The organism is Psychrobacter communis, from assembly GCF_014836505.1.
GTDB lineage: Bacteria > Pseudomonadota > Gammaproteobacteria > Pseudomonadales > Moraxellaceae > Psychrobacter > Psychrobacter faecalis.
In genome coordinates this window covers 1-53,697 of the sequence record NZ_JACSQR010000019.1, presented here as the reverse complement: position 1 = coordinate 53,697, position 53,697 = coordinate 1, and the positions used below count along the sequence as shown (strand labels likewise).

Sequence of the window (53,697 nt, the reverse complement as noted above, 5' to 3'; positions counted from 1 at the left end):
ACAATGAAGCAGAAAGAAAACGTCAAACCTATCTAATAGTCAATATTGGCTAGGTTTGAGTAAGATTTTTGGAACGGCAGATTTGTACGGATATGCTATTGAATTGGTAAGGACGAGACATTAAGCGAAGTTAATGATTTAATAGGCTTATCTGGCTATGCTACAATGCCGCTGCTACCGATTATAAGGTCGTCTTTGCCTGTACTTGTGCATAGCGACCTTATCTTTTGTCCGATTTGACCAATAGATAAGCGAGCGCTCAGTGGATACTGAAATTATCAAGATAATCTTAGCCTTTATGGTACTGATTAATCCCTTTGGCGCCTTGACGTTGTTTTTGGATTCAACTCACGGCTATTCGCTAAATAATCGCCGTAAAGTGGCGCGCATCGCTTGTTTGACGATTTTTATCACCATCAGCTTTTTTACCTTAGCAGGCGAGACGTTACTTAAATTGCTTGGTATCTCGATTGGTTCGTTCCAGTTGGCAGGTGGTATCTTGGTATTTTTAATCGCCCTAAATATGATGAATGGCGAAGGTAACCCGGTTAAGCCCGATCAAGAAAACTTTGATGTTGACCATTTGCAAGGTGCGCCGCCAACGATGGCTGCTGCCGTAGTTCCGATTGCCATTCCCATGATGATTGGACCTGGCGGTATCTCGACGGTGATTATCTATTCATCACAGGTCACCGGTATTTTGCAAGTCTCTGCGATTTTGATTGCTGGTTTATTTATCAGCTTATTTTGTTATGTGGCGCTAATGGCTGCCGGTCGTATCAGTCGTTTATTGGGCGATACTGGACTTAATATCATGAGTCGTATTATGGGTATGTTGCTCGCAGCAGTTTCTATCGAGATTATCGTTAACGGCCTACGTACCTTATTTCCTGACTTAGTGTAATTGTCACCTTGCTTTTCTGCCACTTACTTCTCTAGTGGTTCTTACCTGTCTTTTTTACGCTCTTCTCTTTTAAAATATAACTGTATCCTTTTAGACCGTGTAAAAAAACATGGTCTTTTTATTATTGGGCCAAAGGCTAAAACTTCCTAAAGCAGACAAAACTGCCTAGTTGCTGAAAAATACTAAGACCTATCCTAAAAGGTTGTTTAGTAACACCTTTTTATATCTTGCTAATGCTTGTACCAATTTCAATTAATCACCAAAAGTCTGCATTAAAACCGTTATCCATACAAATATGTTATGATAGGAGCACAACAATATTATAGGAGTCAGTTTTGAGTAAGAAAAGAATGGCAATTTTAGGTGCAGGTCCAAGTGGTTTGGCACAGTTACGTGCCTTTGAAGCGGCTCGTTTAGCCGGGGTAAAAAACTTACCTGAAATCGTATGTTATGAAAAGCAAAACGCCATTGGTGGTATGTGGAATTACAGTTGGCGTACTGGTTTAGATAGAAACGGCGAACCTGTTCACGGCAGTATGTACCGCTATTTATGGTCAAATGGCCCCAAAGAATGCTTAGAATTTGCCGATTATTCGTTTGATGAGCATTTTGGTGAAGCCATCCCATCGTACCCGCCGCGTGAAGTCCTAAAAGATTACATCATGGGCCGTATCGATAAACAAGATATTCAAAAATATATTCGCTTTGAATGCCCCGTGCGCTGGGTGTCGTTTGATGATGAAACGCAAAAATTCACTGTGACGGTAATGAATCATAAAACCGATGAGCAAGAAGTCGAAGAGTTTGATTATGTCGTGGTAGCAACGGGTCATTTCTCAACGCCAAATATGCCGTATTTTGAAGGTTTAGAAGCCTTTCCAGGTCGTATCTTGCACGCGCATGATTTCCGCGATGCCTTAGAATTTAAAGATGAAGATATCTTATTAGTAGGTAGTAGCTATTCTGCCGAAGATATTGGCACCCAGTGCTACAAATATGGCACCAAATCCGTGACCATCAGTTATCGTAGTAAACCGCTCGGTTATGAGTGGCCAGAGGGCATTAAAGAAGTGCCATTGGTGACGCATTTTGAAGATGATGTCGCGCACTTTGCCGATGGTACGAGCCAAAAGTTTGACGCTATTATCATGTGTACCGGTTATTTATTCCATTTCCCGTTTATGCCAGATGAGCTACGTTTGCAGACGCACAATTGCTTGTATCCAGCCAACTTATACAAAGGTATCTTTTGGCAGCCAAATCCAAAGCTGATTTATTTGGGCATGCAAGACCAGTATTTCACCTTTAATATGTTTGATGCGCAAGCGTGGTATGCACGTGATGTGATAATGGGTGATATCGAATTGCCCGATTTGGCAGCACGTGAAGAAGATGAGCAAAAATGGCTCGCAACGTATGCCAAATGCGTGACGGTCAGTGATTCAATCGACTTTCAGGCCGCTTATATTCGCGATTTGACCAATGCTACCGATTATCCAGAATTTGCCGTTGAAAAACAGGGCGAGATTTTAAAAGAATGGCAAAAGGACAAAGCCGAGAACATCATGACCTTTCGAGAAAAGGCCTATCGTTCTACTTTGACAGGAACGATGTCACCTGAATTGCCAGAACCTTGGTTGGATATTCTCGATGATTCGCTTGAGCACTTTTTAAACTTAACCTTTGTTAAACCTAAAAAGCGCAAAAAAGTGTCATAAATGCTCGATGCGATAAATAAAAGACCAAATACGTTTTAAGCGTATTTGGTCTTTTCGTTTTTAGCGTTAATAAACTAAACAAGCTGTTAGGTTTGGTATAAATGCCAAGCCAAATACAGCATTAAGAACCCGACCAAAGCATCCAATATATTCCAAGCTTTTGGTTTGGCAAATAAAGGTCTGAGCAGGCGCGCGCCATAGCCCAAAGCAAAAAAGAAAAAGAATGACGCACTGACCGCACCGACTGCAAAAGCCAATTTACTACTGGCACCGGTTGAAACCATGCCGACCAGCACCAATGTATCTAGATAGACGTGCGGGTTAAGCCAAGTAAAGCCAAAGCATAATAACAGGGCTTTTTTTAAACTGGTGACCACTTGACCATCGACGGTGAGTGCATGCGATAGGCGTACGCTGGCATATAAGCTTTGCAGTCCATAGCCTAATAAGAAAATAACGCCAGCAATTTTAGCGATGTTCACAACTTGCGGATATTGCGCCGTGACCGCGCCAAAGCCCGCTACACCAGCAGAAATTAAAATCGCGTCACTGACGGCGCAAAATAGGCAGACGAAAAATATATGCTCGTGTTTCAGACCTTGTTTGAGGACAAAGGCGTTTTGTGAACCAATGGCGATAATCAAGGATAAACCAAGCAAAAAACCCGCGCTATAATCGGTGAAATTCATGATGATTGGCTTATCCTTTAACAATCAAAACGGTGACTTTTACTTACTGGCAGCGCCCGAAAAAGCTGTTAAGATAAGGGATAAAATGATCGAATGCAATGTGTTTGCTGCAATAGCTGCTACCAAGTCATCAGTACTATTCAGCAATATCAGTCAGCAATTAATAAAGAATAAGCGAGGAGCAGGGTAGGTCATGGTCATAAGTCTGACAAGAATGCTACAGTCGTTTGGGCAAGCCCAAGATGACCTACCAACCATCGCTGCCAAAAATGCTCAGCAAGCTGCCGCTAAAGAAGTTTCTAATAATGCAAATAAGCATGGCAATAGTAGCGATAACCAAGAAAGCATGGATACTTCGGCTGTGAATTCTTCGCTTAGCGAGCCGCAGCGTAGCGAGCGTATTTGTGATGCTTTAGCGCAAGTAAATGATATCCGCACGCCGACGCCATTGACTGATCGCTATCTGGCCAATCGTGCCCAAATGCGCCCGACCAATAGACCTCCTTTTGACCCAGATACCTTATGGTATCTTAAACATGGACGCTGTCCGATTATGACTGAGCTTGTTGATGTGGTCGATGCAGCCACCCTAAATGCCATGCCGATTGAAGCGGTCGCCATCTTAGACCGGATTAATAGTAAGCTAAAGCGCTACCGTGAGTGGAGTAGCGAGCTCAACGCTGAGCAACAGCAGCAACACAATGAGCGCCAGTTTGTTATTGATAAGTTAGTGTCCGAAAGTATCCCTGAAGCGCTACATCACTATGAGCAGCTGCAACGCTTTAGCCCGCACCGCACAAAGAACAATGTCGTGCAAGGGAAAATGACCGCCGGCGATATGCTCACGGATTTGTTTTTAGACATTGATTACGAGCTTGACGAGTTATTAGATGAGTTACATCAAACGGTGATGAATCGTCTTGCGTCCACCCATCGTTATGTCAAAAGCCGTACGCAAAGCTAACTTAAATTTAACGAGGATTATTTAAAAGTCGTTAGTATTGGCATTGTGAGTTCAGTATAAAAATGATACAGAGACACTGGAATGAATTTTTCGCAGCCTCTGTCGGCGCAGGCAGAGCAAGCTAGAAAAGTTTATTCCAGTGTCGCGTAAAAATTTCATGTTTCTGTTTTGTTTGAAAATAACTATAAACACAATCGGCGCAATACATAACAATATAAGGCTTTAATACAGCCTTATTTTTTTGTTTAATAATAATGATTAAGTATTATCAAAAATAACAATAGATTTGCCAACCGCGTCTGCCAAATATTTTTGCTAAGTATTTCTACTAAACAACAAGGATACCCAAATGACCCAACTGACTGCGATGTTCGTGATGTTCGTTTTATATGGCGTGCTGCCAGCAGCTGGGTTGTACCTTGGATATCGTGGTATCAAAAAAGTCACGGCGCCCAAAATGCTTGAGTATAAAGCGATGCCGCAATTGGGTTATATCCCTGAAAAAAGCTTGCCAGTTGAAGTCAAAACAGCGCTGGATCAAATCAATGATAAGGGCGAGAAGCTGCGGGTTATTTATGGCGATACCAATAACGATGGCAAAATTGACGATAAAGATACTGTCAACGAAACCTATGTCATGATACAAAACCTGATGGATAGGCATGTGCCACTGGCGGTAGCGGATTATCGCCGCTTGCATGACTTAGATGTCGGGAACGGCGCCCTTGCTGATACCACGAAAATTAAGCATTCTGATGTCACCGGTAAAGAGGCGCTATTAGAAGTGCTTAGGACGATTAATAGCCAGTTTGATGACTTGCTGAATGCGTCCTATCATCAAGATGGACAAAAGCTACTGGCGACCAATCGATATTTGCAGCAGCGTTTTAATAATCCAACTAGCAATTCTAGACTACAAAAAATCGATAATAGCGCTGTTGAAGTCCAAGCAATTGAAAATTCAGCTGGTAAAGAAACTGATATAGAAAATATTAAGCTATAAATGAGAGATGATAATAACATCTCAAGTTGAAATGTTTATGCTGAAATAAGTCGAAAGAAGAGTAAAGTGACATGAGTATATTAATAGGCGTTGGTGTGGTTACCACTGTCGGCGTCTTTTATTTGGGTCGAAAGGGCTGGCACGCATTGCATAAAATGGTCGGTATTACTCCAGGCGTGCTGATTTATCAAGATAGTAATGCGCCCCTGTTGTTAACTTCTCTCAATTGGCAACAGCTAGATTTAAATAAAAAATATCTAGAAGTCTTATCAGATAAGCAGCTACGACAATTACAGAATATTGATAAGAAAGTAGCCAATTATCACAACTACCAAAACGAGTTAGAAGCGCAAAATTTAACTTCAGCTATTAACGAGCAGCAATTTGTCTTACATAAAATGCTGCATATCCGCTTACCCGAAATGTTAGCCAGTCATTATCATTTAGCAAATATCAATGTAAGCAATCATACTAAAAATGGAAAGAAGCAGACTGAGGCGAGTAGGCTATTACAAGAGGTATTGGACAGCATCGAGCAGCGTTTAGATGGGTTGTTAGAGCGAATGGAAGAGCAACACCTACAAGAATTAAGAGTGATGAAAAATTATATTCATAGTCATGACGACTGATTTCTAAGTTAGGGATATTCTTAAAAAGTGCATAAAAATGCATAAAAAAAGCGGTCAATGAACCAGTCATTGACCGCTTTTTTATCAGCTAGGATTAACCTGTGACAGATTAACGCTTGTTGTTACGATCGCGGGTATTACGTGAACCGCGACTAGCAGGACTGCCACTGCTTTTAGGTTTTGCACTGCTAGGACGGTTATCGCTACGACTGTCAACACGGCGCGCTTTGAGCGGCTTGCTTTTGATACGTTCTTGCTTTTCTTTAGCTGCACCATGCAAACCAGTACCGTGACGCGGGCGTAAGCTGACCAAATCGGTTAAGGTATTGATGTCTTTTTTATCCAGCTCTAAGAAGCGTCCAGTACGCAGCTCTTTTGGCAGCGCAATCGACCCGTAACGCGTACGTAATAGACGGCTAACTTTAAGACCTTGCGATTCAAACAATCGGCGCACTTCGCGATTTCGACCTTCTTTTAGTCTGACGTGGTACCATTTATTGACGCCTTCACCGCCGCCTTCTTTGATATCTTCAAACTGTGCCATGCCATCTTCTAACATGACGCCAGCCGTTAGCGTACGCGCGATATCAGGAGTAACTTCACCAAGTACACGTACGGCATACTCGCGTGTGACTTCGCTAGACGGATGCATTAAGCGGTGCGCCATCTCGCCATCATTGGTAAATAAGAGTAGACCAGTTGAGTTAATATCCAAGCGCCCAACCATAACCCAGCGATCATGAGTCAATTTTGGCAAACGTTCAAAAACTGTTGGACGACCTTCTGGATCATTGGCAGAACATACTTCGCCTTCAGGCTTATAATAAGCTAAAACGCGACGACGCTTTTCATTTTCAGCCGTATATTTGATTTGACGACCGTCAACACGGATCTCATCGCCTTGTTCGACGCGGTCGCCGATGGTTGCGGGTCCATTATTAACGGTCACACGACCTGCTTTAATGACTTCTTCCATCTGACGACGTGAGCCAAGTCCCATGCGGGCGAGTGCTTTTTGCAGTTTTTCATCTTTCATAACGATATCCTTGAGTCGGTGGGTTTACATTTCTCAATGTATAATATTAGACTGAGTATTATACGCTATTTATCGAAGTGATGTTTAAGATTAGCTTTTAAGGCTATTATAATTAGCCAGTAGATGATGCTTTATTAAGTATGCCTAATTGACATTAAAAATTAAAAGCTTCATAAGAAATGAATATAAACTAATTGTTACTATTGCGTAATTTTTGCCAAAAATAGCCTATTATTATTCACTATTTAACCACCTATGTTATTATGGCTTTGCTTTTTTATGGTTGGTGTAACTTTTTAGTATGGTTGTCTCAATTGCGCTCGTTGCTAGACGCTACTTATATCTGTGATTTATAAAGGTTTTTTTATGTTCTTCAATTCATCAAAGTTATTAGGTGTGGCGTCTGTGCTTATGATAGGTCTGGTTTCAGGCTGTTCCAGCATTAACTCTGGCCTACAATCTGGTGAGCTGCCGCCCAGTGGTTCATTCGTAGCTGCGAGTGGTATACAGTTTAATGTGCAGCCGTTAAATTTGGCGACTTTGCCTCCGAAGCAGGCCGTTGTTCCTAGTAGCGATTTAACGCGTTTGCTAAGGACATCTGGGCAAGTTGACTACCGAATCTCGGAAGGTGATATTTTAGGTATTACGCTAGTAGGGTATCCAGAGATTGCGCCGCCTTTGACCAATAGTAGTAACACTGCTAACCCTTATGCCTTGGGCTTCCCTGTTGATCAACAAGGTTTCGTACAGTTTCCACTTATTGGACGTATTAAAGCCAGTGGCATGAGTGTGCCACAATTTACTGCCAATTTACAGAAACAACTGCAACGTTATCTTAAGTATTCAGACCCGCAGGTTAAAATCGTTAACTACCGTGGCAATAAATTCTTTATTGATGGTGAGGTTAAACAACCGGGCGAGTTTGCTATTGCTGATGTGCCTGTGTCGCTCTATGGCGCAATTTCTATGGCGGGCGGGGCCACTCCGACTGGCGACTCAAATAATGTCGTGCTAAACCGTAACGGTACTAGCTATAACATCGGCCTGGAGTCGCTGCGCCAAATGGGCGCTTCTGCTAACCAAATTTACCTGCGAGATGGCGACTCTATCCACGTCAATAGTCAAGACCGTAATAAAGTATATGTTTTAGGTGAGTTTGGTCAAGTAGAGCCAGTGCCTATTTTAGAGCAAGGTATTAGTTTGGCGCAGGTTTTGGGTGAGTCTAAAGGGCTTAATTCTGCTACAGCAAATGCGGCTAAAATATATGTGGTTCGTGATAATTTAAATACACGGGCAACAGATATTTACTATGTAGATATGCAGACCATAACCAGTTTTGCGCTAGCCAATCGTTTTGAGATGCACCCGAATGATATTGTTTATGTCGATCCAACTGGCTTAACGCGTTGGAATCGTGTTATCAGCGCTATTCTACCTTCTACGTCAGCTATTAGGTCGCTCTCAGGCTTATAGGCATTGGGCTTATAAATAATAGGTAATAATTATTATGGCATTTGATAATATTTTAGTGGTGTGTGTCGGCAATATTTGCCGTAGTCCCATGGCAGAAGCGTTATTAAAACAATGTTACCCTCATAAAAATATCGATTCTGCAGGGGTGGGGGCTTTAGTCGGGCACTCTGCAGATCCTGCCGCGCTAGAGATTATGGCAGGGCAAGAAATAGATATCACTAATCATGTCGCCAAACAAATTGACGAAGGTTTGGCAAAAAAAGCGGATTTGATTTTTACTATGTCAGACAGCCAGACCAAATGGATCGAAGAGCGCTGGCCGTTTTGCCGCGGTAAGACTTTTAAGCTCGGCCATTGGCAAGATAAAGATATTGCCGACCCCTATAAACATGAGATGAGTGCGTTTCAGACAGCATATCAAGATATTGTTGTTAGCCTAGAACAGTGGGCCGATAAAATTAGCTAAATAGCTGCTATTAAACGATTAACCTTAAGTGATGACCATACAGTTATGAATACAGATTCAAAGAACTTATCAAACGCTGCTTCCAAAGAAGATAATGACGAAATTGATCTTATGGCGCTACTTTTTGCCATTTTGCGTGGCTGGAAAGTCATTGTGTTTTTTGCTGTATTAGGGTTGGTAATAGGGATTTTGTATAGCAGATACGTCAATCCTACTTTTAAGTCGGATGCACTGATCCAAATTGAAGAGAATTCTAAGGGCGTTGCCGCATTAGGTGCGGATATTTCTGAGCTGATTGGCTCTGAAGTCAGTAAAGCCCAAGCAGAAGCAGAGCTGATAAGATCGCGTATGATCTTAGAGCCAGTGGTTAATTTGTTACATCTACGAATTCGTTTGTCCGATCCTAATATTGGCGCGTTGGATAGAATCAAGAGCAATAGTACGGATACTCAAATAAATAAACCGGAAGGTGTCTCTCTTAAAACCGAAGATGGTGAAGTAAAAATTAGCCAATTTAATGTCTCACAAGAGTATTTAAATCAACCTTTTACTTTGACACGCTCCGCGACAGGATTTGTGTTAACTAATGGTTTTGACGATTTTAAAGGCCAAATCGGTAAGGCGCATTTATTTAAAGGCACAGATGGTCAGATTCAAATTAAAGTTGATGATCTACCCGCTGATGGCTACTCGGTGAATATTACCAAGCAATCTCTTCAAACCACGACTGACCAGATAAATAGTGCATTATCTGTGGTTGAAAAAGGTAAGCAGACAGGCATTATTCAGCTATCTATGACTGGTGCCAATCAACAGCAAACCAGCTTGATATTAAAACAAATTGTCTTATCTTACATTGATCAAAATCAGTCTCGTGGCTCTGAAGAAACCACTAAAACCATTAGTTTTATGGAAACTCAGATTCCAACGTTAAAGAAAAAACTGGAAGACTCTGAAGCAGTATTTAATGATTTCCGTAAAAAGTACGGCACTATTGATGTAGGCAAAGAAGCAGAGTTGTTATTGACAGAAAACTCGCAAATCGATGCCCAACTCAATGAATTGAAGCTTAAAAAAGCGGATCTCACGACTTACTACACAGAAGAGCACCCTTTGGTTGTCCAGATCAATGAGCAACTGGCGGTACTTAATGCTAGAAAAAATGAGATAGACGATACTATCGCCGGTTTACCTGAAATACAAAGAGAGTTTTTACAACTGTCAGCTGACACGACGATTAATAGAGAGATCTATCTGACGCTACTTAAAAACTATGAACAGTTAAAAATCGTTAAAGCGGGTCAAATTGGTTTCGCCCGTATCATCGATTTGCCTATCAGTACTTATAAGGCCATTGCACCAAAGAAATTGCAAATTATGATATTGGCCATGCTATTAGGAGCGATGCTTGGAACGATGCTGGTACTGCTTAAAAATATGCTTAGAAATGTGGTCAAAGACCCTGAGCGTATTGAGGGTAAAACAGGCGTCCCTGTAGTAGCAACGATTCCACGTTCGCCACTACTCACCAGACTACGTAAAAATAAGAAAGCGCCCAATCGTTTGTTGGCCTATGTCGATAACAATAGTTTGAGCTATGAAGCTATTAAGAGCTTAAGAACGAACCTAATGTTCGGCATGCCAGTAGAAGGGCGGGCTGGTCAGCGCGCCAAAGTTATTCTTGTTACTGGCGAAAGCCCGGGCGTTGGTAAGTCCTTTATCTCTGCGAATCTGACAGAAGTATTTGCGCAGTTAGATAAAAAAGTGCTGATTATCGATGCTGATATGCGTTTGGGTGAGCTACATAGAGTGTTTAGCATGAGCCAAGATAATGGTTTAGCGGACTATTTATCACAGGATAAGACTCATTTATCAAAATCTAACGCCCAAACTACAGAAGTTATTACCAGTCAAGAGAGTAGTAACCTAGCAAGCTTTATTCATCCGACTGGCATAGATAATATTGACTTTATGCCACGCGGCCAGCATCCGCGTAACCCTGCTTCATTATTAGCCAATGGCAGTTTTAATCATTTAATGGCAGAGCTTAATTTGCATTATGATTATATTGTCATCGACTCGCCACCAGTATTGGCTGCTTCTGACGCTATGATACTAGCCCAGCACGCTGATAAGGTGTTGATGGTAACTAGATACGACGATTCTATAGAAGGGCAGCTGGTTTATGCGGTTAATCAGATGAATAAAGCCAATATAAAGGTCGACGGTATCATTCTCAACGATGTACAACAAGGGATTATGAGCAAATATAGTTATCACTATAGCTATGCTTATGGTAATAACCAATAGTTAGCTTTTTGGAAATTCTACCAAAATTCACGTTTTTAAGTGGTTGAGTGTTATGTCTACTAATTCAAAACCGTCAAGTGATTATCCATCACTTAATGGCAAAACTGGATGGCTACAACGTATAGCCGAATACTTGTTGTCATTACCTCGTAGTGTGAAACGAGCGATTTTACTCACTACAGACTTGGTAGCATCTTTAGTTTGTCTGTTCTTAGCTTTGTCGTTGCGCTATGGTGATATCGCTCATAACATTAGCCCTATCATATTACTATCTTATGGTACGCTGCCCATCATCGGTTTATATCTGATTGGCTTCTATAAAGGCGTAGCACGTGGTTTTTTAGACACGGTTATGGGTAGTGTGGCAAAGCTGTTCTTTTTGCTTATGGTGATCTATGAGATCATCATTTATTTAAATCCTTTAGAAGATATACCACGCTCCGTTCCCATTATATTTCTATTTTTCTTATTTATCTGGTTATGGAATAGTCGTCTTACTATACGTGAAATTTTGATGCGCTGGAGCGGTAGAGCCCAGCGTCGCCTTAAAGACGATGGTGTTTATGACAATGTTGTTATTTACGGCGCGGGAGAAGCTGGTCGAGATTTATTAGAAGGTCTTAGGAATTCGCATAAATATAATGTTGTAGCTTACGTTGATGATGATCCGCAGCTTGCTGATGCTTATTTGCTCGGTAAAAAGATTTATCCGGCTCATGATTTAGTAAGCTTAGTAGAAGAATTAGATATTGCGCAGGTATTTTTGGCTATTCCTTCAATCAGCCGCGCGCAAAAACGTCAGATTATAGACAAACTTTCAGGCATTGCGATAAAAATAAAAGAATTGCCCAGTCTAGAGGAAATCGCTGACGAAAAAGTGACCGTCAGTAGTATGCGCAAAGTGGATATCTTAGATGTGCTAGACAGACAGACTGTCGAACCTGATGAAAAATTGCTACAGATGAATATTAAAGATAAGTGCGTGTTAGTTACAGGCGCTGGTGGGTCTATCGGTAGCGAACTATGTCGTCAAGTAATTAAGAATAAGCCAAAATGTATCGTGCTCTATGAGCTGTCCGAGTTTGCGCTTTATAGTATTCATCAAGAGCTAACCATTAAGCAAGCAAATACGCCTGCTTATCAAGATATTAAAATCGTTGCAGTCATCGGTAACGTCACCAATGAATCGAACTTGCTTAGAATACTGAATCTCTATAACATTCAAACGGTTTATCATGCGGCTGCTTATAAACATGTGCCAATGGTTGAACACAACCCCTTTGAAGGCGTCATTAATAATACCAAAGGCACTTATCACTGCGCCCGGGCGGCGATTGCGGCAAATGTAGAGACATTTGTACTGATCTCAACCGATAAAGCCGTAAGACCGACGAACGTAATGGGTGCTTCTAAACGTTTAGCAGAATTGGTCTGTCAAGCATTAAGCCAAACGGATAGCCAAACCTGTATTAGTATGGTGCGTTTTGGTAATGTCCTTGGCTCATCGGGCTCTGTTGTGCCTTTATTTACTAAGCAAATAGAACAAGGTAAGCCGATTACTGTCACCCATCCTGATGTGACTCGTTACTTTATGACGATTCCAGAGGCGGCAAATCTGGTTATCCAAGCAGGCGCAATGGCATCGGGCGGTGAGGTGTTTGTTCTCAATATGGGCGAGCCCGTTAAAATCGTTGATCTAGCGCATCGCATGATTCACTTAAGTGGTTTTGATATTAAAGATGCAGCCCATCCTGAAGGTGATATCGCAGTCATTTTTACGGGTCTTAGAGCTGGAGAGAAGCTCTATGAAGAGCTGATCATCGGTGAAGACAACATTGAATCGACTTATCATCCATTGATCATGCAAGCAATAGAGCATAGCTTTCCATTAGATGAGCTTGAATCGGTATTGTTTGAGTTGAATGAAAAACAAAAAGAGTTTGATGTCCCTTGGCTAAAGCAGCGGTTTAAGCAGTTCGTCGCGGGTTATCAAGAAGGAACTAAAGCTGCATAACTCTCAGTAAATGCCTGAGATATTATAGTTAAATAAAACTGGTTAGATGAACAAAGGAACATTATGTTAGATATCAAGAATATAAAAATAGCGGTTATCGGACTTGGCTACGTCGGTTTGCCATTAGCGGTTGAGTTTGGTAAGCATATTCCGGTCGTCGGCTTTGATATAAATGCTACGCGTATCTCGGCACTTGCCGCAGGTACAGATCATACCTTGGAAGTTAGTGATGAAGAGCTAACCCAAGCATCACATTTGAGTTATAGCTCAGATATACAAGCGCTTAAAGACTGTAATTTTTTTATTGTTACGGTCCCGACACCGATCGATGATTATAAACAGCCTGATCTTACGCCTTTAATTAAAGCCTCAGAAGCTATTGGTAGTCTTCTTAAACAAGACGATATCGTCGTTTATGAGTCGACTGTCTATCCGGGCGCCACCGAAGAAGTTTGTATTCCGGTGTTAGAGAAAGTCTCGGGATTAACCTTCAATCAAGACTTCTATGCCGGTTATAGTCCTGAACGTATCAATCCTGGTGATAAAGAGCACCGCGTTACTAATATTTTAAAAGTAACGGCAGGCTCAACACCTGAAGTCGCTGATTTTGTCGATGAAGTGTACAATTTAATTATTACGGCAGGTACTCATAAAGCAGCAAGTATCAAAGTAGCAGAAGCGGCAAAGGTGATTGAAAATACCCAAAGAGATGTCAATATTGCCTTAATTAATGAGTTAGCTGTTATTTTTAATAAAATGGGTATCGATACCCAAGCAGTCTTAGAAGCTGCTGGCACCAAGTGGAATTTTTTACCGTTTCGTCCAGGCCTCGTCGGTGGTCACTGCATCGGTGTAGATCCTTATTACCTAACTCATAAAGCCCAAGCGATTGGTTATAATCCAGAAATTATCTTGGCTGGACGTCGCTTGAATGACAGCATGGGTGAGTATGTGGTCACGCAGTTGGTCAAAACCATGATTAAAAAGCGGATTCAGGTTGAAGGTGCTAAAGTTCTGATATTGGGACTAAGTTTCAAAGAAAACTGTCCCGATGTGCGTAACACCAAGGTCATTGATATTGTCCATGAGCTAGAAGAATATAATATCGAAGTTGATGTTTATGACCCTTGGGTAGATAAAGCAGAAGCTGAACGTGAATATGATGTTACGCCTATCAGCAAGCCAGATGTGAATCACTACGACGGTATCATCTTAGCCGTCGCTCATAATGAGTTCGTCGAGATGGGCGTGGAGAAAATCAGAGCGCTTGGTAAAACCAGTCATGTTCTTTACGATTTAAAATATGTCTTTAGTAAAGAAGATACTGATATCCGCCTATAAATCTATAAAAATACGGACAATAATCGTTATGACGTCAATAGCATATGAAAAAATTAAAAAGTCGCTAATCAATGAGCCAAAAACTTGGCTAATTACTGGGGTAGCGGGATTCATTGGCTCTAATTTACTAGAAGAGCTATTGTTACTAAATCAAAAAGTAGTCGGTTTAGATAATTTTGCCACTGGCTTTCAGCATAATTTAGATGAAGTACAAGGTTTGGTAAGCAAAGATCAGTGGCAGAACTTTACCTTTATAGAAGGTGATATTCGTAATCTAGATGACTGTCAGGCAGCATGTATAGGCGTGGACTATGTGTTGCATCAAGCAGCACTGGGTTCGGTGCCGCGCTCTATCGCTGATCCTATCAATACTAATGATACTAATATCTCAGGCTACTTAAATATGCTCGTAGCAGCTCGTGATGCTCAGGTAGCTAGCTTTACCTATGCGGCGAGCAGCTCAACCTATGGCGATCATCCAGCTTTACCAAAAGTCGAGAATGCTATTGGTAACCCGTTATCACCCTATGCGGTGACTAAATATGTTAATGAGCTGTATGCAGATGTATTCTCACGTACATATGGCTTTAAGACGATTGGGCTACGTTATTTCAATATCTTTGGTAAACGCCAAACACCTGATGGAGCCTATGCCGCGGTAATCCCAAAGTGGACGGCTGCTATGATTGCAGGCGATGAGGTATTCATTAATGGTGATGGTGATACTAGTCGCGACTTTAATTTCATTGAAAATGCGGTACAAGCTAATATTTTGGCAGCGACTGCTAATGAAGAAGCCAAGAACCAAGTATACAATGTCGCTGTGGGCGGTCGTACTACCCTTAATACGCTATTTTCAGCACTAAAAGAACATTTAGAAGCTAATGGCGTTAGCTACACTCAAGCCCCGGTCTATCGAGATTTTAGGGCAGGAGACGTGCGTCATAGTCAGGCTGATATTACTAAAATACAAAATGCGTTAGGCTATGAGCCACAGTTTGATATTATTCAAGGTATTGAGAAAGCGATGCCTTGGTATGTTAAATCATTAGTTTAAAATAATATGATAAATAAAGTCAAAGCGCTTATTGGTCGCGTTAATAAGAGTAAAGATGGAAAAGTCTTAGCGAGCAACTTTGGCTATTTAATGCTTTTACAGATTGCAGGTTACATTTTCCCTTTAATTACTATCCCTTATCTGGCACGTGTTATCGGTGTGGAAGGTTTTGGGAAAATAGCGTTTGCCGCCGCCGTAGTGGTATGGTTTCAGACAGTAGCTGATTGGGGTTTTAAATATACAGCTACACGTGATGTAGCGCGAAATCGAGATGATTTAGAAAAAGTTTCTGAAATATTCTCGAACGTGCTTTGGGCAAGAATAGTATTGATGCTGCTGTCATTTACACTCCTTATTATAGCAATAGCTACAATACCTTACTTTAAAGAAAACCAGTCCATACTATTAATAACTTTTCTTTTAGTACCAGGTCATATATTGTTTCCTGATTGGTTCTTTCAGGCTATGGAGCGAATGAGGTTTATCACTATCTTCAACCTAGGCTCTAAAGCATTATTCACAGCATTAGTTTTTGTCTTTATAAAAGAAAAAACAGACTTTATACTTCAGCCATTATTTATTACATTAGGCTATGCTGTTTCTGGATTATTTTCTATGTATATAGTGGTGGCCAAGTGGAAGGTAAAGATATTACCCCCTAAGCCTACTGCTATTTATAGTACTATAAATAGCAGTACTGATGTATTTATTAATAATATAATGCCCAATTTATATAATAGTTTCTCAATAGTTTTACTGGGCTTTTATGGTGGTAGTGTTTCGACAGGACTGTTAGATGCTGGTAGTAAGTTCATAGGTATATTCCAGCAGTTTATAACAGTTATATCACGCGTGTTTTTCCCATTTCTATCTCGTCGTTCAGAGAAACATAATATTCTTGTTAAAATAAATTTATCAGTATCAATAGCTGCTTCTGTAATCCTTTTTTCTTTAGCGCCTATAATTATAAAAATATTCTTCACTGAAGAATTCTACCAAGCAATTCCTATATTGCAAATAATGTCAGTGTCAATAATATTTTTATCATTAAGTAACGTATATGGACTTAATTATTTAATAATTCACGGCTATGAAAAAGACTTAAGGAATATCACGTTTATAGTTTCCTTCATAGGGTTTGTATTATCTTTTCCCCTGGTGTATTTTTATGACTTTATAGGTGCAGCTATCATAATTACGCTTACTAGGGGGATTTTAGGTCTAAGTATAATGTATAAAGCTCGAACTATAATTAAAGGTAAGGTTACCGCATGAAAAGAATAGCTATACATCATAGAGAAGGTAGTTTCTCAGAGGGTTGGATTCAATATTGTAATAAAAATGGTATTGATTACAAGATAGTCAATGCATACGCTAACGACATCATTAAACAAATCGATGACTGTGATATATTTTTGTGGCATCACAGTAATTATGATTATCGTGATGCATTATTTGCTAAGCAGTTATTATATTCTATAAAAAATAAGGGCTTAAAGGTTTTTCCTGATTTCTATACTAATTGGCACTTTGATGATAAGGTTGCGCAAAAATATTTACTAGAATCTATTAATGCACCATTAGTTCCATCGTACGTCTTTTATACGAAAAAAGAGGCTATGGCCTGGGTGCGTTCAATAAAACTACCTATAGTATTCAAATTAAGAGGTGGATCTGGTAGCTCTAATGTCAAATTAGTAAAAACTAAGAAGGAAGCTTTTAATTTAATTAATCAAGCTTTTGGGTCAGGATTTTCACAGTTTGATAGATGGAACCATTTGAAATTTCGTTTGAGTAATTATAAAGCAGGAACAGAAAGTATCTCAGCTATTCCTAAAGGGCTAATTCGTAGCGTAATTGGCTCTAGTTATTCAGATATGTGCTCAAAAGAGAAAGGTTATATTTATTTTCAAAAATTTATACCTAATAATAACTATGATACTAGGGTGGTTGTAATTAACGGAGAAGTTATAGCAGCTGAACGACGCTTTGTCCGCGAAGGTGATTTTCGTGCTTCTGGCAGTGGGCAATATAGCTATGAAGACATAAATTTATCTATTTTAGAAATAGCATTAAGCGTAGCTAAAAGATTATCTCTACAGTCTGTTGCTTTTGATTTTATTCTTGATGAAGACCAAAAGCCACTAATTGTCGAGATTAGTTATGGCTTTGGTATTGGTGGTATATCAGGTGTTCCAGGTTACTGGGATAAAAATCTAAACTGGTATAACGATAAATTTAGACCTGAATATTGGATAATTGAGAATCTGATACAAGAAGCAACTTAGTTTATGAAAGCTACTTTAATTCCAATACTATTACTAAGTTTTATCTCCCTACTATATATAATAGTAGGGAGCGATAGCTCTCATTTTTCAAGCATTTTTTTATTACCCTTATGCTTGTTTATGACATCCTTAGTGTTTAATCAAATTCATTTAAACTACACTAATAGTACAGTATTTAAGCTCTTTGTAATCCAGATGGGCATACGCTATTCAATTTTACCTGCTCTGCTTAGTTCCAACTATGAGCTTCAAACCATTTATAGTTTTAATACTGCTATTATCATTATGGTATTAGAGCTCTTTGCTTGTCATATTGTTTTATTTCTATTTCAAGGAAAACAGAAATATAGTTATTTGAATAAAAGAACATATATTGAGCCTTTAAAACAAATACCTCTCATCGTAATATTTTTAGTACTTTTGCTTCTATATATATATATTACAGGAGCTTTTAACACAATCAATCCTATATGGAGCTTAAGTGATTACATAGAAACATATATAACCAATAATGAAGATCTTATCTCTTCAGGTTATGGCCCTTTAGCCTTCAAATTATTTAGAGCTTTATTAGCTCTAGTTGCTATTAGTGTTATTGCTCGCAGTCACAACATCAAAAATAGCTATAAGAAATGGATGTATTTATTAGTAATTATTATATCTAATTTATATATAATCGGTACTAGCCGATTCAGCATCATATTATTTTCTTTACCCTTACTATTTCTTGTCGCTGATTTATTGAATAAAAGAGATTCACGTAGAATTTTATCTATAGCCACTATAGCAATAGTTATAGTATTAAGCATTGCTAGTGTCGCAAAGTTTAGTAGATATGGCAATAACGCTGATCTTAGCAATATTTTATCAGCTACTTCTCTAAATGCTTATTTTGCAGGACCATTACTAATCAGTAATGGATTGGATGCTGGATCAGATATTAAGGGCTATGAGTCTGTACTATTTTTATTTAACGATACTTTTAACAATATCCCCCTTCTATCTCATTTTACTAGCAATGAATTTAAAACAAATATTATTTTTAATGAATCGATATATGGTCACCGTGACTATAGTGATCAAATCGTTCCTTTAAGTATCAGTGGGTATTTCCATTTTGGGATACTAGGTGTAATGTTCTACTCCTCAATGCTTCTTGCTTTAGCATTATGGTTTGAGAGAAATGCTTATAAGGAACCCAATATAGGTTTTAAATACTTTTACATCTCTTTATCAATTTCATTAAGTTTAATATTTATGAGTAATCTTAGTGGTAGCTATGCAAACATAGTTAGAAATTATTTGTTCCTATTTTTCCCTTTATTGTTAATTAGTTACTCAACTAAGTTACGAATACATAAAAAAAATTAAAGCAATTAGGCTTAAACTAAGAATAATATTTTTAATATCAGAAAAAATAGGATGGAAGTTTGTAAATGAAAGTAATATTTTTAGAGGCAGTACAGAGTTTCGGAGGGGCGCGTAAGAGCACACTTGAACTCGCTAAAAGAATGCAGGATATTGGACATGATGTACTGATAGTAGATTTCTGGGGCTGTGTTGACTCATTTATAAATAAGATCCATGATTATAATCTACAATATATAATTTTAGATAAACGAGATTCTCCAATTCTTATATCAGATCCTAATAAAGTTAAGAAAGTAAAAAATACGATATCGTACTCTACTCATCAGCTCAAGTACCGAGCTAAATTTAAAAAAATTGTAGACGAATTTCAGCCCGATATTGTATGCGTCAATAATATAAAGTGCTTAACTATTTTACAACCCAATTCATCTTATAAAATTGATTACTTTGTAAGAGGCTGGTTCGAAGGTCATAAATTGACTTCGAAAACTCGTTTTTTATTAAAAGCATATCAGCCAAGATTCTTAACAGTTTCACAATCTACAAGACAGGCTGTCTATACTTCAGGGCTAGCTAAACTTAAGAATATAAAAGTTCTTCATAGCGTTATTAGTGACAAAGTATTTAAAAGCTACGAGCCAAGTTACACCAAGTTTAGTAAAGAAAACCCAATAAGAATTTTACACTCAGGAGGGTTTCTTCCTTCTAAGGGTCAACATATCGCTTTAGAAATAGCTAAAAAATTAGAAGAAAAATCGATAAGCTATAAACTAACGCTAACAGGGATTATTTATTCAGGTACAGCTTCAAAAAAATATTATGAACATATAATAAGCTTAATACGCCAATATCAACTACAGGAAAATGTAGAGATAGTATTAAATAAATCAGATATTATAGATTACTTCAAATCTTGTGATATATTGATCCATCCTTCAGAAACAGAGGGATTACCCAGAGTTGCTTTAGAGTCATTTTCTTTTGGAAAGCCAGTTATCGCTAATCCAGTGGGTGGTGTAACTGATGTTGTTCTTCATAACTTTACTGGATTTATCACTGACTATAATGACATTAATCAATATGTAGAATATATAAGTTCCTATACTAATAATCTAGAACTGTATATTTTGCATAGTCAAAATGCCAGAAACCTGATTCAACAAAACTATCTGGACTCCCATCAATATAACCTTATAAATAAGACTTATCCTCTAAAATAAATTTATATTTTAAATCTTAACGCTTTTTCTTTTAAGTTTTAGTCAGTGAAAATAATATAGTACCTTAACCTTATACTCAAAAACATAAACGAATGACTTCATATAATATATACAGGACCTTTAGATGAAAGTAACTATTGCTATACCTATATATAACGCGGAAAAATATCTAGAATTAGCTATCCAATCAGTTCTTAATCAAAGCTTTACTGACTGGGAATTATTATTAGTCGATGACGGCTCTACTGATAAGTCACTAGAGATAGCTAAAAAATATGAAAAGATAGATAATAGAGTCAGAATGCTCTCTGATGGGATGAATAAAAAACTTCCATATAGACTTAACCAAATCATACGGGAGTCTAAAGGTAATTATATTGCGCGTATGGATTCTGACGACTTAATTCATCCGGATAGGTTGAATATACAAGTAAAATTTTTAGAGACTAATCCCCAGTATGATTTAGTTTCAACAGGCTCAGTATCTATCGACAACAACCATAAAGTTTATGGTTACCGTAACACTCAAAAACTACATACAAATTTCTCTTCATTACAAACCTCCTATCCTATTATCCACGCTTCCGTATTAGCCAAGAAGAGCTGGTATGAAAGGAATAAATATAATACTGATTACCCTAGATCGCAGGACTATGAGCTATGGTGTAGAACCTCTTTGAATAATGACTTAAAAATAGCTATATTGCCAGATTTATTATATTACTATAGGGAAGAAGGGATCCTAGATCCAAAAAAACTAACTAGTTCATATATCAATGGTTTAAGAATATTCGCTAAATTTTCTGGGACTGCTCAGCCTCAGAAAACTACTAAAATTGCTTTAAAAGTTGCTTTAAAAGTAATTGCTGCGCATGGACTAAACAATGTAGGCTTATTACAAAAAGTTGCAGCTTTACGAAATAATAAGGATATATCCTTAGGTATCATAAAAAAGCATCAGAGAGTTGTAGATAAAATCATAAGTGATAACAAATAAAGCTAGGAAAAAGTAATGTCTGCTTCAAAGTTTATATTCAAATTAGTACCATTTGGAATTCAAAATTTAGCAATATCTCTCATAAACGCAAATCTTTATCGAGTAAGACATGATAACTTATACCTGTATTATCGAAAATATTATGCAAAATGGGATAATGCTTCAGAAATAGAACTTAATACGGAAGCTAAAAACCGGTTCAAAAGCTTTATAAATCATGTTAAGAAAAACTCTCATTGGTATAATCAGACATTATCACCAGATAGTATATATGATTTGCAGTCAACTCCTATTTTAGAAAAAACAGATATTATTAATAACTTAGATGAGATTAGAACAGTTTCTGAAAAACAGGGGATTGTAAGTTTAACAGGAGGCACTACAGGTGCCTCCATGAAGGTAATCTACACGAAAGAGGATATGCAAGAACGTTTTGCAATACTTGATAATTTTAGAGCAAAGCATGGCTATAAACTCGGAAAAAAGACTGCATGGTTTTCCGGTAAGAACCTTATTTCTCAAAAAGATATCAATAAGGGAACATGCTCCCATTATGACTTTATTAATAAAATACGCTTCTATTCTACATTTCATATAAATAAAAAGAATTTTAATGTCTATTGGGAGTCCTTAAGTAAATTTAAACCTGAATTTATTGTTGGCTTTCCCTCTAGTGTATATGAAATTTGTGAAATAGCGGATAGTATGGGGTTAGAATTGGACCATAAGGTTAAAGTTTTTTTCCCTACCGCAGAAACTGTTCTACCTAAACATAGAGAAGTTATAGGTAAAGTATTAGGGTGCAAATTAGTAGATCAATATGCATCTTCCGAGGGAGCACCTTTTATTCTTGAATGTGAATCTGGTAACTTACATATTCATCCTCTAACTGGAATATTTGAGGTTGTTGATGAGAATTTACAGCCAGCTAAAGATGGCCAGTTATTAGTAACGTCTTTTACCACTAGGGGGACCCCTTTGGTACGTTATAGAATTGGAGACAGTATAAAGCTATCCTCTGAAGATAAGACTTGTACTTGTGGCTCAGTTTTTCCATTAGTTGATGAAATACAAGGACGTACGACTGATTATCTTGTATCCCCAACTCATGGTAAAGTGAATTTAGGAAACCTAAGCAACAGCACGAAAGACGTGAACGGCATTATTAAATTCCAAGCAATACAAAATGCACTGAACAAGATTGAAGTCTTAGTAGTCGTAAATCATAATTTCGATAGCTCTGAACAAATCAAGTTTGAGTCAGCGTTAAAGGAAAGGTTTGGACCGGAAGTTACTCTAACAGTAAATATAGTTGCAGACATACCTACTGAAAAGAGTGGTAAATTCCGAATCATTAAAAATAACTTAAGTCTAAATTAATTATGAAATTTCTAATTATAGCCAGCTATCCAGGCTCTATCCTAAAATTTCGTGGCGCTTTGATTGAAGCATTACAGAACAAAGGGTTTGAGATACATATTGCAGCCCCTGAATTTGGTAACCACCCCGAAGATGTTACAGTGCTTAAGAACCTAGGTTACACACTTCATGATATACCACTGCAACGAACTGGCACTAATCCTCTAAAGGATGCTGCTGCGTTATCTGTACTATATTTAATAATGAAGAAAGTTAAACCTAGCTATGTTATGAGCTATACAATCAAGCCTGTCATCTATGGAATACTAGCAGCGTGGGCATCAAAGATTCCTAACCGCTATGCCCTAATAACGGGATTGGGCTATGCCTTTCAACAGGTTGAAGAAACAGGTCATCGCAGTAATCTACAGAAACTTATACATGGACTGTATAAGCAAGCTCTATCAAAGACGTCCAAAGTTTTTTTTCAGAATCCAGATGACCTAAACCTATTTAAACAGCTAAAGCTTATTTCCCCTGCTACACCTACAGCAGTAGTCAATGGCTCAGGGGTCGATATCTCTGAGTATGAAGTTGTGCCCTTACCTGTCGCAGGTGATAATACTACCGAACTCAGATTTCTGCTTATTGCCCGCCTGCTTGGAGATAAAGGAGTCAGAGAGTATGCGCAAGCTGCCAAACGTATTAAAGCAAAATATCCTCAAACTCAATTTGCCTTGGTCGGTTGGATTGATGACAATCCAGACAGTATAGAACAGCAAGAGTTGGATAACTGGATTGAAGATGGAACTATTAACTTCTGGGGTAAGCTTTCAGATGTCAAGCCAGCTATAGCCGCTAGTTCAATTTATGTTCTACCCTCCTATAGAGAAGGTACACCTCGTACAGTGCTAGAGGCTATGGCAATGGGAAGACCAGTGATTACTACCGATGCACCAGGCTGTCGCGAAACTGTTACAGATGGGGTTAATGGATTTTTAGTACCTGTTAAATCAGTAGATAAACTGACTGAGGCTATGGAGAGATTGATCGCCGATCCGGCTTTGATTAATACTATGGGTAAAGCATCTCGCCAAATCGCTGAAGAAAAATTCGACGTACACGCTGTCAATACATCTATGCTCAAAGAAATGGGGCTATAGCTTACAAGGTCATTCATATGCTCAAAAGACTAATCGATATTACTGCCAGTGGCGCAGCTTTAACTGTTCTATCTCCGGTATTAGCTATTACGGCTTATAAAGTAAAAAAGAACTTAGGATCTCCTGTCTTATTTAAACAAACACGCCCTGGCCTAAATGGCAAGCCGTTTGAAATGATTAAGTTTCGTACCATGAAAGATGCCACTGATAGTGATGGCAACTTATTACCAGATAGCGAACGTTTAACGCCATTTGGTCAAAAGTTGCGCAGTACCAGTATTGATGAGCTGCCTGAGCTTTGGAATGTATTAAAAGGTGATATGAGCTTAGTAGGCCCTCGCCCACTGTTAATGGAGTACTTGCCTCTGTACAACAGTGAACAAGCGCGTCGGCATAATGTTCGCCCAGGAGTAACTGGCTATGCTCAAGTCAACGGTCGAAATGCGATAAATTGGGAGCAGAAATTTGCGCTCGATACTTGGTATGTTGATAACCAATCACTATGGCTAGACTTCAAAATTCTAGCGAAGACAGTTAAACAAGTACTTATCAAGGATGGTATTAGTGCTGACGGTGAAGCGACAATGAGTAAGTTTACGGGTTCTCAAAACCAGTCCGCTTTAGAAAATAGCTATGAGTAAAGTATTTGCTGTTTATGGCGCTTCAGGCTGTGGTCGGAGCTTAATGCCAGTAGCTGTTGATCAATTACAAAGATTAGATACTCAAGTAGATAGCCAAATCGTATTTATTGACGACGCATTAGATAAAGATACTAATGTTAACGGCTATACAGCGATGAATTATGCAAGATTTAAAAGTATAGATAGTGATAATAAGTTTGTCCTAATTGCCATTGCTAATAGCAGCATTCGTCAAAAAATTGCAGATAAACTGGTTCAAGATGGTATCTCGTTGTGGACAGTAAAAGGAACGACCACCTTAATTATGGATGCAGTCAGTATCGCTGCCGGTGCTGCACTCAGTCCATTTGTCACTATTGCTGCTAATGTGACTATCGGTACATGCTTCCATGCCAATTTATATAGCTATGTGGAACATGATTGCGTGATTGGCGATTATGTCACCTTTGCCCCACGCGTCAGTTGCAATGGCAATATTCATGTCCATGACCATGCTTATATCGGCACAGGGGCAGTCATTAAGCAAGGCACACCTGATAAGCCATTAGTTATTGGTAAAGGTGCCATTGTTGGGATGGGTGCGGTGGTTACCAAAGACGTACCAGCTGGGGCAGTCATGATTGGTAATCCTGCAAGACCAATCAATAAATGAAAAACTCAGAATCAAATATTACATTATAAATTACTAATCATGAATTTAATAAAACTTTATCAATACCGAAATATAATATGCTAAAGTCAGTCAGGTATAGTTAAAGGTAGCCAATCTATTTTAAATATCTATGCCTTTCCAAAATAAGATAAGTTAAGAGTAGTGGATGTAGCTTGGAGATATCAGCTAAATTTTTAAAAATTATTTTATTATGGCTTAATCCTTACGTATTACAGATGAAACATCTATGCTCATATTGGGAGTTCTATAAATGAAATATCGCTTAAATAATAAGACTAAAAATGCTATTAAATCTATTGTCTTTAGTACAACGCAAAGTAATTTCCTAGTTCAGTCTGTTGCTTTTAAGGTACGTTATGGAAATGTAAATAAGAAATTATTTAAAAAAAGCTTAAGTCCTAATATCTTAAATAATTATCGAGAAAAATGGCAGCATCTTGGATACCCGGTTGAGACAAAAACCTTATTACTCTCGTACAACTTGTCTGGGATAGTGGATTTAAATATTGTACCTGAAAATATATTTGCAGCAGTTATTGAGCCAAGTATTAACTACTATAAGGACAAGCAATTATCCTTACTTTCAACCAAAAATTTTTATGAAAAATGGTTTGATAACGCAAAAGTATTCCCAAAAAGTTACCTTCATAAGATAGATGATATTTTTTATGATTCAAAACTAAATCGAATTGATGATATAGGTCTTTATCTTGTTAATTTTAAGTTTGAATATCCATTAATTTGCAAGCCAAGTTTAGGAACTGCAGGTGGTGAAGGTGTTAAAACTATCAAATCTCTTGATGAGTTAATAGATAGTTTAGAATCCTACAAACATTTGGTTATTCAAGAAAAGATAAGACAAAGTAGCTATCTAAGTTCTATCAATCCTGATATTAATAGCATTAGGACTTGCTTGTATAGAGACTTGAGCGGTAATTTCAACGTACTTAACAATAGCATACGCTTTGGTATAAATGGTAGTTTAGACAATGAAACTGCGGGTGGTATTGTTTGTAACATTCAGGATGAAGGACAGCTTAATGAATATGCTGTTTCTAAATACTGTGATATTTATTTCAATCATCCAAATACTGGTATCGAATTTTCTGATGTAAAAATTCCTAATTATGAGGAATTGATAAATATTTCTGTAGAGCTTGCTAACCAAATTCCTCTAGCGAATATAGTTAGTCTTGATATGTGTTTAGATGAAAATAATAAATGGAGATGTATTGAAGTTAATTTGGATAATCAAACCATAAGATTCAGCCAATATGCTGGCAAAGGTTTTTTTGGGGATTTTACTGACGAGGTCATACAACGTGTATTAAATGATAAAGCTTCAAGTATCTAATAAAGATTTTTTGTAACTTCATAAGTTTATAATTTCATAAATGAATCTTCAATGTCAACTAGGTAGAGTAAGTTCTCATTGCTGGCTTATCTATGGTGCTATATTTAAAAAAGGTCTTCACTCTACTAGCATTGCGTAATACGAACCATTACCACTGACCAATCAGGTTGTAGAGCGCGCTAAATAGATGAGTAAAAGCCGTGTTTGCGATAACCCAGAGAGCAAGTGATAGTTAGTTGTAGTAAAATCATTTAGTTAATTTATTTTATAATACTTTTAGAGTCAGATAAATATACTATATTCCCTAAAAATAGAAATTATATGTTTGCTCTCTAAAAAATGAGATTTATAATTATAGATATTTGTTGATAAAATATAAATGCTGTTATTCCATTATTAATAAGGTATAGATTCAGATTATGCTAAACACCCTATTTTCACCTTGGCCAAGCTTTACTCAAGAAGAGGCTGATGCGGTCAGTCAAGTATTATTATCCAACAAGGTAAATTACTGGACAGGGCAAGAGTGTCGTCAGTTTGAGACTGAGTTTGCTAAATGGGCTGATAGCAAATATGCCATTGCAATGGGCAATGGTACGTTGGCATTAGACGTTGCCTTACAAGCGTTAGATATCGGCGCAGGCGATGAAGTAATCGTCACGCCGCGTACCTTTATCGCTAGTATATCTTCAGTTGTCAATGCGGGAGCGACCCCTGTTTTTGCTGATGTCGATGAAGCAACTGGTAATATTACGCCTGAGTCGATCGCGGCGGTATTGACGGCTAAGACCAAAGCTATCGTCTGCGTGCATTTGGCAGGCTGGCCTTGTGATATGGATGGCATCATGGCGTTGGCGGATAAGCATAATCTATACGTAATTGAGGATTGCGCGCAGGCGCACGGTGCGCTCTATAAAGGTCGTAGCGTTGGTAGTATCGGCCATATCGGTGCGTGGAGCTTTTGCCAAGATAAAGTGATGACCACAGGCGGTGAAGGCGGTATGGTCACCACCAATGATGAGCAATTATGGCGCAAAATGTGGGCTTATAAAGACCATGGCAAAAGCTATGCAGCGGTCTATGAGGCCGAGCATCCACCAGGCTATCGCTGGCTGCATGAAAGCTTTGGTACCAATTGGCGCATGACTGAAATGCAAGCAGTGCTTGGTCGTATTCAATTAACGAGGATGCCTGATTGGACCGCCAAACGTACGGCTAATGCTCAAGCTATCTTAGATGCCTGTGCGAAATGGGAAGCCAAAGGCTATCTTTCTGTACCAAGACTAGAAGAATCAGCGCAGTTTGCAGATTCGACCCACGCCTATTATAAGCTCTACGTTTATGTGCAACCAGACAACCTACCGAAAGAGTGGTCACGAGATCGGATTATTGAAGAGATAAATAAGTTAGGGGTTCCTTGTTTTTCTGGTTCCGCTTCTGAAGTTTATCTGGAAAAAGCGTTTGATAATACAGGTTTGCGTCCTGAAAGCAGATTGCCAGTCGCCAAGCAGCTCGGCGAAACCAGCTTGATGTTTCTCGTGCATCCAACGTTAACGGAAGACGAAATTAAGCAAACCGTACAAGCAATTGATAGCGTATTTGCGAATATACATAACCAATAAGATATCAGTTGTTGAGTTAAGTTAAATTTAGTTACATTAATACAAATTGATGTTTGACCCATAGTATTTATAAACCATTGGCATTTATAATGAACCCTTTACAACCGAAGAGTATTTGATCATGTACAAGAAGCTAAGCATTTTATTGAGTTTTGGGGTCTTATCATCAGTGTCGATGTCGGCATCTGCACAAAACCTGTATATGAACGATCTAAAGCTCAAGGCAGATCTTGACTGGCTGAATACTCAAGGGGTTGCGCAGATTAGCACCAGTACTTGGCCGCTGACGGGCAATGAGATTAAGCGTGCTTTAAATACAGCTACTGCCCAGACGCCAGCGCAGCAGCAGATCCTACAGTCGGTACAAACGCGATTGAATCAAAACCGCAACTCAGTGGTAAAAGGCTCGGCAGCCCTGCATATACAAACCAATAGAGATCAGCTACCACAAAAATTTGCTGATGATCAACTTGCGGGTCAGCAAGCAAGCGTTGGCGTGTCACTTAGCGAAGCGGAGTGGGAATTTAATTTACAAGCCAATTTGAAAAATGACAAACTCATCGATGACAGCTCAGATGTTAGCTTTGAGGGCTCATACCTTGCTGGTACCGCTGCCAATCACTGGTTGATTGCAGGTAAAATTCCGACGTGGTGGGGACCTGGGCATGATGGTAGCCTTATTCGAGGCGATGCAAGCTTACCAGTAGCTGGTTTTACCATGCAACGTGATCAACAAACTGCGCCGACATCCCCATATTTATCGTGGGTTGGACCTTGGCAGTATCAGCTATTTGCCGGTCAGTTAGAGGATTATGAGGCGATTCCTGATGCTAAGCTGTTTGGCGCAAGGCTGACGGCTAGTCCTTGGGAATGGTTAGAAGTCGGTGCTTCTCGTACCTTTATGTGGGGCGGTGAAGGTCGTCCACAGAGTTTTGGCTCCTTTACCGATGCTCTGTTAGGAACTAGAGATAATGGTGGTAACGAAAGAGGGGATCCGGCCAATCAGCTAGGCGGTTTTGACGCGCGTTTAAGTTTAGCACCATTGGTGAATGTGCCTGCTGGCGTTTATGCCCAATATGTGGGTGAAGATGAAGCAGGTGGCTTACCGGCTAAAAATATGTATTTAGCCGGTGTTGATTATGCGTCTGCTGCTTACGGCAAACCTTATCAGCTTTATGCGGAGTATACAGATACCCGTACTAGCGGTGAGGTAAGAGGTATCTCTTACGACCATAGTATTTATACAGATGGCTATTATCAGCAAGGTTTCCCATTAGGCTATGCGCTAGGCGGTGATGCGGAGAGTATCGCACTTGGTGGCCGCTTATGGCTTGATAACCGTAATTTTATTAACGCAAAATTACAGCATGCTAAGGTGAATCAAGCCGATGAAGCCATTAATCAAGCCTTCCCAACGACTGATAAGCTGACAGCTATCGACGTCGCTTGGGAACATCAATACAATCCGAAGACACTGATATCTAGTAGGCTTTGGGCAGTCGACTCTGATATCCAGTCCACTGATGTCGGCGTAGGTGTAGGTATTGAGCTACAGACTTATTAAATGGTTATTTAGCTGATTTACGAAAGCTCTGTAATATATGTAATCGGTCTATTATCTTTTAATAGACCGATTTTTTTATAATCTTCCTATGGTCTTGATACTGTGCGCTAGGATTTTTTAGCTCAGACAGGTACAATATAGTCTCGATCAACGGTCAAAAAGAATTGACCGAGCATAAGACAGGCATGCAAAAACTTGCAGGCGCTGTCTTTATTTTTATCGCACCCTATTTTTTATCGCACCCTTTATTGGAGTTACTATGTCAACTGCGTCTATTACGTCAACTGCCCAAGGATCTGCTACCGTTTTGGACGGTAAAGCACTTGCTAAACAAATAGAACAGCAACTGAGTGCGCGTGTAGACGCTATTAAAGCGAAAACAGGCCGTACTCCAAGCCTCGCGACGATATTGGTCGGTGACGATCCTGCTTCTGCGACTTATGTACGTATGAAAGGCAATGCGTGTAAGCGTGTCGGCATGGACTCTATACGCGTTGAAATGCCAAGTGCGACGACGACTGCAGAGCTGATGGCAAAAATAGACGAGCTTAATAGCAATCCAGACGTTCATGGTATTTTGCTGCAGCATCCAGTACCGGCTCATATCGATGAGCGTGCTTGCTTCGAGCAGATTGACTTGGCAAAAGACGTCGATGGTGTGACCTGTCTTGGCTTTGGTCGCATGGCGATGCAGCAGTCCGCTTATGGCTCATGTACCCCGCAAGGTATCATGCATTTACTAGAGCATCATAATATTGAGCTGTCAGGTAAAGAGGCCGTGGTCGTAGGTCGTAGTGCAATTTTAGGTAAACCAATGGCAATGATGCTATTAAATGCCAACTGTACCGTAACGATTTGCCATTCAAGAACGCAAGATTTAGAATCGCATATTAAGCGTGCTGATATCGTGGTTGGGGCAGTGGGCGTACCTGAATTGATCAAAGCTGATTGGATTAAAACCGGCGCGGTAGTCATCGATGCAGGTTTCCATCCGACTGATAATGGCGGCGTCGGTGATATCGAATTGCAAGGCGTAGAAAATATCGCTAGTGCTTATACACCGGTTCCCGGCGGTGTTGGCCCGATGACCATTAATACCTTAATTCGCCAAACCGTTAATGCGGCCGAAAAAGCTGCTGGTTTAGACAACAGTGCAGTCAGCTAATGAAGACGCTGTCAGAGCAAAAACCAGAACAGCAATCTGAACAGCTATCGACAGAGAAAAATAATAAAGCCTATCAAAGCAATGCTATCGATGTAGCAAAATCCAATATGGGTATCCATGAGCGCATGCAGCATATCGGCCGTGAGTTTGTCGATATCTGCCACTATATTATTTTATTCTTAATCAGCGTGGTGGTCGTTTGGACGGCGGGCAAAGAGTTCTTTTCTATTGTGCAAAAAGGCTCAGCAGATTTAAAAGATATTTTATTGCTGTTTATTTATCTTGAGCTGCTCGCTATGATTGGGATTTATTTTAAAACCCACCGTTTGCCGGTGCAGTTTTTGATATTTATTGCGATTACTGCTTTATCACGCCATTTGGTGGTTGACGTGCAAGCGGTATCAGATAACTTTCATCTGTGGCTATTGGCAACGATTTCCTTTGCCATTATGGTACTGAGTGCGTCGATTGTAATATTAACGTGGACGGCGAAGATGTTTGGGCGACCAGAAGATTATTTGGATGATCATCAAATAAGTAGTACCGAGCATCATCTACCAAGCGTTGATAGTAAGCCTTATCGTAAATAAGGTTTTTTCAAAAAATATCATTATTGAATGGCTTTCAATAAATCGCTGCGAATAAATGGTTTTTAATAAAAAAAGGGTTGCCAATTAAATGGCAGCCCTTTTTTTGTCTAAAATTCTCTTAAATTACAGCCAACCCAAGCGTTTAAAGTTAAGATATAAAAAGCTACATAACGAGATAATAACTGCCATGATAACCAGATAAGAATACTGCCAATGCAGCTCAGGCATAAAATCAAAGTTCATGCCATAGATACCAGCAATCGCTGTCGGCACCGCTAAAATACCAGCCCAAGCAGCGAGTTTACGTACCACCTCATTCTGTCCCATATTTACCATGGCGAGGTAAGTATTCATGACCACGCTAAGCATTTCATTTAAGCCATTAATCGCATCTAAAGAATGTAGTAAATGGTCATTCACATCTCGGAAATAAGGTTTTGCAGCATGGGAAAACGGCGATATCAAATCGCTTTTATCGTGATTAATAAAGAAACTACAGATATCTTGTACCGGTAAAATTACCGCACGCATATGCACCAGCTGCGATTTTAATTCATACAGATTTCTAAGCGTTTCTTTATTAAACTCATAAGTAAAAATGTTACGTTCTTGCTCACGCAGATAACTGCCTAAGCGATCGGTAATCGGCATATAGTTATCGACGATAAAATCGAGTATGGCATGCAGGACAAAGATAGGCCCCATGCGCAGCTTTTCTGGGCGGCGATGACAGTGTTCGCGCACCGGCGCATAAGAGTTCGACGGCCCATTACGAATGGTAATCAGATAGTTTTTGCCCATAAATATCGCCGTGGTGCCGTAGCGAATGACGTTGTCTTCGAGCTTGGCGGTACGTAGCACCACAAATATCATGTCATTATCGTAGTTTTCAACTTTTGCGCGCTGATGGTCAGCAAAGGCATCTTCAATAGCTAGTTCGTGCAGCTCAAAGGCATCTCTCACTTTTACCATGGTCTCTAAACTTGGGTCATAAAGACCAAGCCAGATAAATTGCCCGCTATTACTTAAAGCGCGACTGACATCATTTAATCCAATTTTATTGACTTTTTCGCCAGTTTTACGCGAGTAGGCATAGCAATTGACCACTTCATCATCGCTCGATAAGTCGATATCTTCATAGCGCTCAGAGTCGGGGTCATAGACGGTCATGGTCTCAATCGTATCCTCGACCGTCGCATCGGCATCGCCATAAATATAGCTGTCGTAGCTGGCATAATTGTCTAAATAAGAGCGCTCATCGCCCATGCTGGTGTCGATAAGGCTGACATTAGAGTCAGGTGTGATACGCGTTGTCGGTTTGACAATCAGGTCATCATCTTGGTTCATACCTTCTCCTTTAGTCGGTGGCTGATGCTAAATAAAATAAACATTAAATAAGTTATGACATGAGACTATAGTTCTTTGCCCCTTACTTTCATGTGCATTACTTCTCTGCTCATTGCTTCTTACCAAGCTATAATGCATAGCGTTTTAGCGTTTCGATATCAACCAAACTTAATAAGCTTTCATGACAGGCTTCGAGCTTTATCTGCGGGGCAATATCGAAGTCTAAGGCTTCAACCCAGCGTAGCGCGCAGATACACCAGTAATCACCAGGTTGCAGGCCAGCAAAACCATACTCAGGTAACGGCGTGATTAAATCATTACCACGACTGGCAGAAAAGTTTAAAAATTCACTGGTCATCTTCGCGCAGACGGTATGCTGACCAACGTCATGGTTGCCGGTATGACAAAAGCCATTGCGATAATAGCCAGTAATAGGGTCAAAACAACAGCTGGCGAGGGCAGTGCCAAGAACGTTGGTTTGGTTGATGGCAGGGTTTGGGTGGTAATCAGATGACATAAGGCTTTCCGAGATAAAAATATGCTTTAGTGTAACATGAGTCTAGCGATAAGGCGTTATCAAGCAACAGATGGTAAACGCTTTACAAGGTTTAAGTACGGTTTATGAGTCAGGCCGCTTCTTTGTTAAAGAATAAGTTTAGGAGACAATGAGTTCATTACATCATGCGTTCGCAAGATAATTAGATAGTAATTGGAGGTAATTGTCACTAGGCGAAGCTTGGCTGCTATGCTAAACTAAAGCATAAAGTGCCTTGATTATTTATCGATTATTTATCCTAGTTTTCTATCGCATAAATTTTAGCGCATAAAGATACTCGTCTTATCATCCTAACTTATACTTATTACTCACCCTTTTGCGGTCACCTAGTTTGCTTATAGATAATTGGGTCGGTGATGTTGCGCGTCAAAAACACAAAACGCCTTATATCACTGCCATTATGAATACGACTTTTTAGTACCGCATCAGTACCGCGTTTTTGGTAAGCGCTACGCCAAACAAGGATTCATTGTGTCTGTCAGTTCTGATTTTGCAAAACCTGCCCAGTCAAATACGACAAAACCAGCGGCGACCCAGCCTGCTGATAACCGTGCTGCCGCTAATGGTCTGCCATATCTGAGCAACTTTGCCAGCGACGTTGCCAATAACAGCTGGCTGCTGCCTGATGGGGTCGTCGATGTATTGTTTGAAGATGCTCATAAGCAAGAGGTACTGAGACATCAATTGATCCAGCAGCTTATTAGCCATGGCTATGAGTTGGTCAATCCGCCGATGATTGAGTTTACCGAATCGTTATTGAGTGAAGCTTCAGAAGATTTAAAACGCCAAACCTTTAAGATTATCGATCAGCTGACCGGTCGTTTGATGGGCGTACGCGCGGATATTACCCCGCAGATTTTGCGTATTGATGCCCATCATGGCGGTCAAGGGATTGCACGTTATTGCTACGCAGGCGACGTCATTCATACCTTGCCTTCAGGGCTCTTTGGCTCACGTACACCGCTACAACTCGGTGCGGAGATATTTGGTTGCGGCGAGCTTGCAGCTGATATCGAGCTGATAGATGTGCTGTTTAGTATGGTCAACAGCTTAGATATGAGCGCAGCATTGCATATTGATTTGGGTCATGTGGCGATATTTAAGCGTTTGGCAGCATTGGCTGAGTTGTCGGATAATGACACCGAGCAATTGATGCATCTGTATGCCAATAAAAATTTACCAGAGCTAAAACGTGTCTGCCAGCTATTGACAATGGGTAATGATTTTTACGCATTGGCGCGCTTTGGTCATGATATGGCAAAACTGTTAGACACCCTGTCAAATACTGCTAAGCAAGATACACACATCGTGACGGCTGTCGATGAGTTGCAACGTTTAAAAGCCCATTTAGAGACGCAGTGGCAGACGCCAGTCAGTATCGATGTGACCGAACTGTCAGGCTATCATTATCATACCGGTATTATCTTTAACGGCTATATCAATAGTGAAACCCAGCCGCTGGTACGTGGTGGGCGTTTTGATGGTATGCAAAGTGTTGGTCAATTAAGCGCAAAGCAGCCACGTCAAGCGACAGGCTTTAGTATGGATGTCAGCCGTTTGTTGGCGCATACGCAGCTTGAGTCACCAATTATTGTACTGGTTGATTATGAGGCTTTACAGCACGCTAATGCTGATAAAGCGCAAATGCAGAATCTATTACAACAAGTCACAAGCTTACGTCAACAAGGTTACCGCGTCACTATGCCATTAACGGCTGATGACCGTCCAGCAGCGATGACGCATCGTTTAAACTTTGTAGATAATGAGTGGCGTCTAGAAGCGGTTTAAATTTAAAAAAACCGTTACGCTCACAACCAGTTTGCATAAGGCTTATTTATCGAAGCTTATTTATTAAATTTTGAAAAACAGACAGTGAATAACATATCATTTCTTAGTACTAAGTAAGTTTTGCTAGGTTGTTTTAAAATTATTGCTGCACACACCTCAATACATAAAGGTAAGGATTAATCATGGGTAAGAATGTCGTAGTTTTGGGTAGCCAATGGGGCGATGAAGGTAAAGGTAAAATCGTTGATTTACTGACCGAAAAAGCCTCAGCCGTTGCACGTTTCCAAGGCGGGCATAATGCCGGTCACACCTTAGTTGTCGATGGCAAAACCACCATCCTACATCTGATTCCTTCAGGTATCTTGCGTGAAGGCGTAACGTGCTTCATCGGTAACGGCGTGGTGCTAGCACCTGACGCTCTATTAAAAGAGATGAAAGCTCTAGAAGAAAAGAATGTGCCAGTCCGTGAGCGCCTACGTATTTCACCAAACTGCCCATTGATTATGCCTTATCACGTCGCGCTTGACCAAGCACGCGAAGCTAAGCGCGGCACGGGCAAAATCGGTACCACAGGTCGCGGTATTGGTCCAGCTTATGAGGATAAAGTTGCGCGCCGTGCAATTAAACTTGCTGACTTGTTCCGTGATGACTTAGAAGAAAAACTACGTAATTTAATTGAATATCATAACTTCCAACTGACTCAGTACTATAAAGTTGATGCCATTGATTTTGATGAAACCTTTAAGCTTTGCCAAGAGTGGCGCGAAGAAATCAAAGGTATGGTTACTGATGTAACAGAAGACCTAAACCAATTACGTCTTGCTGGCAAAAACCTAATGTTTGAAGGTGCGCAAGGTACCTTGCTTGATATCGACCATGGTACTTACCCGTTTGTGACCAGCTCTAGTGTCACTGCGGGCGGTGTATCGACTGGTACCGGTATTGGTCCATTATATTTAGACTATGTATTGGGTATCACTAAAGCGTACACTACGCGCGTTGGTAGCGGTCCATTCCCAACTGAGTTGTTTGATGATGTTGGTGCGCATTTGGCCAAAGTCGGTCATGAGTTTGGTGCAACCACTGGTCGCGCGCGTCGCTGTGGTTGGTTCGATGCCGAATCATTACGCCGTGCTGTGGTACTGAACTCTATGTCAGGTATCTGCTTGACTAAGCTTGACGTGTTAGACGGTCTAGAAGAGCTATTAATCGGTGTCGGTTATAACTTACCTGAGACGGAGTGTGCTGGCGCGCATGATGCTGAATTCTATGAGTCAGTCGCGCCTAAGTACGAAACCCTACAAGGCTGGAGCGAGTCAACCGTTGGTATCACCAGCTATGACGACCTACCAGAAAACGCCAAGATTTACATCAAACGTATCGAAGAGTTGATTGGTTGCCCAGTTGATATCATCTCAACCGGTCCTGACCGTGAAGAAACGATTGTATTACGCGATCCGTATGATGCTTAATTAGTAAAACAGCTATTTATTATAATAACCTCCATTGTTTAAACGCAGTGGAGGTTTTTTTATGAGAGCTTTTTAAGAAGATGTATAAAATACTTACAGTTATTAATTACATAAAATCAAGACAAGCGCTTTCAAAAAAGATTAAGCTAATAGTAATAGCGACAACAACCTTGTTTTTGTTGAATAGCTTTTTATGTATCAAAAAGGATTTTTGATTATCAGCAAACCATAAGAGGGACCTAACATGAAAACTGATATTATGAAGCACATTATGGTTAAAACCTCATTAGCCATATTGACGTCCGCAGCTTTTATGTTGCCCATGCTGTCTTGGGGCGCCCAAAATTGTGATAAACCCATCAATGATTTTGACGGTCTTTATTGCTTAACCAAAGTATATCTAGAAGCAGATAAAGAGCTTAATAACTCTTATACCAAGCTAAATAAAGTTTTAAATAGCCAGCAAAAAACCACACTTAAACGTGGGCAACTTGCTTGGATGCGTGACCGAAATGATCAATGTAGCTATCATGATGACGATGGTTTTTATGTCAATATGGACTGCGCTACCCGTATTACTACCAAACGGGTCAATTTCTTAAATGACCGTGTGCGTGAATGTAATGCTGGCAGCTGTCGAGACAGTCGTTTAGGAGAGTAATTGGCTAAACGTATGGTTATAAAAGCGATTGTAATGGTATTTGTATTGCCTTTATAGCAGTAAACTTTAAATATACCAGTAAGCTTTAAAATGGTGATTTTCTAAAGCATAGCAATTTTAAAGCTTTTTTAAACCTTAATTTTCTGAGCGCTTAACGTAATTAACGCTATCATTTATAGGCTCAATCATTATAATATGCAACAATCCTGTATTGGTGTCCAATGTTGTTTGAATTCATATTTTAATATTGATAAATCATGAGTCATTTCAATAAATCCAAGTCAATATGGTGGCCTGAGATAAAATGAGTGGTTATTGATGAAACCACCTCTTTACTATTCCATGCCTTATTTTAGTGTAATTTTTTAACCCCTCATCTATTAGGAGCTTTTCATGGCTAACGAACGTACTTTATCTATCATCAAACCTGACGCAGTAGCTGGCAACCACATCGGCGCTATCTACGACCGTTTTGAAAAAGCGGGTCTAAAAATTGTTGCAGCCAAAATGCTACAACTTGATGATGAAAAAGCAGGCGGTTTCTACGCTGAGCACGCTGAGCGTCCATTTTACAACGACCTAAAATCTTTCATGATGTCAGGTCCAGTATTGGTATCAGTACTAGAAGGCGAAAACGCAATCGCTAAGCACCGTGAAATCATGGGCGCAACTAACCCAAAAGACGCTGCTGAAGGCACTATCCGTGCTGACTTCGCTAGCAGCATTGATGAAAACGCCGTTCATGGTTCAGATTCAGCGGAATCAGCAGCACGTGAAATCAGCTACTTCTTCAATGAAGATGAAGTTTGTGCACGTACGCGTTAATAGCAGCAGTTATTGATAATCGCTTTGATGCTGGTTATCGATAATTAATATAGCAAGACGGCTTATATCTTTTGGTATAAGCCGTTTTAGCTATAATAGTTTGATTCTATATTGAAATTCTTAAAGATCTGCCTCATTATTAGTTTTACGAGCATTATCAATCCCTTATCAGTATATTTTTATCAGTTTTAAGTATTCACCAATATATCGATAAAAAATGCGCTCATAACGGATTGCTTATGCACTCATACATCAGATGTATGATTAACTGGCAACGCCCATCTCAATAATTGCAGCGCTTATGTTAGTGGCTGCAAAAAGGTTACCTATTATGTCCACTCTTGAAACCCCTATTCAACATATCCCAGCACAGACTGTTAAAAAGCCAGTTAATAGCATCAAGCTTGTCGATGAAGCACAAGCGAAAACCAACTTATTGGGCATGACGCAAGCGCAACTGGCCGATTATTTCAAAAGTATTGGCGAAAAGCCGTTTCGTGCGACGCAAGTGATTAAATGGATTTATCAGCACGGGGTGACCGATTTTGAGCAAATGACCAATTTGAGCAAATCCTTGCGTGATAAATTATCAGCCCATGCTTGTGTTACGCCGCCAAAAGTGATTCATCGTCAGTATAGCGATGATGGCACGCGTAAATGGGTGTTTGAAGTCACCGGCGGTTCATTGGTCGAGACGGTATTGATTCCGGCAGATGATAGCAAACTAAACGGCCGTAAGACTCTTTGTATCTCCTCGCAAGTTGGCTGCGCGCTAGACTGTAGTTTTTGCAGTACTGGTAAGCAAGGTTTCGAGCGTGATTTAACCCCTGCCGAAATTATCGGCCAATTATGGGTGGCGAATGCTTCTTATATGAGCGATGACAATGACAGCTTGGAAAACGTTGACCATAGTTTATGGGAAAATAACGTCACCAATGTCGTGATGATGGGTATGGGTGAGCCTTTATTAAATTATAAACCCGTGGTTGGCTCAATGGAGCTGATGCTAAGCGATCATGCTTACGGTTTATCAAAACGCCGTGTGACGCTATCGACTTCAGGCGTGGTGCCAAAAATGTACCAATTGGCGCAAGATATTGATGTGGCATTGGCGATATCCTTGCATGCACCAAACGATGAGTTGCGTAATGAGCTGGTGCCGATTAATAAAAAATATCCGTTAGATGAGCTGATTGCCGCGGCAAAAAACTACGTTTATGATGTCAATCCGCGTCATAAAAAGCATGTCACGATTGAATATGTCATGCTTGATGGCGTCAATGATAGCAATGAGCACGCCCATCAACTGGTGGCATTATTAAAAGATTTGCCAAGTAAGATTAACCTGATTCCGTTTAACCCGTTCCCGCATGCGCCGTATGATAAATCGAGCAATAACCGCATTCATGCCTTTAGCGATATTTTAAGCCAAGCGGGTTTTGTGTGTACCATTCGCCAAACGCGCGGTGATGATATCGATGCCGCTTGTGGTCAATTGGTTGGACAAGTGGCGGATAGAACGCGTCGTTCAGCAGCGTGGCAGCAAAGTATTAAAGAACGTGAAAGTATTTAACGCCATTTTTATTGTCCAAAGTTAGGAAGTTAGGATTAAATATTTGCTGATTGACAATTAGACAGGTAAGAGAAAGAATTGAATTGCTTAACTGTCTTTTTTCTCTCACAACGGTAATAAAATGTAGTTACGGGCATCGATAACAAAGAGCAGTATAATTAATATCAACTAAATTGTACTTATGGGTGCTAAATCCATTAAACTGATGCTTCGATGATCGAACGCATTGACCCACAGTTTTATGATGGCGGCTATGATGACTTTAAAAACTCTTTGTCAGTTCAAATATCAAACCTTATCCTCTCAACCAGCGCAGCAATCAGCTGTTAGTATTGCCCAAACGCGCGGCGCGAAAGCTATTTTGTTAGCCAGTGCGTTAAGTGCTTTGTTATTAAGCGGTTGTCAAAGTACGACGACCACAGATTTGATTGGTAATACACCTTATCAAACGTCGACGCGACCGAGCGACAATCGCAATTTAGATCAGCAAGAAATTGCTCGCGTTCGCACGTCACTTGCTGCACAATATATCCGCAAAAATGAGCTCGATACCGCCCAGCGCCAACTTGAAAAAGCCTTTGCTGCCGATAGCCGTTATGCGCCTGCCTATGATATGATGGGCATTTTGTTGCAGCAAGAGGGCAGTCGCCTAAATCTTGCGAAAGCCGATCAATACTTTAAAAAAGCCATTATGCTAGATAAAGATTTTGATCAAGCGCACAATAATTACGGCGTTTATTTGTCGCAAATGAAGCGCTATAAAGAGGCGGCGGAGCAGTTTGAGATTGCAGGGGCGGCGCTTGGCTATGAAGGCCGAATTGGGGCGTTAGAGAATTTAGGGCGTACCTATCTTCAGCTCAATGATCATCCAGCCGCTGCCAAAGCATTTTTACGCGCTTTAGATGGCAACCGTAATAGTGTGATTGCGCATATTGAACTGGTTGATTTGCTACTTGAGCAGCAACGTGTACAGCAGGCTCAAAGGCTTTATGATGAAACCTTGCTACTGGTACAAGGACAGGGTATTAGCCCGCGTCTGCTATTACAGGGTATCAAACTTGCCGCGGCACAAAATAACATAGCAACGCGCCAGCAATTGGCTCAGCAGCTTTTATCTGCTTACCCACTAAGCGATGAAGCAAAACAACTTAAGATTTGGCTTAATAATCCAGAGGCACCATGGAAATGACCACCCCATCATCAAACACACAATCTAACGCTCAGGGATCATTTGGTGCCATGTTGCAGCAAGCCCGCAAAACCAAACAAGTCAGTTTAGAAGAGGCTGCTGCCGAATTATTTATTTTAAAACGTCATTTACAAGCGCTCGAAAATGAGAATTTTGCGGATTTACCACAAGCGGCGTTTGCACGCGGTTTTGCGATTAATTATGCTAAGTTTTTGGGTTTAGATCCCACAAAAGTAGCGAGCAGCTTTGATGCTGCTTATCCTAATGAGCTAAAAGCGCGCGCCCCTCAGAATATTGAGTCGCCACTACGCCCGATGGGTACGTTGCAGCGCGATACTCACAATCGCATTCGTTTTAATCCCTTATTAATCATCGCCGTGATTGGCGTTATTATTTTAGCGATTTTCTTATTTCGCATGGTGTCTAACGCCAGTAAAGACAATAATGAGCAGCCAGTAACGATCAGCGAAGATATCTCAGCACTAGAGCAAGCGCAAGGCGCAGCGATTGATGTTGATAGCAATGGCGTTGGTGCGTCTGGCTCGGCGCTGAATTTGGGCGGTGAAAGTACAGCTGCCGCTACGCTCGACGTGAAGCTGACCGATGCCGCTGTTGTGGTGATTACCGATGCCTCGGGTAGCAATTTAATGAATGGCTCGCAAACTGCTGGCGATTATAAATTATCAGGTACACCACCTTTTAACGTACAGATTGATAATGTCAAAAATGTCAGCTTAATGCTTAATGAAGAAGCGGTGGCGTTAGACAGTTATGCTACAGGTACGCAGGCCAGTTTTGAGCTTGCGCCTTAATATTTAATAGCTATTAAACTTAAAAAAACGATTGTTCTTAATAAGCTGTTAGCGTTAAAAAATAATGTTGGTTTCCAAGTTTCAGTTTTAATTCGTTCCAATTTGTTCCAATGAAAGGGTTTGTCTATGTCAACGTCAGCGCCTATTAACCGTCGTCTTACCAAAAAAATACATGTTGGTGATGTCGCAATCGGCGGCGATGCACCGATTAGTGTGCAAAGCATGACCAATACCGATACTTGTGATGTAGAGGCAACCGTTGCTCAAATCGAGCGCTGCGTCGAAGCGGGTGCGGATTTGATGCGCGTGTCGACACCGACGATGGACACCGTCAACGCCTTTGCCGAGATTCGTAAGCGCGTCAGCGTACCACTCATTGCAGACGTACATTTTGATCATAAAATCGCCCTAGCGGTCGCGGCAGCGGGTGCCGATTGTTTGCGTATCAACCCGGGTAATATCGGTAGCGACGCCAAAGTCCGCGAAGTGGTCGCTTGCGCCAAAGATTATAATATTCCGATTCGTATTGGCGTTAATGCAGGCTCATTAGAAAAAGACATTCAGCGTAAATATACTGAGCCTACTGGTGAGGCGATGCTTGAATCAGCGATGCGCCATATCGATATCTTAGAGCGTTTAAACTTTGATCAATACAAAGTCTCGGTAAAGGCCAGTAATGTATTTTTGACTTTAGATGCCTATCGTCTGATTTCTGCGCAGATTGATAATCCTTTGCATTTAGGCGTCACCGAAGCGGGTGTGTATCGTACTGGCGCGGTAAAATCTGCCATTGCCTTAGGCGGTCTGTTATTAGACGGCATCGGCGATACCATTCGTATTTCTTTAGCGGCTGAGCCAGAAGAAGAAATTAAAATCGGCTTTGATATTTTAAAATCACTCAATATTCGCTCAAACGGCGTTAATTTTATCGCTTGCCCAAGCTGCTCACGCCAAGAGTTCGATGTGATTAAAGTAATGACCGCATTAGAGTCACGCTTAGAAGATATCCGTGAGCCGATGAATTTGTCGGTGATTGGTTGTAAGGTAAATGGTCCGGGCGAAGCGAAAGAAGCAGACATTGGTATTGTCGGCGCGGCACCAAAATCGCTGGTCTACCGTATGGGCGAAAAAAGCCATTTGATTGATACCAATAATTTGGTTGATGAAATCGAAGGCATGGTACGTGCGCATGCCGAAGATTTGGCGAAAAAACGTGAGAATGAAATCATTCGCGTAAAATAAGTCGCCCCCTGATTTGTTTTGCGATTAAAATAAAGCGCGATTATTAATAAAAACCGTCATTACTAATAAAAAGTATTAGAGATAGCTTGTTAAAAATTTAAGGATGCGACCGTACTATGATTAAAGCAATCAAAGGGTTTAATGATATTTTGCCTGAGCAGTCCGTAAAATGGCTGCACTTAGAGTCGATATTGGCAGATGTATTAGGCAGATACGGTTATGAGCATATTCGCCTGCCTATCGTTGAGCAAACCGACTTGTTTGCGCGTGCTATCGGCGGTGCCACTGATATCGTCGAAAAAGAGATGTATAGCTTTACCGATAAGTCTGAGCCGCCAACGCCATTGGCATTGCGTCCAGAAGGCACGGCAGGGGCAGTACGCGCGGTGATTGAGCACAATTTATTGCGCGGTGATACGCCAAAGCTTTGGTATATTGGCCCGATGTTTCGCTATGAGCGTCCACAAAAAGGTCGCTACCGCCAGTTTCATCAATTGGGTGTCGAAAGTTTTGGTAGTGCGCTACCGGATGCTGATGCCGAACTGATCGCTATGACGCATTTGATGTGGCAAGAGCTTGGTCTAAAAGATGAGATGCGCTTAGAGCTCAACAGTTTGGGTGAGCTTGATGAGCGTCATGCTTACCGTGAAGCATTGGTTGCATATCTAACTGATAAGCAAGAGCAGTTAGATGAAGACAGCAAACGCCGCCTGATGACCAATCCATTACGTATTTTAGACAGTAAAGAGGCGAGTACCCAAGCGCTATTGGCAGAGGCGCCAAAGCTTGCTGAGTTTTTGGGTGCAGAGAGCAAGGCGCATTTTGAACAAGTGCAAGCGTATCTGACCGCACTTGGGATTGAGTTTGAGATTAATCCGCATTTAGTACGTGGACTTGATTACTATAATAAAACTGTATTTGAGTGGGTCACTGATAAGCTTGGTAGCCAAGCGACCGTTTGTGCCGGTGGCCGTTACGATGGTTTGGTTGGCCAATTAAAATCTATCGGGATTTCTGATGATAAAGGGGATAATAAACCCGTGAAGTCTGAGCCAGCCGTTGGTTTTGCGATGGGACTTGAGCGCTTATTACTGCTTATCGACGCTGTATCACCGATAGCAGAGTTGCCCGCTTGCGATATTTTTGTGGTTGCCCATCCAGAAGTTTATAGTGCGGGTATCAGTTATGCGCAAGCGCTGCGTTATAGCCGTCCTGACCTACGCGTAAAAATGGCGAGTGCAACCAGCTTAAAAGCGCAAATGAAAAAGGCGGATAAATCGGGCGCGGCGTTGACAGTGATTATCGCCCAGCAGGAGCTCGATGATAATACCATTAGTATCAAAGACATGCAGACGGGTGAGCAAAAAACAGTCGCGCAAGACTGGTTGTCAACTAAAGACAACTTCGTTCGTTAATAAGCGATTGTGGCTTTAGCATTAAAAATTTCATATCAATTTTATCAGGTAAAAATATATGGCTCTGACACCCAATTCGCCAAATGCAGACAATTCCATGCAAGCGTTAAAGCAATATGGCAGCTATATTGTCACTGCGATTTTATTGGCGTTAGCAGCCTATTTTGGCTGGACGTATTGGCAAAATAACCATGCGCGCGTCGATACGGTGGCCGCCGACCATTACGCCGATATTCAACGTTTAAATGAAGAAGTTAGCCTCGCATCACAAAACCCAGACTTAGAAGCAGAGGCACAAGCGTCACTAGCAGAGAGCCGTAAAAAGCTAGATAAAGATATTGATGCTCTAGTGAGCACCCATGGTAATTCTGTCTATGCGTGGCAAGCGCTGATGATTAAAGCGCGTCAGCAAGTGGACAGCGATGATTTTAAAGGTGCAGGTGAGACCTTTAAAAAAGCACTGGCAATCGATTTGGGTGATGCGGGTCTACAAGCGATTACCCGTCTGCGCTATGCCAAAACACTATTGGCAGCGGGCGATGCCGATGCTGCTTTGGCTGAAGCTAATAACGATATGCCAAGCTCGTTTGAGGCAAGCCAGCAAGAGTTATTTGGTGATATTTATTTGGCGCAAAATAATAAAGATGCGGCGATTAAATCTTACAATAATGCTTGGGAATTGTTACGTAGCCGTCAAGAAACGCGTGCAGTATTGGCATTAAAGATGGAAAGTCTCGGTATCGTGCCTGAACCTATTGAGCCGCAAGCTGGACTTATCCAAGAACCTGCTATGCCTGCCCAGCCAGTCGTAGCCGAAGGTGAAAATGCGGCAGACAATAATAAGATAGAAGCTGGCGCATAAGCCAGTTGTTAAAAAGATACCAAAACCAAATATTAAAAAAATAGCAAAAGCGCTAATGTGCTAATAAAGAAAAATTGCAACACGATAAAACGTTGTAAAAACCCTTTTAAAACTAAGTAGCGCAGTGAGTTAAAGAGGCAGTATCAATCATAAGTGCTTATTTATTATACTTATTATTGTGTCCCGTTTACTTACTGCTAACTAATTTATTCATAATTACTTTATTGGTAGTGAGAACCTATAATGACTCAAGCTATTCGCTCAAATAAAACGATAAACGTTAAGACAATCAAAACGACGGCCATGCATGTCGCCGTCATCGCAGTGATGGCAACAGCAGTCGTTGGGTGTAATCGAGGTATCAAACCAGTCGTCAATGATCCTGTAAAGTTGGTACAAATCGCACAGCCAATTAGCGTACTACAACCTGTTTTTAGTACCGATGTTGGCAGCAAAAAAGCTAGTAGTAAAGACCCTCTTAGCTTACAAGTAGGCTATGCCAACTCGCAAATTGTGACGGCCTCGCGCGGTGGCGATTTGACAGGCTTTGATAGTAAGGGTCAGCGCCTATGGTCAGTCAATGTAGGCGATCAAATCACCGGCGGCGTGGCATTAGACGCCCTTAGTCAGACGGCTATTGTTAGTACACGCAGCGGTTCGGTGATGGCATTTGATAGTGCCACTGGTGCCAAGCGCTGGCAGCAGCAATTAACCGGTACGGTTTTGACGCCAGCGTTAATCAGCAATAACCGAGTAATTTTATCGGCCAATGATGGTTTCTTGCATGGTCTGTCGCTACAAAACGGTCAATCTGTTTGGCAGTTTGCCACCCAAGTACCTCCTATCAGCGTACGCGGTACAGCAGCGCCGACACTGTTAGATGATAAAACTGCACTCCTAGCAACAGCTGACGGTCGCTTGCATGCTATTACTATTGATAATGGTCTACCGCAATGGTCACGCCGCGTTGGCGTCGGAGCGGGTAGTAGCGAAGTTGAGCGCATGAGTGATGTCGACGGTATGCCCATCGTTGATAATAATCAGTTATTTGCCATCAGTTATAGCGGTCAGCTGCTCGGTATTGACTTAGCCTCGCGTCAAGTTATGTTCGTCAATGAGCTTGCCAGCTTAAAGTCACTTGCGGTCAATAATCAGCAAGTTATTGCCACCAGTTTAGATGGCAAAGTGGTTGCTTATAACCGCAGTAATGGTGAAGTGTTATGGGAAAGTGAAGAATTAGCGTATCGTCACCTTACCAATCCTGTGATGATTGGCAATTATATAGCGGTCGGCGACTTTGATGGGGTCGTACATTTATTTGACCCTGCAAGCGGCAAAATCGTTAGCCGCGTGCAGACCAAAGGTGCTTTGACCAATTTGCAAGTACAAGGCAGTCTATTAATGACCCAAAGTACTTCAGGACAAGTAGCGATTTGGCAATTAGCACGCTAGGTTTGTTATAAGAGAAGGCTTATTTAAACGTCTATGTTCTAAAGCCATGTTTTAAAGCAATGCATTAAAACTAGTTGTCAAATAAAGCGTTAAATAAGCATAATGGTATTAGGTTCAAGAAAAACGCTGCTTTGTCAGCGTTTCGTGCCTTGTGTAAATTGCTTGTTTAAATAGTGGCTTTCGCGTACTCTATGCGACCGATACGTGGTAGGCGTTAATTGTATAAGTCATGACGATTGATTGGTCATGATGCTTATATGTCTGAATTATCTATACTTTAAGCGACATATTAACCATTATTTATAGCAACTGCTTAACGCAAAAAGCCCACTGTTATTAGCCATCGTTTTATCTTTACCATTTATTTAAATTTGCGGTCGAGTAGCGTTATTATTCTTAATATAAGCGTAAACGCAGCGTCCGCCATTGTACACATCACTGTGTCTTTCACTGAGAGTAACCCATGAGTATCAAGCCTGTGGTCGCCTTAATTGGCCGTCCAAACGTCGGTAAATCTACCTTATTTAACCAGTTCACTAAAAGTCGGCAGGCATTGGTTGCTGATCTATCAGGGCTGACTCGTGACCGTCAATACGGTGATGCAACCTACGAAGACAAATCCTTTATCGTAGTCGACACTGGCGGTATTGGTGAAGCTGACGATGGTAGCGGCAATATTGATGACTATATGTCTGAGCAGTCGCATACCGCCATTCATGAAGCCGACATTATCGTTTTTGTCGTTGATGCACGTGCCGGTATGATTGGCGCTGATGCTGAGATTGGTAAGTTTTTGCATACCCTCGGCAAGCCTGTTTATGTCGTCGCCAATAAAGTCGATGGTGTACATGAAGCTGCGCCTGCAGAGTTTTATGCGTTAGGTTTAGGCGAGCCGTATCCGATGGCTGCCAGTCATGGGCGCGGTGTCGGTAATTTGCTAGAAGCGTTGACCGCTAACATGCCAACGCAAGAAAATGTCGTCGAGCCAAGAGGGCTAAAGCTTGCGATTATCGGTCGTCCAAATGTTGGTAAATCAACGCTGGTCAACCGTTTATTGGGTGAAGACCGTGTGGTGGTGTTTGATATGCCCGGTACGACGCGCGATAGTATTTATATTCCTTATACACGCGATGGCAAAGATTACGTTTTGATTGATACGGCTGGTGTACGTCGCCGCGGTAAAATCGATGAAAAAGTAGAGAAGTTCTCAGTCATTAAAACCTTGCAAGCGATTGAAGATTCTAACGTAACCATCATTGTGATTGATGCGCACGAAGGTATTGTCGACCAAGACTTAAATATGATTGGTTATGCGCTTGATGCAGGGCGTGCATTGGTAGTTGCCATTAATAAATGGGACGGTCTGACCCAGGATCAAAAAGACTATATCAAACTTGAGATGGATCGCCGCTTTAACTTTATCCCATATGTCAAAGTACATCTTATCTCGGCGCTACACGGCACTGGGGTTGGTAATTTATATCCTTCTATCTTACGTGCTTATCAGTCGTCGATGTTTGAGGTATCAACCAACCGCTTGACGCAGATTTTACAAGATGCGGTCACGGCCAATCCGCCGCCAACGGTTGCTGGTCGCCGTATTAAACTACGTTTTGCGCATATTGGTGGTCATAATCCGCCGGTGATCGTGATTCATGGTAATCAAACGTCTGCGCTGCCAAAAAGCTATCAACGCTATCTTGAAAACCAATTCCGTCAAGTCTTTAAGCTTGAAGGCACACCGCTGAATGTTATATTTAAGCAAAATGAAAACCCGTACGCCAATAAAAGTGATACGCCAACCAAAGCAAAAGCGCAGCAATTACGCCAACGTGAACGCAATCGCGCGCAAAAATTTACCACCAAAGATAAGCCTAGATTTACCAATAAAGATAAAAAGCGTTAATTTTGCCAGATAGTGAGTGTTTTTATTTTTTTAGCAAATAAAGAACATTTTATTTTAACTTTGCTGTTTTTCGATTCTTAGCTTTTTCTGTAATATAAAATGCCATGATGACTATGTCAGTCGTCATGGCATTTTTTAATTTAAAACTGTGTTAAGTTACATTAAAATGTCGCATTATCCTTATCCTCTCTATAATATATCTATATTATAATTACAAGTTGTCTTCACTCAGTTGAGTCATATGAACAACCGTTCCCCAAAAACCTTACCCATGCTCATTTGGCAATCTATCATGCAGACCATGATTTTGGCTGTATTGGCAGGTTTTTTATTGTCTTTTGTTTATGCCTTGGTGCAGCATTATAAGGAAGAACGTCGGCATACTCAGCAGTTGGCGAACCTCCTGACGCTTAGCGCGGCGAGCGTAGATGGCGATGAGGTAGTCGCTGATCAAGTGCGTTTTTTGTTAGAAAATGAGCAAAACATCGAAAGTATTTTGTTTTATACCACCTCGCAGCCAATTGCTGATAGCAACCTATCAAAAGACGATTGGAAAAATGCTTTATTTGCCAATGCGGTCAGCTTTAATTATCCGGTCGTCGGTGACTATGTTGATGGTACTAGCACACTTTCTATCGGTAGTGATACGCTAAACGGCGAGCAGAAAAATTTTACGTTGACCACCATCAATACTAACTCAAACTCAGAGAGCGACCCTATAAGCGACTCAGTGAGCGAAATGTCGTCTGATACCGCCTTGGTCGGCTATATCAATATTACTTTAAATGTGGCGGCACTGCGGGCAGATTGGGTGCAAAGCAATTTATGGCTGTGGTTAATGACAACGTCGTTGGCGATTATCTGGGCGCTATTTATTTTGCGCAAACTAAACTGGCCATCAAAAGATATCGACGCACTGACCGAAGTTTGCGATATTGTGCTAAAAAACCCTGAGCTTGAGCAGCTACCGGCGATTCCGCAGCGCTTTAAATTTGAAGAATTGGTGCAGATTAAGCAGGCTTTTATCACTTTGTTTAATCGCCTGCAAGCGTCGAAACAAGATTATGCAGCGCTGGCCGTGTTTGAGCAGCAGTTACATCAAAAAGATTTATCGCTTGATGTGCAGTTGCATAATTTTCAAAGCATGATAACCCATGAGCTAAAAACTTCCCTAAATGCCATCGTTGGCGGCTTACAGCTGTTAGATAGTGAACAGCTAAATGCTGAGCAAAAAGACGCAGTTGAGATTATTCACAATGGCAGTGATAAATTGGTATTGGCGCTCAATCAAATTATACAACTGAATCAAATTCAAAAAGGGCAAATCAGCCTACAAATTAGCGAATTTAATCCGCTGCAATTAATTTCAGACCTATTGGCCGAATATGAACCTATTGCCAAGCAGAAAGGTTTGGATTTAAGCAGTTATATTCATCATATTGATTATAGCCTCGAAGGCGACGCCGAAAAAATTCAGCAGATACTGTCGATCCTACTGAGTAACGCCATTAAGTTTACCCCAACAGGGCAAGTAAGCATTACCTCGCAGCTGACCCATTTCGACCACAGCAATCGCTGGCAGATACGGATAAAAGATAGCGGTATCGGTATTGACAGCAGTTTTATAGAAGATATTTTTAATCCGTTCTTTCAAGTAGATTCATCGCAAACCCGTCAGTATGAAGGCACAGGTATCGGCTTGCCAGTCGTCAAGCAAATGGCGCAGCTGATGGGCGCTAGTGTCGAGGTAAATAGCACGCTAGGGGTCGGAACAGAATTTATAGTTACTATGCAGCTGTCCAATCAGCGTCAATCGCGGCAGCAATACCTGCTGTCTGGACTCGACGTGATGTATTACTACTATCAAGATAGCAGCGCTTTGCTAGAGGAGTTACAGCGACTAGGGGCACGTGTCACCTGCTATCAACATGAACAGCTGGTTATTGATGAAATAGCTGATAAAAATTTCGATATGGTGATGTTTGCTGAAGACGTATTACCAAGTAGCGCTGAAGCCTTAGCAAGGCGTATTCGTGCTTCTGAGACCGATCATCGTGCTTTGTTGGTGTATTGGTATTCGCAGCAGCAAGCGCTACATTTAGATAGTTTTGAGCACGGATTAAAAGCTGCTGGGGTAGATTACTGTCAGGTAGCGAGCTATGAAGACAAAGCGCTGAGTAATTTGCTAAAAAGCTGGCTGGTTTGGTCTTAAATATGACGGTGTTCATGAGGCTAAAGATAAAAAAAGACCGATAAAAAAGACGCCCATCAAAGGCGTCTTTTTTATATTAAACTCGCTAATCACTGTTATCTAATATCAAATGGCTTTTAAAACAAATTGTTAAGCTAAAGATTCAAGACAAGTACTTAAAACAATTCTTTAAAACAAGTTTTGAGCCCAGCGCGTGAAACGTTGCCAAATACGGCTCATAAATCCTGATTGTTCGATATCGCTCGTAGCAACGACAGGAACTGAGGCAACTGCTTTACCATCAATTACCGCCATCATTTTGCCAATTTCTTGACCTTTTTTGATAGGAGCTTCTAAGCTTTCAGGAATATCGACCACGGTGGTGATTTTATTCTTTTGGGTTTTGCTGGTCAAAATCTGCAAACTGTCACCGGTTGTCAACTCCACTTCTTTTGCTTCGCCAAACCAAACCGGTACTTTACTGACGAATTGGCCAGCCGGCGCTTTAGTGACGGTGGTAAAGTGGCCAAAGCCCCAGTTTAGCAACTCACGTGACTGATCGGCGCGCGCTTGTTGACTTTTTGTGCCCATAATGACAGAGATAAGGCGCATATCGTCACGCTTACTTGACGCTGCTAAGCAATAGCCTGCGGCGTTAGTATGACCTGTTTTTAAGCCATCAACCGTCGGGTCGGTCGCAAGTAGGGCGTTACGGTTACCCTGCGTGATACCGTTATAGGTAAACTCTTTTTCCGAATAAAGACCATAATAGTCGCCACTGTTTTTGATAATAGCACGCGAAAGTTTTGCTAAGTCTAAAGCTGATGCTTCGTGGCCTTCATCGGGCATACCTGTGGCATTGACAAAATGGGTATTTTTCATGCCGATTTTTTCGGCTTCTTCATTCATCAAAATCGCAAACGAAGCTTCGCTACCAGCGATGTGTTCGGCCATCGCTTTTGAAGCATCGTTACCTGATTGAATGATGATACCGCGTAGCATATCGATCACGCTGGCGCTTTTATTGACTGGTACATACATGCATGACTCACTGCTACTACCGCGGCACCAAGCATTGGCGCTCATCAGTACTTGCTCGTCTTCTTTAAGATCACCTGACGCTAAGCGCTGCTCAATCATGTAGCTGGTCATCATCTTTGTCAAAGACGCTGGTGGCAGTGGTTGATTGGCGTTTTTCTGCGCCAGTATCTCACCCGTGTTATAGTCCATTAATACATAGGCGGTATTGTCCATTTCAGGAGGCTGAATGGCTGCGCCCGCCATCATTGCACTCATAGAAACACTAACGCCCACTACCAGCTGTACCAGCTGTTTTTTCACATGCTTTACTGTCATAGATTGTTACACCGCATCATAAAACCAAATGTATCTATCGCTGCTATCACAGGCTAAATCTCAAGTTCATCTGATATAAAGCGCTTTAAATTTAAGCGTCAGAACAGATTTTTGCTGAAAGCCTTGACGACTGAGCGATGGACATAAAATTAACGCCTTATCTTAGCAAAATGCCGCTCGATGGGGAAATGATAAATAAAATAAAATCACTCACGATTAGAAATTGGATTTATAGCAACTTTTTTAATATCCATAAAAAAACTTGCTACAACGTCTGCTATGAGCGGACGATACAGCAAGCTGATTTTGCAATATAGATGTAGTCTTTAATAAACCCAGTATAGGCTTAATGCAGATTCTTATTTAAAATTTATAAGAGCAATTACTAAAAGCTGATTATCAAAGGTTTTTGCCTAGCATCTATCACGTCATAATAACCAGATTTTATTGTCGTTAATAGTAAAGGTATTTATTTACGTTGACCAGATGCTAGGTTTTATCGGATTTACTTTTCTATCGAAACGGATTAATGATATTCAGCATTGGCCAAATCTTCGCATAAGGCTTTGTTCTCTTGCTTTGAGAAGCCCATGGTCCAACTACGAATACCTTGCAAGATTTGACGGTAATCTTGCTGCGTAGACAAGTATTGAATAGCCGCTTTTGGATCCTCTAACGATGGCATCAATTCATGCAGCTGCACGTTATAAGATTTATAAAAGCGCTGTTTTTGTTTGCCAGTTAACATCGGCGGGCAAATCTCTGATAACACATGCATCACCGCAATTTCATGCTTAGTGATATTAATGCCCGATAAATCTACTGGAATGGTAGTCGACGCATTGGACGCAGCTTGGGTCGCTTGAGACAGCATAGCAATAGACGTTATCAGTCCTGCAAGACCAACTTTTGAGGCGGTCTTTGCTATCACAGAAGCTATAGATAATATCGATTGATTTTTCATTCAGTATTACACTCGCTTATCTTTGTTTGATGGTGCTATGTTAATGGGTAAAAAAATAAAAGTCACATAAAATATTGATTTATGTGTAGATATATTGTGAGCTAAGCCGCCTTTACAGCAACATATCAGCATTATATCGCCCTAAGTTACCTCAACATAAAAGTATCAATTGATCGTGTTGTCCCTTGTTGCCTACTGTAACCGCGACGTCTTACCTTTTGCAAAAGATGCTTACTGCTACTATTAAAATTATGAATAAAATCAAATAGTAATTTGAACTTGCTCAAAGTCTGGGTTCGCCTCGCGAGGCGAGTAGGGTATAATCGCCCAAAATCTAAAACGCGACAGCGCTATCTATAATGTCTGTCTTTATTTTGCTTAATTTTGGTAGGCATGATTTTGACATACTCCCACCACTTTCGCTAAGCTCAAGTGGGGGATTCTAAAAGCGTTAGCGCTTAGGCGACTTTCTCAC

At 40.7% G+C, this 53,697-nt stretch carries 45 protein-coding genes; 39 read left to right on the top strand and 6 right to left on the bottom strand.

Going from position 1 to position 53,697, the window contains the following annotated elements:
• Positions 1-262 precede the first annotated feature (262 nt).
• A complete protein-coding gene (locus H9653_RS08020; protein WP_082894251.1) occupies positions 263-904 on the top strand; it encodes a MarC family protein in 642 nt (213 codons plus the stop codon).
• A 335-nt stretch (positions 905-1,239) separates the two neighbouring features.
• A complete protein-coding gene (locus tag H9653_RS08015; RefSeq protein ID WP_318242160.1) occupies positions 1,240-2,622 on the top strand; it encodes an NAD(P)/FAD-dependent oxidoreductase in 1,383 nt (460 codons plus the stop codon).
• A gap of 86 nt (positions 2,623-2,708) precedes the next feature.
• On the opposite strand, the gene H9653_RS08010 is transcribed toward H9653_RS08015, so the two are convergent.
• Positions 2,709-3,311, bottom strand: coding sequence for a LysE/ArgO family amino acid transporter (locus tag H9653_RS08010; protein WP_191691738.1), 603 nt, complete (start codon positions 3,309-3,311; stop codon positions 2,709-2,711).
• Here H9653_RS08010 and H9653_RS08005 point away from each other — a divergent pair.
• The 4 genes from H9653_RS08005 to H9653_RS07990 all read left to right on the top strand — a co-directional run bounded on the left by H9653_RS08005 (position 3,310) and on the right by H9653_RS07990 (position 5,907).
• Positions 3,310-3,501, top strand: coding sequence for a hypothetical protein (locus H9653_RS08005; protein ID WP_068404133.1), 192 nt, complete (start codon positions 3,310-3,312; stop codon positions 3,499-3,501). The genes H9653_RS08010 and H9653_RS08005 overlap by 2 nt on opposite strands.
• Positions 3,502-3,504: 3 nt before the next feature.
• Positions 3,505-4,275: a hypothetical protein gene (locus H9653_RS08000; protein ID WP_225211666.1), complete on the top strand. Its 771-nt coding sequence runs from the start codon at positions 3,505-3,507 to the stop codon at positions 4,273-4,275.
• A gap of 349 nt (positions 4,276-4,624) precedes the next feature.
• A complete protein-coding gene (locus H9653_RS07995) occupies positions 4,625-5,278 on the top strand; it encodes a hypothetical protein (protein WP_191691736.1) in 654 nt (217 codons plus the stop codon).
• A gap of 71 nt (positions 5,279-5,349) precedes the next feature.
• Entirely contained in the window at positions 5,350-5,907 is a 558-nt protein-coding gene (locus H9653_RS07990) for a hypothetical protein (RefSeq protein WP_191691734.1), read from the top strand.
• A 109-nt stretch (positions 5,908-6,016) separates the two neighbouring features.
• Here the strand turns inward: H9653_RS07990 and rluB are convergent, their stop codons facing one another.
• Complete coding sequence (rluB, locus tag H9653_RS07985) at positions 6,017-6,943, bottom strand: 23S rRNA pseudouridine(2605) synthase RluB (RefSeq protein ID WP_144297250.1); 927 nt, start codon at positions 6,941-6,943, stop codon at positions 6,017-6,019.
• A gap of 366 nt (positions 6,944-7,309) precedes the next feature.
• Here rluB and H9653_RS07980 point away from each other — a divergent pair, with 366 nt between their 5' ends.
• The 20 genes from H9653_RS07980 (at position 7,310) to H9653_RS07885 (ending at position 31,611) form a co-directional block, all read left to right on the top strand.
• The gene (locus H9653_RS07980; RefSeq protein ID WP_191691732.1) at positions 7,310-8,416 is read left to right on the top strand and encodes a polysaccharide biosynthesis/export family protein; all 1,107 of its coding nucleotides are present in this window, start codon (positions 7,310-7,312) and stop codon (positions 8,414-8,416) included.
• A gap of 34 nt (positions 8,417-8,450) precedes the next feature.
• Positions 8,451-8,882, top strand: coding sequence for a low molecular weight protein-tyrosine-phosphatase (locus tag H9653_RS07975; RefSeq protein ID WP_191691730.1), 432 nt, complete (start codon positions 8,451-8,453; stop codon positions 8,880-8,882).
• A 45-nt stretch (positions 8,883-8,927) separates the two neighbouring features.
• Entirely contained in the window at positions 8,928-11,192 is a 2,265-nt protein-coding gene (locus tag H9653_RS07970) for a GNVR domain-containing protein (protein WP_191691729.1), read from the top strand.
• Positions 11,193-11,244: 52 nt separating this feature from the next.
• A complete protein-coding gene (locus H9653_RS07965; RefSeq protein WP_191691728.1) occupies positions 11,245-13,206 on the top strand; it encodes a polysaccharide biosynthesis protein in 1,962 nt (653 codons plus the stop codon).
• Between the two features lie 63 nt (positions 13,207-13,269).
• A complete protein-coding gene (gene tviB, locus H9653_RS07960) occupies positions 13,270-14,547 on the top strand; it encodes a Vi polysaccharide biosynthesis UDP-N-acetylglucosamine C-6 dehydrogenase TviB (protein ID WP_191691727.1) in 1,278 nt (425 codons plus the stop codon).
• Between the two features lie 28 nt (positions 14,548-14,575).
• Complete coding sequence (locus H9653_RS07955) at positions 14,576-15,604, top strand: NAD-dependent epimerase/dehydratase family protein (RefSeq protein ID WP_191691726.1); 1,029 nt, start codon at positions 14,576-14,578, stop codon at positions 15,602-15,604.
• A gap of 6 nt (positions 15,605-15,610) precedes the next feature.
• Positions 15,611-16,879: a flippase gene (locus H9653_RS07950; RefSeq protein WP_191691724.1), complete on the top strand. Its 1,269-nt coding sequence runs from the start codon at positions 15,611-15,613 to the stop codon at positions 16,877-16,879.
• Positions 16,876-17,892 (top strand): ATP-grasp domain-containing protein, encoded by a 1,017-nt coding sequence (locus H9653_RS07945; protein ID WP_191691722.1) that lies wholly within the window; start codon positions 16,876-16,878, stop codon positions 17,890-17,892. Before H9653_RS07950 ends, H9653_RS07945 begins: the two co-directional genes overlap by 4 nt.
• A gap of 3 nt (positions 17,893-17,895) precedes the next feature.
• A complete protein-coding gene (locus H9653_RS07940; protein ID WP_191691721.1) occupies positions 17,896-19,263 on the top strand; it encodes a hypothetical protein in 1,368 nt (455 codons plus the stop codon).
• Between the two features lie 65 nt (positions 19,264-19,328).
• Positions 19,329-20,483, top strand: coding sequence for a glycosyltransferase family 4 protein (locus H9653_RS07935; RefSeq protein WP_191691718.1), 1,155 nt, complete (start codon positions 19,329-19,331; stop codon positions 20,481-20,483).
• Between the two features lie 124 nt (positions 20,484-20,607).
• Positions 20,608-21,480, top strand: a complete 873-nt coding sequence (locus H9653_RS07930) for a glycosyltransferase family 2 protein (RefSeq protein WP_191691716.1) — start codon at positions 20,608-20,610, stop codon at positions 21,478-21,480.
• Positions 21,481-21,495: 15 nt separating this feature from the next.
• Complete coding sequence (locus H9653_RS07925; RefSeq protein WP_191691715.1) at positions 21,496-22,860, top strand: phenylacetate--CoA ligase family protein; 1,365 nt, start codon at positions 21,496-21,498, stop codon at positions 22,858-22,860.
• A gap of 2 nt (positions 22,861-22,862) precedes the next feature.
• On the top strand, positions 22,863-24,002 hold the full coding sequence (locus H9653_RS07920; protein ID WP_191691712.1) for a glycosyltransferase family 4 protein: 1,140 nt from the start codon (positions 22,863-22,865) through the stop codon (positions 24,000-24,002).
• 17 nt (positions 24,003-24,019) lie between these two features.
• Positions 24,020-24,643 (top strand): sugar transferase, encoded by a 624-nt coding sequence (locus tag H9653_RS07915; protein WP_191691710.1) that lies wholly within the window; start codon positions 24,020-24,022, stop codon positions 24,641-24,643.
• A complete protein-coding gene (locus H9653_RS07910) occupies positions 24,636-25,295 on the top strand; it encodes a NeuD/PglB/VioB family sugar acetyltransferase (RefSeq protein ID WP_191691709.1) in 660 nt (219 codons plus the stop codon). Before H9653_RS07915 ends, H9653_RS07910 begins: the two co-directional genes overlap by 8 nt.
• A 271-nt stretch (positions 25,296-25,566) precedes the next feature.
• Positions 25,567-26,670, top strand: a complete 1,104-nt coding sequence (locus tag H9653_RS07905; protein WP_191691707.1) for a sugar-transfer associated ATP-grasp domain-containing protein — start codon at positions 25,567-25,569, stop codon at positions 26,668-26,670.
• Positions 26,671-27,089: 419 nt separating this feature from the next.
• Entirely contained in the window at positions 27,090-28,292 is a 1,203-nt protein-coding gene (locus tag H9653_RS07900; protein WP_191691705.1) for a DegT/DnrJ/EryC1/StrS family aminotransferase, read from the top strand.
• A 121-nt stretch (positions 28,293-28,413) separates the two neighbouring features.
• The gene (locus H9653_RS07895) at positions 28,414-29,856 is read left to right on the top strand and encodes a capsule assembly Wzi family protein (protein ID WP_191691703.1); all 1,443 of its coding nucleotides are present in this window, start codon (positions 28,414-28,416) and stop codon (positions 29,854-29,856) included.
• A gap of 259 nt (positions 29,857-30,115) precedes the next feature.
• Positions 30,116-31,021 (top strand): bifunctional methylenetetrahydrofolate dehydrogenase/methenyltetrahydrofolate cyclohydrolase FolD, encoded by a 906-nt coding sequence (gene folD, locus H9653_RS07890; protein WP_191691701.1) that lies wholly within the window; start codon positions 30,116-30,118, stop codon positions 31,019-31,021.
• A gap of 107 nt (positions 31,022-31,128) precedes the next feature.
• The gene (locus H9653_RS07885) at positions 31,129-31,611 is read left to right on the top strand and encodes a phosphate-starvation-inducible protein PsiE (RefSeq protein WP_102076388.1); all 483 of its coding nucleotides are present in this window, start codon (positions 31,129-31,131) and stop codon (positions 31,609-31,611) included.
• 123 nt (positions 31,612-31,734) lie between these two features.
• Here H9653_RS07885 and corA read toward each other — a convergent pair whose 3' ends face one another.
• Both corA and H9653_RS07875 read right to left on the bottom strand, forming a co-directional pair.
• Positions 31,735-32,958: a magnesium/cobalt transporter CorA gene (gene corA / locus H9653_RS07880; RefSeq protein WP_191691699.1), complete on the bottom strand. Its 1,224-nt coding sequence runs from the start codon at positions 32,956-32,958 to the stop codon at positions 31,735-31,737.
• A 127-nt stretch (positions 32,959-33,085) separates the two neighbouring features.
• On the bottom strand, positions 33,086-33,475 hold the full coding sequence (locus tag H9653_RS07875; protein WP_191691697.1) for a DUF2237 family protein: 390 nt from the start codon (positions 33,473-33,475) through the stop codon (positions 33,086-33,088).
• Positions 33,476-33,985: 510 nt separating this feature from the next.
• Here H9653_RS07875 and H9653_RS07870 point away from each other — a divergent pair.
• The 13 genes from H9653_RS07870 to H9653_RS07810 all read left to right on the top strand — a co-directional run bounded on the left by H9653_RS07870 (position 33,986) and on the right by H9653_RS07810 (position 50,923).
• Positions 33,986-35,302 (top strand): ATP phosphoribosyltransferase regulatory subunit, encoded by a 1,317-nt coding sequence (locus H9653_RS07870; RefSeq protein WP_191691695.1) that lies wholly within the window; start codon positions 33,986-33,988, stop codon positions 35,300-35,302.
• A gap of 182 nt (positions 35,303-35,484) precedes the next feature.
• Positions 35,485-36,774, top strand: a complete 1,290-nt coding sequence (locus H9653_RS07865; protein WP_191691693.1) for an adenylosuccinate synthase — start codon at positions 35,485-35,487, stop codon at positions 36,772-36,774.
• A gap of 244 nt (positions 36,775-37,018) precedes the next feature.
• Complete coding sequence (locus tag H9653_RS07860) at positions 37,019-37,435, top strand: lysozyme inhibitor LprI family protein (protein ID WP_191691691.1); 417 nt, start codon at positions 37,019-37,021, stop codon at positions 37,433-37,435.
• A 393-nt stretch (positions 37,436-37,828) separates the two neighbouring features.
• On the top strand, positions 37,829-38,260 hold the full coding sequence (gene ndk, locus H9653_RS07855; RefSeq protein WP_102076375.1) for a nucleoside-diphosphate kinase: 432 nt from the start codon (positions 37,829-37,831) through the stop codon (positions 38,258-38,260).
• Between the two features lie 331 nt (positions 38,261-38,591).
• Complete coding sequence (gene rlmN, locus H9653_RS07850) at positions 38,592-39,833, top strand: 23S rRNA (adenine(2503)-C(2))-methyltransferase RlmN (protein ID WP_191691689.1); 1,242 nt, start codon at positions 38,592-38,594, stop codon at positions 39,831-39,833.
• 253 nt (positions 39,834-40,086) lie between these two features.
• Positions 40,087-41,022, top strand: a complete 936-nt coding sequence (pilW, locus tag H9653_RS07845) for a type IV pilus biogenesis/stability protein PilW (protein ID WP_225211664.1) — start codon at positions 40,087-40,089, stop codon at positions 41,020-41,022.
• On the top strand, positions 41,013-41,834 hold the full coding sequence (locus H9653_RS07840) for a helix-turn-helix domain-containing protein (RefSeq protein WP_404814809.1): 822 nt from the start codon (positions 41,013-41,015) through the stop codon (positions 41,832-41,834). The genes pilW and H9653_RS07840 overlap by 10 nt, the downstream gene beginning before the upstream one ends.
• A 126-nt stretch (positions 41,835-41,960) precedes the next feature.
• Positions 41,961-43,076 (top strand): flavodoxin-dependent (E)-4-hydroxy-3-methylbut-2-enyl-diphosphate synthase, encoded by a 1,116-nt coding sequence (gene ispG / locus H9653_RS07835; protein ID WP_102076372.1) that lies wholly within the window; start codon positions 41,961-41,963, stop codon positions 43,074-43,076.
• A 116-nt stretch (positions 43,077-43,192) separates the two neighbouring features.
• The gene (hisS, locus tag H9653_RS07830; RefSeq protein ID WP_191691687.1) at positions 43,193-44,491 is read left to right on the top strand and encodes a histidine--tRNA ligase; all 1,299 of its coding nucleotides are present in this window, start codon (positions 43,193-43,195) and stop codon (positions 44,489-44,491) included.
• Between the two features lie 58 nt (positions 44,492-44,549).
• The gene (locus H9653_RS07825; RefSeq protein WP_225211663.1) at positions 44,550-45,353 is read left to right on the top strand and encodes a YfgM family protein; all 804 of its coding nucleotides are present in this window, start codon (positions 44,550-44,552) and stop codon (positions 45,351-45,353) included.
• A gap of 243 nt (positions 45,354-45,596) precedes the next feature.
• Entirely contained in the window at positions 45,597-46,805 is a 1,209-nt protein-coding gene (gene bamB, locus H9653_RS07820) for an outer membrane protein assembly factor BamB (protein ID WP_191691685.1), read from the top strand.
• A gap of 463 nt (positions 46,806-47,268) precedes the next feature.
• Positions 47,269-48,711 (top strand): ribosome biogenesis GTPase Der, encoded by a 1,443-nt coding sequence (der, locus tag H9653_RS07815; RefSeq protein WP_191691683.1) that lies wholly within the window; start codon positions 47,269-47,271, stop codon positions 48,709-48,711.
• Between the two features lie 241 nt (positions 48,712-48,952).
• Complete coding sequence (locus tag H9653_RS07810; RefSeq protein ID WP_191691682.1) at positions 48,953-50,923, top strand: sensor histidine kinase; 1,971 nt, start codon at positions 48,953-48,955, stop codon at positions 50,921-50,923.
• A 168-nt stretch (positions 50,924-51,091) separates the two neighbouring features.
• On the opposite strand, the gene H9653_RS07805 is transcribed toward H9653_RS07810, so the two are convergent.
• Positions 51,092-52,258: a D-alanyl-D-alanine carboxypeptidase family protein gene (locus H9653_RS07805; protein ID WP_191691680.1), complete on the bottom strand. Its 1,167-nt coding sequence runs from the start codon at positions 52,256-52,258 to the stop codon at positions 51,092-51,094.
• 526 nt (positions 52,259-52,784) lie between these two features.
• Positions 52,785-53,222: an MCR_0457 family protein gene (locus H9653_RS07800; protein WP_068406636.1), complete on the bottom strand. Its 438-nt coding sequence runs from the start codon at positions 53,220-53,222 to the stop codon at positions 52,785-52,787.
• Positions 53,223-53,697: the final 475 nt, after the last annotated feature.

What these genes read in the sequence shown, in the direction of transcription:
- H9653_RS08005 (WP_068404133.1), top strand. Translation starts at nt 3,310, where the DNA reads ATGATGATTGGCTTATCCTTTAACAATCAAAACGGTGACTTTTACTTA.
- H9653_RS08010 (WP_191691738.1), bottom strand. Translation starts at nt 3,311, where the DNA reads ATGAATTTCACCGATTATAGCGCGGGTTTTTTGCTTGGTTTATCCTTG.
- H9653_RS08000 (WP_225211666.1), top strand. Translation starts at nt 3,505, where the DNA reads ATGGTCATAAGTCTGACAAGAATGCTACAGTCGTTTGGGCAAGCCCAA.
- H9653_RS07995 (WP_191691736.1), top strand. Translation starts at nt 4,625, where the DNA reads ATGACCCAACTGACTGCGATGTTCGTGATGTTCGTTTTATATGGCGTG.
- H9653_RS07990 (WP_191691734.1), top strand. Translation starts at nt 5,350, where the DNA reads ATGAGTATATTAATAGGCGTTGGTGTGGTTACCACTGTCGGCGTCTTT.
- rluB (WP_144297250.1), bottom strand. Translation starts at nt 6,943, where the DNA reads ATGAAAGATGAAAAACTGCAAAAAGCACTCGCCCGCATGGGACTTGGC.
- H9653_RS07980 (WP_191691732.1), top strand. Translation starts at nt 7,310, where the DNA reads ATGTTCTTCAATTCATCAAAGTTATTAGGTGTGGCGTCTGTGCTTATG.
- H9653_RS07975 (WP_191691730.1), top strand. Translation starts at nt 8,451, where the DNA reads ATGGCATTTGATAATATTTTAGTGGTGTGTGTCGGCAATATTTGCCGT.
- H9653_RS07970 (WP_191691729.1), top strand. Translation starts at nt 8,928, where the DNA reads ATGAATACAGATTCAAAGAACTTATCAAACGCTGCTTCCAAAGAAGAT.
- H9653_RS07965 (WP_191691728.1), top strand. Translation starts at nt 11,245, where the DNA reads ATGTCTACTAATTCAAAACCGTCAAGTGATTATCCATCACTTAATGGC.
- tviB (WP_191691727.1), top strand. Translation starts at nt 13,270, where the DNA reads ATGTTAGATATCAAGAATATAAAAATAGCGGTTATCGGACTTGGCTAC.
- H9653_RS07955 (WP_191691726.1), top strand. Translation starts at nt 14,576, where the DNA reads ATGACGTCAATAGCATATGAAAAAATTAAAAAGTCGCTAATCAATGAG.
- H9653_RS07950 (WP_191691724.1), top strand. Translation starts at nt 15,611, where the DNA reads ATGATAAATAAAGTCAAAGCGCTTATTGGTCGCGTTAATAAGAGTAAA.
- H9653_RS07945 (WP_191691722.1), top strand. Translation starts at nt 16,876, where the DNA reads ATGAAAAGAATAGCTATACATCATAGAGAAGGTAGTTTCTCAGAGGGT.
- H9653_RS07940 (WP_191691721.1), top strand. Translation starts at nt 17,896, where the DNA reads ATGAAAGCTACTTTAATTCCAATACTATTACTAAGTTTTATCTCCCTA.
- H9653_RS07935 (WP_191691718.1), top strand. Translation starts at nt 19,329, where the DNA reads ATGAAAGTAATATTTTTAGAGGCAGTACAGAGTTTCGGAGGGGCGCGT.
- H9653_RS07930 (WP_191691716.1), top strand. Translation starts at nt 20,608, where the DNA reads ATGAAAGTAACTATTGCTATACCTATATATAACGCGGAAAAATATCTA.
- H9653_RS07925 (WP_191691715.1), top strand. Translation starts at nt 21,496, where the DNA reads ATGTCTGCTTCAAAGTTTATATTCAAATTAGTACCATTTGGAATTCAA.
- H9653_RS07920 (WP_191691712.1), top strand. Translation starts at nt 22,863, where the DNA reads ATGAAATTTCTAATTATAGCCAGCTATCCAGGCTCTATCCTAAAATTT.
- H9653_RS07915 (WP_191691710.1), top strand. Translation starts at nt 24,020, where the DNA reads ATGCTCAAAAGACTAATCGATATTACTGCCAGTGGCGCAGCTTTAACT.
- H9653_RS07910 (WP_191691709.1), top strand. Translation starts at nt 24,636, where the DNA reads ATGAGTAAAGTATTTGCTGTTTATGGCGCTTCAGGCTGTGGTCGGAGC.
- H9653_RS07905 (WP_191691707.1), top strand. Translation starts at nt 25,567, where the DNA reads ATGAAATATCGCTTAAATAATAAGACTAAAAATGCTATTAAATCTATT.
- H9653_RS07900 (WP_191691705.1), top strand. Translation starts at nt 27,090, where the DNA reads ATGCTAAACACCCTATTTTCACCTTGGCCAAGCTTTACTCAAGAAGAG.
- H9653_RS07895 (WP_191691703.1), top strand. Translation starts at nt 28,414, where the DNA reads ATGTACAAGAAGCTAAGCATTTTATTGAGTTTTGGGGTCTTATCATCA.
- folD (WP_191691701.1), top strand. Translation starts at nt 30,116, where the DNA reads ATGTCAACTGCGTCTATTACGTCAACTGCCCAAGGATCTGCTACCGTT.
- H9653_RS07885 (WP_102076388.1), top strand. Translation starts at nt 31,129, where the DNA reads ATGGGTATCCATGAGCGCATGCAGCATATCGGCCGTGAGTTTGTCGAT.
- corA (WP_191691699.1), bottom strand. Translation starts at nt 32,958, where the DNA reads ATGAACCAAGATGATGACCTGATTGTCAAACCGACAACGCGTATCACA.
- H9653_RS07875 (WP_191691697.1), bottom strand. Translation starts at nt 33,475, where the DNA reads ATGTCATCTGATTACCACCCAAACCCTGCCATCAACCAAACCAACGTT.
- H9653_RS07865 (WP_191691693.1), top strand. Translation starts at nt 35,485, where the DNA reads ATGGGTAAGAATGTCGTAGTTTTGGGTAGCCAATGGGGCGATGAAGGT.
- H9653_RS07860 (WP_191691691.1), top strand. Translation starts at nt 37,019, where the DNA reads ATGAAAACTGATATTATGAAGCACATTATGGTTAAAACCTCATTAGCC.
- ndk (WP_102076375.1), top strand. Translation starts at nt 37,829, where the DNA reads ATGGCTAACGAACGTACTTTATCTATCATCAAACCTGACGCAGTAGCT.
- rlmN (WP_191691689.1), top strand. Translation starts at nt 38,592, where the DNA reads ATGTCCACTCTTGAAACCCCTATTCAACATATCCCAGCACAGACTGTT.
- pilW (WP_225211664.1), top strand. Translation starts at nt 40,087, where the DNA reads ATGATGACTTTAAAAACTCTTTGTCAGTTCAAATATCAAACCTTATCC.
- H9653_RS07840 (WP_404814809.1), top strand. Translation starts at nt 41,013, where the DNA reads ATGGAAATGACCACCCCATCATCAAACACACAATCTAACGCTCAGGGA.
- ispG (WP_102076372.1), top strand. Translation starts at nt 41,961, where the DNA reads ATGTCAACGTCAGCGCCTATTAACCGTCGTCTTACCAAAAAAATACAT.
- hisS (WP_191691687.1), top strand. Translation starts at nt 43,193, where the DNA reads ATGATTAAAGCAATCAAAGGGTTTAATGATATTTTGCCTGAGCAGTCC.
- H9653_RS07825 (WP_225211663.1), top strand. Translation starts at nt 44,550, where the DNA reads ATGGCTCTGACACCCAATTCGCCAAATGCAGACAATTCCATGCAAGCG.
- bamB (WP_191691685.1), top strand. Translation starts at nt 45,597, where the DNA reads ATGACTCAAGCTATTCGCTCAAATAAAACGATAAACGTTAAGACAATC.
- der (WP_191691683.1), top strand. Translation starts at nt 47,269, where the DNA reads ATGAGTATCAAGCCTGTGGTCGCCTTAATTGGCCGTCCAAACGTCGGT.
- H9653_RS07810 (WP_191691682.1), top strand. Translation starts at nt 48,953, where the DNA reads ATGAACAACCGTTCCCCAAAAACCTTACCCATGCTCATTTGGCAATCT.
- H9653_RS07805 (WP_191691680.1), bottom strand. Translation starts at nt 52,258, where the DNA reads ATGACAGTAAAGCATGTGAAAAAACAGCTGGTACAGCTGGTAGTGGGC.
- H9653_RS07800 (WP_068406636.1), bottom strand. Translation starts at nt 53,222, where the DNA reads ATGAAAAATCAATCGATATTATCTATAGCTTCTGTGATAGCAAAGACC.